Source organism: Aureimonas psammosilenae, from assembly GCF_009176975.1.
Classification (GTDB): Bacteria; Pseudomonadota; Alphaproteobacteria; order Rhizobiales; family Rhizobiaceae; genus Plantimonas; species Plantimonas psammosilenae.
This window is the reverse complement of sequence record NZ_WEZG01000003.1, coordinates 286,774-343,171: the sequence shown is the minus strand read 5'-3', so window position 1 is coordinate 343,171 and position 56,398 is coordinate 286,774. Positions and strand designations below refer to the sequence as shown.

General features: G+C 65.1%; 49 protein-coding genes (1 of these 49 cut by a window edge). 23 read left to right on the top strand and 26 right to left on the bottom strand.

What is annotated here, in order from left to right; genetic code table 11:
* Window position 1: 1 nt before the first annotated feature.
* The 6 genes from F9929_RS08300 to F9929_RS08275 all read left to right on the top strand — a co-directional run bounded on the left by F9929_RS08300 (window position 2) and on the right by F9929_RS08275 (window position 6,539).
* A complete protein-coding gene (locus F9929_RS08300) occupies window positions 2–1,132 on the top strand; it encodes an Mrp/NBP35 family ATP-binding protein (RefSeq protein ID WP_152046086.1) in 1,131 nt (376 codons plus the stop codon).
* Between the two features lie 95 nt (window positions 1,133–1,227).
* The gene (locus tag F9929_RS08295) at window positions 1,228–2,823 is read left to right on the top strand and encodes an ABC transporter substrate-binding protein (protein ID WP_152046085.1); all 1,596 of its coding nucleotides are present in this window, start codon (window positions 1,228–1,230) and stop codon (window positions 2,821–2,823) included.
* A gap of 90 nt (window positions 2,824–2,913) precedes the next feature.
* The gene (locus F9929_RS08290) at window positions 2,914–3,921 is read left to right on the top strand and encodes an ABC transporter permease subunit (RefSeq protein WP_152046084.1); all 1,008 of its coding nucleotides are present in this window, start codon (window positions 2,914–2,916) and stop codon (window positions 3,919–3,921) included.
* On the top strand, window positions 3,918–4,859 hold the full coding sequence (locus F9929_RS08285) for an ABC transporter permease subunit (protein ID WP_152046083.1): 942 nt from the start codon (window positions 3,918–3,920) through the stop codon (window positions 4,857–4,859). The genes F9929_RS08290 and F9929_RS08285 overlap by 4 nt, the downstream gene beginning before the upstream one ends.
* A 4-nt stretch (window positions 4,860–4,863) precedes the next feature.
* Complete coding sequence (locus F9929_RS08280) at window positions 4,864–5,715, top strand: ABC transporter ATP-binding protein (RefSeq protein ID WP_152046082.1); 852 nt, start codon at window positions 4,864–4,866, stop codon at window positions 5,713–5,715.
* A complete protein-coding gene (locus F9929_RS08275) occupies window positions 5,712–6,539 on the top strand; it encodes a dipeptide ABC transporter ATP-binding protein (RefSeq protein ID WP_152046081.1) in 828 nt (275 codons plus the stop codon). The genes F9929_RS08280 and F9929_RS08275 overlap by 4 nt, the downstream gene beginning before the upstream one ends.
* Here the strand turns inward: F9929_RS08275 and choV are convergent.
* The 3 genes from choV to F9929_RS08260 all read right to left on the bottom strand — a co-directional run bounded on the left by choV (window position 6,536) and on the right by F9929_RS08260 (window position 9,507).
* Window positions 6,536–7,618, bottom strand: a complete 1,083-nt coding sequence (choV, locus tag F9929_RS08270; protein ID WP_152046080.1) for a choline ABC transporter ATP-binding protein — start codon at window positions 7,616–7,618, stop codon at window positions 6,536–6,538. The genes F9929_RS08275 and choV overlap by 4 nt on opposite strands.
* A complete protein-coding gene (gene choW, locus F9929_RS08265) occupies window positions 7,615–8,457 on the bottom strand; it encodes a choline ABC transporter permease subunit (protein WP_152046079.1) in 843 nt (280 codons plus the stop codon). Before choW ends, choV begins: the two co-directional genes overlap by 4 nt.
* Window positions 8,458–8,556: 99 nt before the next feature.
* Window positions 8,557–9,507 (bottom strand): choline ABC transporter substrate-binding protein, encoded by a 951-nt coding sequence (locus F9929_RS08260; RefSeq protein WP_152046078.1) that lies wholly within the window; start codon window positions 9,505–9,507, stop codon window positions 8,557–8,559.
* A gap of 515 nt (window positions 9,508–10,022) precedes the next feature.
* On the opposite strand from F9929_RS08260, the gene F9929_RS08255 reads away from it, so the two are divergent.
* Entirely contained in the window at window positions 10,023–11,702 is a 1,680-nt protein-coding gene (locus tag F9929_RS08255) for a formate--tetrahydrofolate ligase (RefSeq protein ID WP_152046077.1), read from the top strand.
* Window positions 11,703–11,705: 3 nt separating this feature from the next.
* Here the strand turns inward: F9929_RS08255 and F9929_RS08250 are convergent, their stop codons facing one another.
* Complete coding sequence (locus F9929_RS08250; protein WP_152046076.1) at window positions 11,706–13,610, bottom strand: methyl-accepting chemotaxis protein; 1,905 nt, start codon at window positions 13,608–13,610, stop codon at window positions 11,706–11,708.
* Window positions 13,611–13,953: 343 nt separating this feature from the next.
* On the opposite strand from F9929_RS08250, the gene F9929_RS08245 reads away from it, so the two are divergent.
* From F9929_RS08245 to F9929_RS08230, 4 genes are all read left to right on the top strand, one after another.
* Window positions 13,954–16,143 carry an anthranilate synthase gene (locus F9929_RS08245; protein WP_152046075.1) on the top strand — a complete coding sequence of 730 codons (2,190 nt, stop codon included), beginning with the start codon at window positions 13,954–13,956 and terminating at the stop codon, window positions 16,141–16,143.
* Window positions 16,144–16,242: 99 nt separating this feature from the next.
* Window positions 16,243–17,145, top strand: a complete 903-nt coding sequence (locus F9929_RS08240; protein WP_152046074.1) for a cation diffusion facilitator family transporter — start codon at window positions 16,243–16,245, stop codon at window positions 17,143–17,145.
* A 345-nt stretch (window positions 17,146–17,490) separates the two neighbouring features.
* Window positions 17,491–19,215: a 2-isopropylmalate synthase gene (gene leuA / locus F9929_RS08235; protein WP_193227658.1), complete on the top strand. Its 1,725-nt coding sequence runs from the start codon at window positions 17,491–17,493 to the stop codon at window positions 19,213–19,215.
* A 134-nt stretch (window positions 19,216–19,349) separates the two neighbouring features.
* A complete protein-coding gene (locus F9929_RS08230; protein WP_152046073.1) occupies window positions 19,350–19,955 on the top strand; it encodes a hypothetical protein in 606 nt (201 codons plus the stop codon).
* Here the strand turns inward: F9929_RS08230 and F9929_RS08225 are convergent.
* Both F9929_RS08225 and F9929_RS08220 read right to left on the bottom strand, forming a co-directional pair.
* A complete protein-coding gene (locus F9929_RS08225; RefSeq protein ID WP_152046072.1) occupies window positions 19,952–21,181 on the bottom strand; it encodes a benzoate/H(+) symporter BenE family transporter in 1,230 nt (409 codons plus the stop codon). The two genes, F9929_RS08230 and F9929_RS08225, sit on opposite strands and share 4 nt — an antisense overlap.
* Before the next feature lie 47 nt (window positions 21,182–21,228).
* On the bottom strand, window positions 21,229–22,179 hold the full coding sequence (locus tag F9929_RS08220) for a metallophosphoesterase family protein (RefSeq protein ID WP_152046071.1): 951 nt from the start codon (window positions 22,177–22,179) through the stop codon (window positions 21,229–21,231).
* Here F9929_RS08220 and F9929_RS08215 point away from each other — a divergent pair.
* Window positions 22,147–22,695, top strand: coding sequence for an NUDIX domain-containing protein (locus F9929_RS08215; RefSeq protein ID WP_152046070.1), 549 nt, complete (start codon window positions 22,147–22,149; stop codon window positions 22,693–22,695). The genes F9929_RS08220 and F9929_RS08215 overlap by 33 nt on opposite strands.
* Window positions 22,696–22,698: 3 nt before the next feature.
* Here F9929_RS08215 and F9929_RS08210 read toward each other — a convergent pair whose 3' ends face one another.
* Complete coding sequence (locus F9929_RS08210) at window positions 22,699–23,682, bottom strand: glutathione S-transferase family protein (RefSeq protein ID WP_152046069.1); 984 nt, start codon at window positions 23,680–23,682, stop codon at window positions 22,699–22,701.
* A gap of 254 nt (window positions 23,683–23,936) precedes the next feature.
* On the opposite strand from F9929_RS08210, the gene F9929_RS08205 reads away from it, so the two are divergent.
* Window positions 23,937–24,437, top strand: a complete 501-nt coding sequence (locus tag F9929_RS08205; protein WP_152046068.1) for a GNAT family N-acetyltransferase — start codon at window positions 23,937–23,939, stop codon at window positions 24,435–24,437.
* Here the strand turns inward: F9929_RS08205 and F9929_RS08200 are convergent.
* Genes F9929_RS08200 through F9929_RS08185 form a run of 4 tightly spaced genes read right to left on the bottom strand, consistent with a single transcriptional unit; the run spans window position 24,434 to window position 31,328 of the window.
* On the bottom strand, window positions 24,434–26,512 hold the full coding sequence (locus F9929_RS08200; protein WP_152046067.1) for a hypothetical protein: 2,079 nt from the start codon (window positions 26,510–26,512) through the stop codon (window positions 24,434–24,436). The two genes, F9929_RS08205 and F9929_RS08200, sit on opposite strands and share 4 nt — an antisense overlap.
* Before the next feature lie 37 nt (window positions 26,513–26,549).
* The gene (locus F9929_RS08195) at window positions 26,550–29,390 is read right to left on the bottom strand and encodes a DUF4159 domain-containing protein (RefSeq protein WP_152046066.1); all 2,841 of its coding nucleotides are present in this window, start codon (window positions 29,388–29,390) and stop codon (window positions 26,550–26,552) included.
* The gene (locus tag F9929_RS08190; protein WP_152046065.1) at window positions 29,387–30,304 is read right to left on the bottom strand and encodes a DUF58 domain-containing protein; all 918 of its coding nucleotides are present in this window, start codon (window positions 30,302–30,304) and stop codon (window positions 29,387–29,389) included. Before F9929_RS08190 ends, F9929_RS08195 begins: the two co-directional genes overlap by 4 nt.
* 10 nt (window positions 30,305–30,314) lie before the next feature.
* The gene (locus F9929_RS08185) at window positions 30,315–31,328 is read right to left on the bottom strand and encodes an AAA family ATPase (protein ID WP_152046064.1); all 1,014 of its coding nucleotides are present in this window, start codon (window positions 31,326–31,328) and stop codon (window positions 30,315–30,317) included.
* Between the two features lie 202 nt (window positions 31,329–31,530).
* Here F9929_RS08185 and F9929_RS08180 point away from each other — a divergent pair, with 202 nt between their 5' ends.
* Genes F9929_RS08180 through F9929_RS08170 form a run of 3 tightly spaced genes read left to right on the top strand, consistent with a single transcriptional unit; the run spans window position 31,531 to window position 33,961 of the window.
* The gene (locus tag F9929_RS08180) at window positions 31,531–32,112 is read left to right on the top strand and encodes a DUF1285 domain-containing protein (protein WP_152046063.1); all 582 of its coding nucleotides are present in this window, start codon (window positions 31,531–31,533) and stop codon (window positions 32,110–32,112) included.
* Window positions 32,109–32,729, top strand: coding sequence for a CoA pyrophosphatase (locus F9929_RS08175; RefSeq protein WP_152046062.1), 621 nt, complete (start codon window positions 32,109–32,111; stop codon window positions 32,727–32,729). The genes F9929_RS08180 and F9929_RS08175 overlap by 4 nt, the downstream gene beginning before the upstream one ends.
* Window positions 32,726–33,961: a CCA tRNA nucleotidyltransferase gene (locus F9929_RS08170; protein ID WP_152046061.1), complete on the top strand. Its 1,236-nt coding sequence runs from the start codon at window positions 32,726–32,728 to the stop codon at window positions 33,959–33,961. The genes F9929_RS08175 and F9929_RS08170 overlap by 4 nt, the downstream gene beginning before the upstream one ends.
* Before the next feature lies 1 nt (window position 33,962).
* On the opposite strand, the gene F9929_RS08165 is transcribed toward F9929_RS08170, so the two are convergent.
* From F9929_RS08165 to hemF, 3 genes are all read right to left on the bottom strand, one after another.
* On the bottom strand, window positions 33,963–36,260 hold the full coding sequence (locus tag F9929_RS08165; protein ID WP_152046060.1) for a mechanosensitive ion channel domain-containing protein: 2,298 nt from the start codon (window positions 36,258–36,260) through the stop codon (window positions 33,963–33,965).
* A 360-nt stretch (window positions 36,261–36,620) separates the two neighbouring features.
* Window positions 36,621–36,797 (bottom strand): DUF1059 domain-containing protein, encoded by a 177-nt coding sequence (locus tag F9929_RS08160; protein WP_152046059.1) that lies wholly within the window; start codon window positions 36,795–36,797, stop codon window positions 36,621–36,623.
* A gap of 149 nt (window positions 36,798–36,946) precedes the next feature.
* The gene (gene hemF, locus F9929_RS08155; protein ID WP_152046058.1) at window positions 36,947–37,849 is read right to left on the bottom strand and encodes an oxygen-dependent coproporphyrinogen oxidase; all 903 of its coding nucleotides are present in this window, start codon (window positions 37,847–37,849) and stop codon (window positions 36,947–36,949) included.
* 208 nt (window positions 37,850–38,057) lie between these two features.
* Between hemF and F9929_RS08150 the strand changes: the two genes are divergently transcribed.
* Window positions 38,058–38,315, top strand: coding sequence for a hypothetical protein (locus F9929_RS08150; protein WP_152046194.1), 258 nt, complete (start codon window positions 38,058–38,060; stop codon window positions 38,313–38,315).
* Here the strand turns inward: F9929_RS08150 and F9929_RS08145 are convergent.
* A complete protein-coding gene (locus F9929_RS08145; RefSeq protein WP_152046193.1) occupies window positions 38,312–38,800 on the bottom strand; it encodes a tRNA (cytidine(34)-2'-O)-methyltransferase in 489 nt (162 codons plus the stop codon). The two genes, F9929_RS08150 and F9929_RS08145, sit on opposite strands and share 4 nt — an antisense overlap.
* 92 nt (window positions 38,801–38,892) lie before the next feature.
* On the opposite strand from F9929_RS08145, the gene F9929_RS08140 reads away from it, so the two are divergent.
* The 5 genes from F9929_RS08140 (at window position 38,893) to F9929_RS08120 (ending at window position 45,772) form a co-directional block, all read left to right on the top strand.
* Window positions 38,893–40,779, top strand: coding sequence for an ABC transporter ATP-binding protein (locus F9929_RS08140; RefSeq protein WP_152046057.1), 1,887 nt, complete (start codon window positions 38,893–38,895; stop codon window positions 40,777–40,779).
* A complete protein-coding gene (locus F9929_RS08135; RefSeq protein ID WP_152046056.1) occupies window positions 40,776–42,662 on the top strand; it encodes an ABC transporter ATP-binding protein in 1,887 nt (628 codons plus the stop codon). Before F9929_RS08140 ends, F9929_RS08135 begins: the two co-directional genes overlap by 4 nt.
* Before the next feature lie 219 nt (window positions 42,663–42,881).
* Window positions 42,882–43,442 carry a ubiquinol-cytochrome c reductase iron-sulfur subunit gene (petA, locus tag F9929_RS08130; RefSeq protein WP_152046055.1) on the top strand — a complete coding sequence of 187 codons (561 nt, stop codon included), beginning with the start codon at window positions 42,882–42,884 and terminating at the stop codon, window positions 43,440–43,442.
* A gap of 25 nt (window positions 43,443–43,467) precedes the next feature.
* Window positions 43,468–44,763 carry a cytochrome b gene (locus F9929_RS08125; RefSeq protein WP_152046054.1) on the top strand — a complete coding sequence of 432 codons (1,296 nt, stop codon included), beginning with the start codon at window positions 43,468–43,470 and terminating at the stop codon, window positions 44,761–44,763.
* A gap of 22 nt (window positions 44,764–44,785) precedes the next feature.
* Window positions 44,786–45,772 carry a cytochrome c1 gene (locus F9929_RS08120; RefSeq protein ID WP_152046053.1) on the top strand — a complete coding sequence of 329 codons (987 nt, stop codon included), beginning with the start codon at window positions 44,786–44,788 and terminating at the stop codon, window positions 45,770–45,772.
* Window positions 45,773–45,849: 77 nt separating this feature from the next.
* On the opposite strand, the gene ychF is transcribed toward F9929_RS08120, so the two are convergent.
* From ychF to lgt, 11 genes are all read right to left on the bottom strand, one after another.
* A complete protein-coding gene (gene ychF, locus F9929_RS08115; protein WP_152046052.1) occupies window positions 45,850–46,953 on the bottom strand; it encodes a redox-regulated ATPase YchF in 1,104 nt (367 codons plus the stop codon).
* Window positions 46,954–47,054: 101 nt separating this feature from the next.
* Window positions 47,055–47,777 carry an aminoacyl-tRNA hydrolase gene (gene pth, locus F9929_RS08110; protein WP_152046051.1) on the bottom strand — a complete coding sequence of 241 codons (723 nt, stop codon included), beginning with the start codon at window positions 47,775–47,777 and terminating at the stop codon, window positions 47,055–47,057.
* Between the two features lie 21 nt (window positions 47,778–47,798).
* Window positions 47,799–48,443 (bottom strand): 50S ribosomal protein L25/general stress protein Ctc, encoded by a 645-nt coding sequence (locus F9929_RS08105; protein WP_152046050.1) that lies wholly within the window; start codon window positions 48,441–48,443, stop codon window positions 47,799–47,801.
* 178 nt (window positions 48,444–48,621) lie between these two features.
* Complete coding sequence (locus tag F9929_RS08100; RefSeq protein ID WP_152046049.1) at window positions 48,622–49,542, bottom strand: EamA family transporter; 921 nt, start codon at window positions 49,540–49,542, stop codon at window positions 48,622–48,624.
* Window positions 49,543–49,594: 52 nt separating this feature from the next.
* Window positions 49,595–50,563 carry a magnesium/cobalt transporter CorA gene (corA, locus tag F9929_RS08095; RefSeq protein WP_152046048.1) on the bottom strand — a complete coding sequence of 323 codons (969 nt, stop codon included), beginning with the start codon at window positions 50,561–50,563 and terminating at the stop codon, window positions 49,595–49,597.
* A 13-nt stretch (window positions 50,564–50,576) separates the two neighbouring features.
* On the bottom strand, window positions 50,577–51,509 hold the full coding sequence (locus F9929_RS08090; protein WP_152046047.1) for a ribose-phosphate pyrophosphokinase: 933 nt from the start codon (window positions 51,507–51,509) through the stop codon (window positions 50,577–50,579).
* A gap of 158 nt (window positions 51,510–51,667) precedes the next feature.
* The gene (locus F9929_RS08085; protein ID WP_152046046.1) at window positions 51,668–52,174 is read right to left on the bottom strand and encodes a hypothetical protein; all 507 of its coding nucleotides are present in this window, start codon (window positions 52,172–52,174) and stop codon (window positions 51,668–51,670) included.
* Window positions 52,174–53,325, bottom strand: coding sequence for a M24 family metallopeptidase (locus F9929_RS08080; protein WP_152046045.1), 1,152 nt, complete (start codon window positions 53,323–53,325; stop codon window positions 52,174–52,176). Before F9929_RS08080 ends, F9929_RS08085 begins: the two co-directional genes overlap by 1 nt.
* Window positions 53,326–53,334: 9 nt before the next feature.
* The gene (pgeF, locus tag F9929_RS08075) at window positions 53,335–54,126 is read right to left on the bottom strand and encodes a peptidoglycan editing factor PgeF (protein ID WP_152046044.1); all 792 of its coding nucleotides are present in this window, start codon (window positions 54,124–54,126) and stop codon (window positions 53,335–53,337) included.
* Between the two features lie 48 nt (window positions 54,127–54,174).
* The gene (locus F9929_RS08070; protein ID WP_152046043.1) at window positions 54,175–55,269 is read right to left on the bottom strand and encodes a class I SAM-dependent methyltransferase; all 1,095 of its coding nucleotides are present in this window, start codon (window positions 55,267–55,269) and stop codon (window positions 54,175–54,177) included.
* Entirely contained in the window at window positions 55,266–56,147 is an 882-nt protein-coding gene (gene lgt, locus F9929_RS08065; RefSeq protein ID WP_152046042.1) for a prolipoprotein diacylglyceryl transferase, read from the bottom strand. Before lgt ends, F9929_RS08070 begins: the two co-directional genes overlap by 4 nt.
* A gap of 83 nt (window positions 56,148–56,230) precedes the next feature.
* On the opposite strand from lgt, the gene F9929_RS08060 reads away from it, so the two are divergent.
* On the top strand, window positions 56,231–56,398 hold the 5' portion of the coding sequence (locus F9929_RS08060; RefSeq protein WP_152046041.1) for an accessory factor UbiK family protein. It continues 159 nt past the right edge of the window; 168 of the gene's 327 nt are visible here — the first part of the coding sequence; its start codon is at window positions 56,231–56,233; the stop codon falls past the right edge of the window.

Genomic DNA, 56,398 nt, shown 5'->3' with positions numbered 1-56,398 from the left:
CATGAATACGCAAATCCGCGATCGTATCGAGGCCGCTTTGCGCGGCGTCGAGACTCCCGGCGGAAAAGGGGATGTCGTTTCCCGCCGGATGGTGTCCCAGATCATCGTCGCCGATGGAAAGGCGTTCTTTTCGCTGACGGTGCCGGCCGAAGAGGCGAACGCCTTCGAGGCGGTGCGGCGCCGCGCGGAAGAGGTTGCTGCGGCCGTGGAAGGCGTGTCCGGCGCGACCGTGGTGCTGACGGCCGAACGTCAGGCGGGAAGCGCGCCCGCCGCGCCCGCCGCCCGGCCGGCCCCACCTGCGCCCCGGCCGTCGAGTTCGGGCAAACCAGGCATTCCCGGTATCGACCGCATCATTGCGGTGGCGAGCGGGAAGGGCGGTGTCGGCAAGTCCACGACGGCGGTCAACCTCGCGCTCGGCCTCCAAACGCTGGGCCTGTCCGTCGGCCTTCTCGACGCCGACATCTACGGCCCCTCGGTGCCGCGCCTTCTGGCGATCCGGGAAAAGCCGCAAAGCGCCGGCGGGCGCACGATCATGCCGATCGAGGCCTATGGTCTGAAAGCGATGTCCATGGGCCTTCTGGTGGAGGAAGAAACGCCGATGATCTGGCGCGGGCCGATGGTGATGTCGGCGCTGACGCAGATGCTGCGCGAGGTGGAATGGGGCAAGCTCGACATCCTCGTCGTGGACATGCCGCCGGGCACGGGTGATGCGCAACTCACCATGGCGCAGCAGGTGCCGCTCGCCGGCGCGGTGATCGTGTCGACGCCGCAGGACCTCTCGCTGATCGACGCCCGGCGCGGCCTCGCGATGTTTCGGAAGGTGGACGTTCCCGTGCTCGGCATCGTGGAGAACATGAGCTACTTCGTGGCCCCCGATACCGGCAAGCGCTACGATATCTTCGGGCATGGCGGGGCGAAGGCGGAAGCCGAAAGGCTGGGCGTTCCCTTTCTCGGCGAGGTGCCGCTCGAGATGACGATTCGCGAAACGTCGGATGCCGGTCGGCCGGTCGTGGCGACCGATCCGGATGGGCCGCACGCGAAAGTCTACCGTGCCATCGCGGAAGAGGTTTCCCGCCAACTCGAGCGGGTGTCTCACGCTAACATCAAGGCACCAAAGATCGTTTTCGAGTGAATGCCGGAAAAATAAGCTTGCGCGAAGCTTGCTAAAAGGATGGGATGCCGCCGCGCGGGCAAGAGTCGCCTGCTCATGCTTTTGGAGAGTTCAGCATGAAAAGAATGTCGGTGCTGTTTGCGGCTTCCGCGCTGGCCTTGACCCTCGGCTCGGCGGCTTCCGCCAAGACCTTCGTCTACTGCTCGGAAGGTTCGCCGGAAGGTTTCGATCCCGGCCTCTACACCGCCGGCACCACGTTCGACGCTTCCTCCAAGACGGTCTACAACCGCCTCGTGGAGTTCAAGAAGGGCTCCACGGAAGTGGTTCCCGGCCTTGCTGAGAAGTGGGAGATTTCCGAGGACGGCCTGACCTACACCTTCCATCTGCGCAAGGGTGCCAAGTTCCAGACCACCGAATTCTTCACGCCCACCCGCGACCTGACCGCCGACGACGTCATCTTCACCTTCGATCGCCAGTTCAACAAGTCGAACCCGTTCGCCGCCTATGCCGGCGACGCGACCTATGGCTACTACAGCGACATGGCCCTGCCGACGCTGGTAAAGGCCTGGGAGAAGGTGGACGACTCCACGGTCAAGCTGACGCTGAACGAGCCGAACGCGCCCATGCTCGCGACGCTCGCGATGGACTTCGCGTCGGTCATGTCGAAGGAATATGCCGACAAGCTGATCGCCGACGGCACGCCCGAGAAGCTGAACCAGCAGCCGCTCGGCACCGGTCCCTTCGCCTTCGTCGCCTACCAGCAGGATGCGGTGATCCGCTACAAGTCCAACCCGGACTACTGGGGCGGCAAGCAGGCCATCGACGATCTGATCTTCGCCATCACGCCGGATGCCTCCGTGCGTATCCAGCGTTTGAAGGCGGGTGAATGCCATATGGCCGCCTACCCGAACCCGGCCGACATTCCGGGCCTGAAGGGCGACGCCTCGCTGAACGTAATGGAGCAGTCCGGCCTGAATGTCGGCTATCTGGCCTACAACACGACGCAGCCGCCCTTCGACAAGCCGGAAGTGCGCCGCGCCATGAATATGGCGATCAACAAGGACGCCATTCTGGAAGCCGTTTATCCCGGCATCGGCCAGATCGCCAAGAACCCGATCCCGCCGACGCTCTGGGGCTACAACAACGCCGTCGAGGACGACAAGTACGACCCCGAGGCCGCGAAGGCCGCTCTGGAGAAGGCCGGCGTCGCCAACGCTTCGGTGAAGCTCTGGGCCATGCCCGTCGCGCGTCCCTATAATCCGAACGGCCGCCGCATGGCCGAACTCGTGCAGGCGGACTTCGCCAAGGTCGGCATCAATGCCGAAATCATCTCCTACGACTGGACGCAGTACCTCAAGCTCGCGGGCGATCCCAAGCACGAGGGCATCGTGATGGCTGGCTGGACCGGCGACAACGGCGATCCGGACAACTTCTTCACCCCGCTTCTCGGCTGCAACGGCGTCGGCTCCGGCAACAAGGCCGTGTGGTGCAACAAGGATTTCGACGCGCTGATCCAGAAGGCGTCGCGGACCCCGGACCAGGCCGAGCGCGCCAAGATCTACGAGGAAGCTCAGGTGATCTTCAAGAAGGAAGCCCCCTGGGCGACGATCGCCCATTCCACCGTGGTTCTGCCGGTTTCCAAGAAGGTGACGGGCTACGCGATGGACCCGCTCGGTTCGCACCGCTTCGACGGCGTCGACATCTCCGAGTAAGTTCACGACCATTCGCGGGCGCCGCCGGACTCCATCGTCCTGCGGCGCCCGCGTCGTTTTTGACAGTTCGGCGCCAAGGCCTGAAAATCCATGCTCTCGTTCGTTCTTAAACGGATCGGGCTTCTGATACCGACTTTCCTCGGCGTCACGCTCGTCTCGTTCTTCTTCATCCGGATGCTGCCCGGAGATCCGATCATCGCCATTGCGGGCGAGCGCGGCCTGACGCCCGAGCGCTACGAGGCCCTGCGCGTTTCGCTGGGCTTCGACCGGCCGCTCTACGAGCAGTACCTCTCCTATCTTTGGAACGTCCTGCACGGCGATCTCGGCCAGTCCATCGTCACCAAGCAGCCGGTGATCCGCGAATTCGGCAACCTCTTTCCTGCGACGCTCGAACTGGCGCTGGTCGCGATCATCTTCGCCATCGTCATCGGCATTCCGGCCGGCGTTCTGGCGGCCATGAAGCGCGGCTCCTGGCTCGACCAGACGATCATGGGCACGGCGCTCGTCGGCTATTCCATGCCGATCTTCTGGTGGGGCCTTCTCCTCATCATCTTCTTCTCCGGCATCCTGCAATGGACGCCGGTTTCCGGACGGATTTCGCTCTTCTACTTCTTCACGCCCGTCACCGGCTTCATGCTGATCGACAGCCTGATATCCGGGCAGGCCGGCGCCTTCTCCTCCGCTTTCAGCCACCTGATCCTGCCCGCCATCGTTCTCGGCACGATCCCGCTTGCCGTGATCGCCCGTCAAACGCGTTCGGCCATGCTGGAAGTGCTCGGCGAGGATTACGTGCGCACAGCCCGCGCCAAGGGCCTGTCGCGTTTTCGCATCGTCGCGATCCACGCGCTTCGTAACGCGCTGATCCCCGTCATCACCACGATCGGTCTCCAGATCGGCGTCCTGATGGCCGGCGCGATCCTCACAGAGACGATCTTCTCCTGGCCCGGCATCGGCAAGTGGCTGGTGGATTCGGTGTTCAAGCGCGACTACCCGGTTGTGCAAGGCGCCCTTTTGATGATCGCCGTCATCGTGATGGCGGTGAACCTCGCCGTCGACCTTCTCTACGGCACGATCAATCCGCGAGTGCGTACACGATGAGCCAGATCGACGCCGGCAAGGCAGCCGAAGGGGTGGGGACCGATATCCCGACCCGGCAGGCTCCCCGAAACATCCGCCGCCAGCAGCTTCGCGAGTTCTGGTACTATTTCTCCGTCAACAAGGGCGCGGTGATCGGCCTCGTCGTGTTCGGGCTGATCGTTCTCGTCGCGCTGCTCGCGCCCGTGATCGCGCCGCACGATCCGGCCGTGCAGGACCGTTCGGCTCTTCTTCTGCCGCCGGTCTGGGATGCGGGCGGGCGCGCCGCCTATCTTCTCGGCACCGATGCCGTCGGCCGCGATCTCCTGTCGCGCCTCATCTATGGCTCGCGCTATTCGCTCTTCGTCGGCGTGATCGTGGTATCGCTCGCCGTGTCCACCGGCATCGTGCTCGGCCTCCTCGCCGGCTATGTGGGCGGCTGGGTAGATACGATGATCATGCGCATCATGGACGTGATCCTGGCCTTTCCGTCGCTGCTGCTCGCGCTGGTTCTCGTGGCGATCCTCGGGCCGGGTCTCGGCAACGCGATGATCGCGATCGCGCTCGTCCTGCAGCCGCACTTCGTGCGCCTGACGCGCGCTTCCGTCCTGGCCGAGAAACAGCGGGAATATGTGACCGCCGCGCGGGTGGTCGGGGCAGGGCCTTTGCGGCTGATGGTGATGACCATCCTGCCGAACTGCCTCGGGCCGCTGATCGTGCAAGGGACGTTGTCCTTCTCGAACGCCATCCTCGAAGCCGCCGCGCTCGGCTTCCTCGGCATGGGCGCGCAGCCGCCGACGGCCGAATGGGGCACGATGCTGGCCGAAGCGCGTGAATTCGTGCTTCGCGCCTGGTGGGTCGTCACCTTTCCGGGCCTCGCGATCCTGATCACCGTGCTCGCCATCAATCTCGTCGGCGACGGCTTGCGCGATGCGCTCGATCCGAAGCTGAAGCGGAGCTGAGCCGATGCCTCTTCTGTCCGTTCGCAACCTCACCGTGACTTTCGCCACCTCCACCGGCCCTTTCAAGGCGGTGGACAGCGTCGATCTTTCCGTGAACTCGCGCGAGGTTCTGGCCATCGTCGGCGAGTCCGGCTCCGGCAAGTCGGTCGGCATGCTCGCCGTGATGGGGCTTCTGGCCGCGAACGCCACGGTCACGGCCGACGAGATGTCCTTCGACGGTAAGGATCTCATGTCGCTGAGCGCGGGCGAACGCCGCGCCATCATCGGGCGCGACATCTCGATGATCTTTCAGGAACCGACCGCCAGCCTCAATCCGTGCTTCACGGTGGGCTACCAGCTCGAAGAAGTGCTGCGCGAGCACACGGACCTTCGCGGCCGGCAGCGTCGCCAACGCGTCGTGGAACTCATGACGGCGGTCGGCATTCCCGACCCGGCCGAGCGTCTCGGCAGCTATCCGCATCAGATGTCGGGCGGCCAGTGCCAGCGCGTGATGATCGCCATGGCCATCGCCTGCCGGCCGAAGCTGCTGATCGCCGACGAGCCGACCACCGCGCTCGACGTCACCATCCAGAAGCAGATCCTCGATCTTCTGATGAAGCTCCAGGCCGATCACGGCATGGGGCTGATCATGATCACTCACGACATGGGCGTCGTCGCCGAAACAGCCGACCGCGTCGTGGTGCAGTACAAGGGCCGCAAGGTGGAGGAGGCGGATGTGCTGACGCTCTTCACCGCGCCTGCCAAGCCTTATACCCGCGCGCTGCTCGCCGCCTTGCCGGAAAACGCGAAGGGCGACCGCCTGCCGACCGTTTCCGAACTCGTGTCAGTCGAGGAACTTGGAGGAGCGGCCCGATGAGCCAGCCCGTGATCGAGGCGCGCGACATCCGTCGCGACTACCATGTGAAGCGTGGGTTCTTCGCCAAGACCCGCACCGTTCACGCCGTGAAGGGCGTCAACTTCTCCGTGGAGAAGGGCAAGACGCTCGCCATCGTCGGCGAGTCCGGCTGCGGGAAGTCGACGCTGGCCCGCATTCTCACCCTGATCGATCCGCAGACTTCCGGCGAGCTTCTGATCGAGGGCAAGCCGGTGGATATCGCGACGGCCAAGCCCTCGCGCGAGTTGCGCCGCAAGGTGCAGATCGTGTTTCAGAACCCCTATGGCTCGCTCAACCCGCGCCAGAAGATCGGCAGCGTTCTCACCGAGCCGCTGCTTCTCAACACCGACAAGCCCGCCTCCGAGCGGCGCGATCTGGCTATGGAAATGCTGGTGAAGGTCGGGCTCCAGCCGGAGCACTACAACCGCTATCCGCATATGTTCTCAGGCGGACAGCGCCAGCGCATCGCCATCGCCCGCGCGCTGATGGTGGGCCCGAGCCTTCTGGTTCTCGACGAGCCCGTCTCGGCGCTCGATCTGTCGGTGCAAGCGCAGATCCTGAATCTCCTCGCCGATCTTCAGGACGAACTTGGCCTCACCTATGTCTTCATCAGCCACGACCTGTCGGTGGTGCGCTTCATCGCGGACGACGTGATGGTGATGTATTACGGAGAGGCGGTCGAGCAGCGCTCGAAGGAAGCGATCTTCGCCGATCCGCAGCACGACTATACGCGCACGCTGTTTTCGGCGACGCCCCGCGCGGATGTCGAAAGCATTCGCAAAAGGATGGAGGCCAAGGCCGCCTAACGAGCGAGGGGCAGCTCAGCTTTCCGTTGCTGTCGGCTGAGGGCCTCCACGATCTCCTGCGCGCCGATGCGCCCCAGAATGCGCCCTTGCTCGGACACCATGACCTCGCCCTCGTTGCCTGCCAGAGCCGGCAGGATGCGGCGCAGCGGCGTGTCCGAACTCGCGCTGCCGGCGATGCGAGTCGGCGGCGTGTCGCCCGACCGGTCGAGCGGCGTCATCACGTCGCCGGCCGTCAGGACGCTCAAGGGGTTCATATGGGCCACGAACTCCGCGACATAGTCGTTGGCAGGACGCAGTACGATGTCCTGAGCAGTCCCCGTTTGCACGATGTGCCCGCCTTCCATGATGGCGATGCGGTTGCCGAGCTTGAAAGCCTCGTCGAGGTCGTGGCTGACGAAGACGATAGTCTTGCGTAAGCGCGCCTGGAGCTGAAGCAGCTCGTCCTGAAGCCGGGTGCGGATCAGCGGATCGAGCGCCGAGAAGGGTTCGTCCATCAGAAGGATCGGCGCATCCGTCGCGAAGGCACGCGCCAGCCCGACGCGCTGCTGCATCCCGCCCGACAGTTCGCCGACGCGGGCATTGGCCCAATCCGCGAGACCCACGAGTTCGAGCTGCCGCATCACCGCTTCGCCGCGTCGCTTCGGTTCAACGCCGGAAAGCTCCAGGCCGAAGCCGACATTCTCCGAAACGGTTCGCCAGGGCAGAAGCGCGAATTGCTGGAACACCATCGCCACTTCGTGGCGGCGAAGCTCTCTCAACCGTGAGGCGCTGCAGGCGCGCGGGTCCACGGTGCCGCGTCCCGTATCCACCAGGACACGCCCGCGCGTGACCGGTGCGAGACCGTTGATGGCGCGGATCAGGGTCGACTTGCCGGAGCCGGACAGGCCCATCAGCACGGCGATTTCGCCTTGGTGGATCGCGAGATCAGCGTTGGCGACGCCCAGCATCACGCCGGTTTGCTCGCGGATCTCGGCTCGCGTCGCGCCTTTGTCGATAAGGGGCAGGGCGTTCGCGGCCTTGCGCCCGAACAGGATCGAGACGTTCTCAAAGCAAACGACGCTTGGGCCTGCCACGCTCATCGTCTCCTACCCTCGGCGACCGGGAACAGCCTGTCCAGAACGATGGCGAGGATGACGATCGCCAAGCCCGCTTCAAAGCCTTTCGCGACGTTCACCGAATTCAAGGCCCGCAGAACCGGCACGCCGAGACCCGGGGCACCGACGAGAGCTGCGATCACCACCATGGATAGCGACAGCATGATGGTCTGCGTCAGGCCGGCCATGATCTGCGGCAGGGCATAGGGAAGCTCGACCTTGAACAAGCGCTGCATGGATGTCGCGCCGAAGGCCTCCCCAGCTTCCACGAGCTGTGCGGGCGTCGAGACGATGCCGAGACGCGTCAGCCGGATGGGCGCGGGCACCGCGAAGATCACTGTCGCCACCAGCCCCGGCACCACGCCGAGGCCGAAAAGGATGAGCGCCGGAATGAGATACACGAAGGTTGGGATGGTCTGCATGAGGTCGAGAACGGGCCGCAGAACGGCGTGGAACCACTCCCGGCGCGCCGCCGCGACGCCGATCGGAATGCCGATCGCCATGGAAACGGCGGTGGCGGACAGAACCAGCGCCAGCGTTTGCGTGGTTTCCCTCCAGAAGCCGAGATTGATGATGAGGAGAAGACCGGCCAGGGTGAACAGCACCAGCGGCACCGAGCGCCGGCTGATCCAGGACACGGCGCAGAAGAACGCCACCACCGCCAGCGGGTGCGGACGCTCCAGCGCGAAGAGAACGGCTCCGATGAAGAGATCGAGCCCGGTTGTGATGGCGTCGAAGACGGCGGTGAGATTGGCCGTCAGCCAGTCGACCACGTCTTCGGCATAGGCGCCGACCGGCAGCTTGTGTTCCAGAAGCCAATTCACGATGCCGGCCAGTCTCCGCTCTTGTTGAAGAAAGAGGCGGCGGGGAAGGAGCGTTGGTGGAGCACCCCTTCGACGCAGCCAGACCGATGCGGAAAGTCCTTAAGACAAGCCGAGGGCCGTCTTCACCGCCGCCAGGCCATCGCCGCCGTCCTTCGTCTTCACGCCCTTCAACCAGGCGTCGAGTCGTTCGGGATGCGCCTTCAGCCATTCGGCCGCGGCAACCGGCGCGTCCTTTCCGTCGTCCAAAATCGAACCCATGATCGTGTTCTCTGCGTCGAGATCGAAGACGAGGTTCTTCAAAAAGCCGCCGACATTCGGGCATTCCGCCGAGTAGCCCTTGCGCGTCACGGTATAAACGGTCGCGCCGCCGAAATTCGCGCCGAAATATTTGTCGCCGCCGGAAAGGTAGGCGAGCTGGAAATTCTTGTTCATCGGGTGAGGCGCCCAGCCGAGAAAGACGATCGGCTTCTTGGATTTCGTGGCGCGAGACACCTGGCTCAGCATCCCCTGCTCGGAGGATTCGACCACCTCGAAGCCCTTGGTGCCGAAATCGTTGGCCTCGATCATCTCGATGAGGTGGCCGTTGCCCTCGTTGCCCGGCTCGATGCCGTAGATCCGGCCTTCGAGCTGATCGCGGAACTTCGGCAGGTCGGCATAGTCCTTCAGGCCGGCATCGAAGAGATATTGCGGAACGGCCAGCGTATATTTCGCGCCTTCGAGATTGGCGCCGATCTGTTCGATCGAGCCGTCGTTCAGATATTTGGTGACCTCGTTGGTCTGGGAGGGCATCCAGTTGCCGAGAAAGGCGTCGAGATCGTTGCTTTTGAGCGCCGAGAAGGTGACGGGCACGGACAGAACCTTCACGTCCGGCTCGTAGCCGAGACCCTTCAGAAGCGTGCTGGCGACGGCGGTGGTGGCGGTGATGTCCGTCCAGCCGACATCGGACAAGCGGACAGTGGCGCAACTGGCGGCTTCCTGCGCCGAAGCGGAGGTCGATGCGAGAAGTCCCGCGGCGAGCACGGCGCCGGAAAGCTTCGCGATGAGGCTCATGGACGTCTTCCTTTCACGGGATGCGGTCGGGCCGGTCTTTCGGGGAATGCCTGTCGATGCAGACTATGCGCAGCCGCAAATCGCAGCGCAAGAGATCATCAGAACGGTTCCAAGATCAAATCGCAGGCATGATAAGCGCATCGGGGGACGATCGGAGGGCTACGAAACCCCGGCGACCCTTCCCGGAAGCCAGCGGATGAAATGGCGCAAGCTTCGGAAAAGATGAAAGAATTATCCTTTGAAAGTCAGGTCGCCGAGACCGTGGCCCTGGAGTTTCCTCCCAGCTCCGGAACGAAATCGGTTGGAGCGACTTGTTCGACCGCAACCAGGGACGCAGGCGTTTCCTCCCAACGCAACGTACCGCTGGCCGAGACTGCCCGAATGACGGAAGCCCGGAGTCCTCCCCTCCGGGCTTTTGTCGTTTATCCATCCCCCGTTGACGTCGGCGATGCGCGCCCTTCCTTGGCGTTTGCGGCACGGTCTCCGAAGCGTCGTCGCCTGTGGAAAGGGATCGAATGGCGCTGCCGAAATCCGATATCGAGATCGCTCGGGCCGCTTCCAAGCTTCCCATCGGGGAGGTCGCGACGCGGCTCGGCGTCCCGGCCGAGAGCCTCATTCCCTACGGACGCGACAAGGCCAAGATCCAAGCCGACTTCCTTGCCGGCTTGAAGGGAAAGCCCGACGGCAAGCTCATTCTGGTGACGGCGGTGAACCCGACGCCTGCCGGCGAAGGCAAGTCCACGACGACGGTCGGGCTCGGCGATGCGCTGGCGCGAATCGGACGGCGAACCGCGATCTGCCTGCGCGAACCCTCGCTCGGTCCTTGCTTCGGCCAGAAGGGCGGCGCGACGGGCGGCGGCATGGCGCAGGTCGTGCCGATGGAAGACATCAACCTCCACTTCACCGGAGATTTCCACGCGATCACGGCGGCCCACAACCTGCTGGCCGCGATGATCGACAACCATGTCTACTGGGGAAACGCCGAACGGATCGACACGCGCCGCATCGTCTGGCGGCGCGTTCTCGACATGAACGACCGGGCCCTGCGCGATATCGTGACCGCGCTCGGCGGGCCGGCGAACGGTTATCCACGCGAAGCGGGTTTCGACATTACGGTCGCCTCTGAAGTGATGGCGATCCTGTGCCTTGCGGAGGATCTGGCAGACCTCGAACGCCGGCTCGGCGAGATCGTCGTGGCCTTCCGCACCGACCGCACACCGGTCTTCGCGCGCGACATCGGCGCGACGGGGGCGATGGCAACGCTTCTGAAGGATGCCATGCTGCCGAATCTCGTGCAGACGATCGAGAACAATCCGGCGCTGGTCCATGGCGGTCCCTTCGCCAACATCGCGCATGGCTGCAACTCGGTGGTGGCGACCAAGGCGGCGTTGAAACTCGCCGACTACGTCGTGACGGAGGCCGGATTCGGGGCCGATCTCGGCGCGGAAAAGTTCTTCGACATCAAGTGCCGGCAGGCAGGCCTGTCGCCCGCTGCCTGCGTGATCGTCGCCACCGTCCGCTCCGCCAAGATGAACGGCGGCGTATCGAAGGAGGATCTGGCGGCGGAAGACGTCGCGGCCGTCAAGCGCGGCGCGGTCAATCTCGGCCGGCATATCGAGAACGTGCGCGCCTTCGGCGTGCCGGTGGTGGTGGCGATCAACCACTTCGCGACCGACACTCAAGCCGAGATCGATGCTTTGAAAGATTATGCGGCGATCCAGGGCGCCGAAGCGATCCTTTGCCGGCATTGGGCGGAAGGCTCGGCGGGCGCGGTGGAACTGGCGGAAAAGGTCGCGGCGCTCGCGGACGGCGGCACGGCGCGCTTCCAGCCGATCTATGCCGACGGACTGCCCTTGATCGAGAAGATCGAAACGGTGGTGAAGCGCATCTATCGCGGCGCGGCCGTCACGGTCGAGCGTGGCGTTCTCGGGCAACTTGCGGATTTCGAGGCGCGGGGCTACGGGCACCTGCCGGTCTGCATGGCCAAGACGCCTTACTCGTTCTCGGCCGATCCGGCGCTTCTCGGCGCGCCGGAAAACTTCGGCGTTCATGTTCGCGAAGTGCGGCTGTCGGCCGGCGCGGGCTTCGTCGTGGCTTTGTGCGGCGAGGTGCTGACCATGCCGGGTCTGCCGCGCCGTCCAGCCGCCGAGCGCATCAGGATCGACGAGGCCGGCGAGATTCAGGGGCTCTTCTAGCGCTCAGAACTCCTGCCAGTCGCGCGACGCGGAGGCGGCCGGCTTTGGCGCGGCGGCGCCGCGGCCGACGGTTCGCATCTGCCGCACGGGCGCCGGCTGTCTCACAGTCACCGGCACGACATGGGCCGTTTGCGGCGCTCCGCCGATGCGGAAGCGCTGGATGATCTCGGCCAGATGCCGGGTTTCGTCGGTGACCTTCCCGGCGGCGGCCGTGGTCTGCTCCACCATGGCCGCATTCTGCTGCGTGACCTTGTCCATCTGGTCGGCGGCGGTGGAGACTTCCTTCAAGGAAACCGCCTGCTGCTTGGCGCTTGCCGCGATGCGGGCGACGAGGTCGCCGGTTTCGCCGAAGCGGGAGACGATCTCCTTCAGCGAATTGCCGGACGCCGTGACGAGTTCGACGCCGCGTCCGACCTGTTCCACGGAAGCCGCGATCAGCTCCTTGATTTCGTTGGCCGCGTTGGCCGAGCGCTGGGCAAGGCCGCGCACTTCCAGCGCCACCACCGCGAAGCCCCGACCGGACTCGCCGGCTCTGGCCGCCTCGACACCGGCGTTCAACGCCAGGAGATTGGTCTGAAAGGCGATCTCGTCGATCAGTCCGATGATCTTGCCGATTTTGCCGGAGGAGGCCTCGATCTCGGCCATGGCCGCCGCCGCGCGCGCCGCGATCTGTCCGCTGCGGTTGGCGCTCTTTTGCGTTTCCTCCACCACCGTGCGGGCGTGACCGGCATTGTCGGCGGTGTCGTTCACGGCCGCCGCGACTTCCTTCAACGCTGCGACGGTTTCCTCCAGCGTTGCCGCCTGTTGTTCGGTTCGTTGCGAAAGCTCGTTCGTCGCGCCGGAAATTTCGCCGAGATCCTCGCCGATCGACGTGACGGTGCGAACGAGGGTCGCCATCACCGTTTCGAGCTTCATGACGCTGTCGTTGAAGAGCGTGCGCACCTCGTCGAACTCGGCGCCGATGGACTGGTCGAGCCGGACCTGGAGATCGCCGCCGGCCAAGCGCTGGAAGGCCGGCTGAAGGCGGGCGATCAGGACGTTGCGAACATCCACCGAGGCCTGTTCGGCGGCGCGGGTCGTTTCCACCTTGGACTGGCGTTCGGCTGCGATGGCGCTCTGCTGCAGGCCACGCCGATCCGCTTCGGCGGACTTGAACACTTCGAGCGCTTCGGCCAGTTCGCCGATCTCGTCATGGCGGTCGAGGCTCGGGACGGCGATGTCGAGATCGCCCTTGGAGATGCGGCGCATGGCTTCAGTCATGTCCGAAAGGGGACGCACGATGCGCCGGAGCCCGAGGGCAAGGCCCGCACCCAGAACCAGAAAGACCGAAAGGGCGGTGCCCATCTGGATCAGGATGCGGGAGAACTCGGCGGATTTCGCTTCCGCTTCCGTCTGGTGGCTGAGAGCCGCGCCCGTTTCCACGATCCTGTCCACGACTGCGCGGTGCGCGGCATAGGCCGCGCTCGCTGCCTCGTAGCCGCGCGTCGCCCCTGACGCGTCCCCTTTGGCGAGCGAGGGCAGGAAATCGTTCTCCACCGCCGCCCAGAAGCGTTGCGCTTCTCCGAAGGACTGCACGGTGACAAGATCCTTCAGATCTGCAGGCAGATCGGAAACGAGCCAGTGCGATTGGCGCTGATCGAACTGTTTGCGAAGCTCGGCGAGCTTGGCGCGCGCCGTGTCGACCTTCATCGTTCCGTTCTGGGCGAGGGTGACGTCCAGATAGGATTCCACGAGATAAAGCGGCGGCGGCAGAACGTCGGCCACCACATCCTCGCCTTGGATGATCCGGTCGTAGAGCGGTCCGCCGATGCGGATCGCGTCGAACGTGTAGAGCGTCGTCCCGAAGGCGACCGTGACCGCGACCCCGATCACGGCTGTGAAGGCGCAGAAGCTCGTTCGGATACGCATGGATCGGGAATCGCTGAAAAAGAGCGGTAATGGCGCCGAAGCGGGCCGTTCGAATCTGCGTCGTTAAGGTTAAATCCGCATGAAGCGCTGTGGTCACTGGACCGAATGATCGCTGCCGGCCCGCTTTTCGATGGCCGGGGCCTCCGAGGGCAATTGCTCTTGAGGTTCGTTTGCGTTAGCAGTTCATGCATGACGAACGCTCCGATCTCGAACCGTTGGTGGTGGGCCCGCTGAAGGCGGCCCGGGATCGTTCGCGCGTTGACGAAACGACAAGGTCGCCCTGGACTCGTCCGGCGGCCTTTTTTGTTGGCGCCGGCTCCGGGATTGCTTGAGGAGAGGACTGATGGCTATCGAGACCCTGGCCGACGGTGCGGAGCGCTATGTGACGGAAGGCGGCGTCAGCGTCACCCGCCGGCGCGAATACGTGGATTACGCAGGCGCCATCGAGCCTTACGCGCAGAAGCTCGACACCCGGCGCGGCGCGGTCTTTTCGTCGAACTACGAATATCCCGGGCGCTATACCCGCTGGGACACGGCCATCGTCGATCCGCCGCTGATGGTGACGTCCGCTGGCCGCGACCTGTGGATCGAAGCGCTGAACCCGCGCGGGGAGGTGCTTCTCGCCTTCGTCGCCGAGGTTCTCGACGGTGATCCCGACATCGCCGAGCAGTCCGCGTCCGACCGGCGGATCGACCTGCGCATCGCCGAACCCTCGCGCGCCTTCACGGAAGAAGAGCGCTCGCGCATGCCGACCGTATTTTCGGTTCTGCGCCGCATTGTGTCGCTGTTCCGCTCTGGTGACGATTCCGATCTCGGCCTCTACGGCGCCTTCGGTTACGATCTCGCCTTTCAGTTCGACCCGGTGAAGGAAAGCCTCGCCCGGCCCGCTGACCGGCGCGATATCGTTCTTTATCTGCCCGACGAAATCCTGATGGTGGATCATCATTCGGTGCGCGCTTATGTCGAGCGCTACAGCTTCGAGAAGGGCGGCCGCACGACGGAAGGTCTTGAAGGCGGCGGCCCGGACGCGCCTTTCGCCTCGTCGGAGCGCATCCCCTCGCGCGGCGACCACAAGCCCGGCGAATATGCCGAACTCGTGAAGCGCGCGAAGGAGAAGTTCATGCGCGGCGACCTGTTCGAGGTCGTCCCCGGCCAAACCTTCTTCGAGCGCTGCGAAACCGAGCCTTCGGCCGTGTCGCGCAAGCTGAAGAGCATCAACCCGTCGCCCTATTCCTTCTTCATCAATCTGGGGCAGAACGAGTTCCTGATCGGCGCGAGCCCCGAAATGTTCGTGCGCGTCACCGGGCGCCGAGTCGAGACTTGTCCGATCTCGGGCACCATCAAGCGCGGCAGCGACGCGATCTCGGATTCCGAGCAGATCATCAAGCTTTTGAACTCCAAGAAGGACGAGTCCGAGCTGACCATGTGCTCGGATGTCGACCGCAACGACAAGAGCCGCGTCTGTGAGCCGGGTTCGGTGCGGGTGATCGGTCGCCGCCAGATCGAGATGTATTCGCGCCTCATCCATACCGTGGATCACATCGAGGGGCGCTTGCGCGAAGGCATGGATGCCTTCGACGCCTTCCTGTCCCATGCCTGGGCGGTGACGGTGACGGGCGCGCCCAAGCTCTGGGCCATGCGCTTCATCGAGCAGAACGAGAGAAGCCCGCGCGCCTGGTATGGTGGCGCGATCGGCATGATCCACTTCAACGGCGACATGAATACCGGCCTGACGCTGCGCACGATCCGCTTGAAGGACGGCGTGGCCGAGGTGAGGGCGGGCGCGACGCTTCTCTACGATTCCAACCCGGAAGAGGAAGAGGCGGAAACCGAGTTGAAGGCTTCCGCCATGCTGTCCGCGATCCGGGAAGCGGGGACTTCCAACGCCGTCGGCCCGGAGCGCGAGCCGGCCAAGGTCGGCGCGGGCTTGAAGGTGCTTCTCGTGGATCACGAGGACTCTTTCGTTCACACCCTCGCCAACTACTTCCGACAGACCGGCGCGGAGGTCACCACCGTCCGCACCCCCGTTCCGGAGGAAATCTTCGACCGGGTGTCGCCCGACCTCGTGGTTCTTTCCCCGGGCCCTGGCAACCCGGCGGATTTCGACTGCAAGAACACCATCCAGGCGGCGCGCCAGCGCGGCTTCCCGATCTTCGGCGTGTGCCTCGGTCTCCAGGCCTTGGCGGAAGCCTATGGCGGCACCTTGCGTACGCTGCACATGCCGGTTCACGGCAAGCCGTCGCGGATCAGGGTGGCCAAGCCCGGCATCATCTTCTCCGGTCTGCCGCAGGAGGTGACGGTCGGGCGCTACCACTCGATCTTCGCCGATCCGGTGCGTCTGCCGCGTGAATTCGAGGTCACGGCGGAAACCGAGGATGGGGTGGTGATGGCCTTCGAGCATCGCTCGGAGCCGGTCGCGGCGGTGCAGTTCCATCCCGAAAGCATCATGAGCCTCGGCGGGCAGGCCGGGATGCGCATGATCGAGAACATCGTCGCCCATCTGCCGCGCCGCGCAGCCGTCAAGGCGGCCTGACGCGATCAGAGGTTGCGCCTCGGCGCCAGATCATTACGCAGACGAGCGGGCGGCGCATGGGGATGCGCCGCCCGAAGAGTTTCAAGGGGCTCATAGCCGATGAACAGCGAAAACCTGAAGGCGACGAGGCGTGTCGCATCGATTTCGATCGCGATCGCCATCGTCGTTCTCGGCGTGAAATACGCCGCCTATGCCATGACCGGCTCGGCGGCGCTTTATTCCGATGCGCTGGAATCGGTCGTCAACGTCGTGGCGGCGGCAGTCGCCTTCTGGGCGCTGGAAGTCAGCCATCGCCCGGCCGACAAGGACCACCCCTTCGGCCACCACAAGGCGGAATATTTCTCTGCGGTGGTGGAGGGCGTGCTGATCGTCGTCGCCGCGCTCCTCATCCTGCGCGAAGCGTGGCACGCCTTCCAAACGCCGCGCGACCTCAACGCACCGATGATCGGCATCGCGATCAACGCCTTCGCCACGGCGATCAACCTCGTTTGGGCCGTCCGGCTGATCCGGCTCGGGCGCGAAAAGCGCTCCCCCGCCTTTTCCGCCGATGGTCGGCACCTGATGGCCGATGTCGTCACCTCGGTCGGCGTCGTCGCGGGCTTGGCGCTGGCGACCGTGACGGGTTGGCTTTGGCTCGATCCGCTTTTGGCGGCCCTCGTGGCGGTGAACATCCTTTTCGAAGGATGGAAGGTCGTGACGTCCTCACTGAGCGGCCTTCTCGATCAGGCGATGGAGCCGACGGACGAGGAGCGGGCGCGAACCATCATCTCGGCCAATGCGCAGGGTGCGCTCGAAGTGCACGACCTCCGGACCCGACTCGCCGGCCGGGCAACCTTCATCGAGTTCCACATGGTGGTTCCCGAAGCCATGACGGTCGGCGACGCACACGATATCTGCGACCGCATCGAAGCGGCGCTGGAAGCCGAGTTCGAGGCGGCCACGGTCCAGATCCACGTGGAGCCGGAGCAGGAGATCAAGCAGACCGGCGTTCCGGTAGTTTAGGCTTCTAAGGCCCTTGCCTGGGGCGGCAAATGCGGTAACTTGTGATTCATGTTTACGACAGCCGCCCTTCTCGCCGCCTTGAGTCTGGTTCTCGCGACCGGTCTTGCGCAGGTGCGTGCGGCGCGTCCGCGCCCGATCCTTCTTCGCGTGCTTAGCCGCGGCCGTCGGACCCGTTGATCGAAGGGGCGTCCGGCGGTCGAACCGGCGCCCCGCGGCTTTGCCTTCAAGCGCTACCTGCTCCTTCGGCTTCACAATTTCCGATGATTTCCGGATGACCGGGCTTGGCCGCGCTGATATGGCGCGTGCAGCCGGCATTCGGTCGAAGAGCTGAAGGTGCGAACCATCATGTCCGCCGTATCCACGCGCGCAAACCACGCGTCCGCCCGTACCATGCCGTCCGCGGCGCAGAAGTACCGGCCCTATCCGACCCTCGATCTTTCCGATCGCACATGGCCCGCGAAGGCGATCGAGACGCCGCCGATCTGGTGTTCCGTCGATCTGCGCGACGGCAACCAGGCGCTTGTCGACCCGATGGGCCAGGACAAGAAGGAGCGCTTCTTCCGGCTCCTGAAGGCGATGAACTTCAAGGAGATCGAAATCGGCTTTCCTTCGGCCTCGCAGACCGATTTCGACTTCGCCCGCTGGTGCGTCGAGAAGGGCGAGGTGGCCGAGGACGTTTCGTTGCAGGTGCTGGTGCAGTGCCGGCCCGAACTGATCCGCCGCACCTTCGAGAGCCTGGAGGGCGCGCACCGTCCGATCGTCCATTTCTACAACTCGACCTCCGAGTTGCAGCGGCGGGTCGTCTTCGCCAAGGATCGCGCCGGCATTCGCGACATCGCGACGGACGCCGCCAAGATGATCACCGACATGGCCGCCAAGGCCGGGGGCGGATACCGCTTCCAGTATTCCCCGGAAAGCTTCACCGGCACCGAACTGGATTACGCGGCCGAGATCTGCAACGCAGTGATCGAGATCGTCCGGCCGACACCCGATAACAAGCTCATCATCAACTTGCCGGCGACGGTGGAGATGTCGACGCCGAACGTCCATGCCGACCAGATCGAATGGATGTGCCGCAATCTCGACAACCGTGAGAACCTGATCATCTCGCTGCATCCGCACAACGATCGCGGCACGGCGATCGCGGCGACCGAACTGGGGCTCCTGGCCGGCGCGGATCGCGTGGAAGGCACGCTCTTCGGCAATGGCGAGCGCACCGGCAACGTCGATCTCGTGACCCTCGCGCTGAATCTCTTCACGCAAGGCGTCGATCCCGGTCTCGACATCTCGGACATCAACGAGATCCGCGAAGTCTATGAATATTGCAACAAACTCGCCATTCCCGAGCGCCATCCCTATGTCGGCGAACTCGTCTACACGGCCTTTTCCGGCTCCCACCAGGACGCCATCAACAAGGGCATGAAGGCGCGCGCCACGGCCAATTCGCCGCTCTGGGAAGTGCCCTACCTGCCGATCGATCCGAAGGATGTCGGGCGCTCCTACGAGGCGATCATCCGCATCAACTCGCAGTCCGGCAAGGGCGGCATCGCCTATGTGCTCCAGGCCGATTACGGGCTGAACCTGCCACGCAATCTGCAGATCGAGTTCCGCGAGGCGATCCAGAAGATCACCGACGATGAAGGCGTCGAGATGCCGGCGAGCCGCATCCACGACCGCTTCATGGCCGAATATGTCGACCAGCCGGATGCGCGCGTTTCCTATGTCGAGCACATCACCAAGGCCGGTCCCGAGAAGGGCTCGCGCGTCGTGGAAGCGACGATCCGCGACAGCGGGCGCGAGATCGTGGTCGAGGGCAAAGGCACCGGCGCCATCGACGGCTTCATCGACGCCTTATCGCGGCATTTGGGCGTCGAGCTTTCGGTCGCCGACTATTCGGAACACTCGCTCCAGCGCGGCTCCAACGCCAAGGCCATCGCCTATATGGAGGTCGAGCATGCCGGCGGGCGGGCCTTCGGCGCCGGCATCGACCAGAACGCCACCACCGCGTCGCTCCGGGCGATCGTGGCGGCGGCGAACCGCATACTCTCGTCCAACCCGTCCGTTTCCTGAGGCGGTTGACGATCTTACGCGATTTCCACGGTCATGCCTGTTGCATGACCGTTCTCTCCCCTTGCGGCCTGTTGCGGCGACGGGGAAGATAGGAAAGAACGGCGGAACGGGTTTGCGAGGGATCAACGGTCGAGATGGGTGACGGCAAGGACAATGTTTCGCCGCTGACGGGGACGAGACGGCTGGCGGACGCGGTCCGTGCGGCCAAGATCGCCGCCGCCCATCGCAGCGACATCGTCGTCGACATCCGCGAAGCGGATCGCGCGCGGCTGGAGATCCTCGCGGAGGCGATGCAAAGCGTCGTGGACGACATTCCCGCCAGCGACGACTTCTTCGACTTCTCGATCTCCGGCGGCCCGCAGCCGCGCTACTGGATCGACGGCACCGCCCATGTGACCATGGCGCGGGATCGCCGCACCTACCGCTTCGTGCGCGAAACGCGGATCGGCCGGATCACGCTGGCCGAGTCGAGCGACCTCCATGTCGTCGCGGATCGCGTGACGAGCTACATCGCCGAGCGCATCGTGGAACGCGAAAAGGCCTTCGCCGAGGTGGATCGTCTCAGTGGAGTGTCGCGCCCACTGCCCATGGCGTCCATGGCGGACGAACCGATCCGTGAACGGGCTTCGGCGCGCAATGCCGGCCTTCCGTTCGCCTTGTCATGGCTTTTGATCGGCATCGTGATCGGCGCCGGTGTCCTCTTCGCCATCGCCACGCTGCGCGGTTTCGCGATCCGCTAGATCGAACCCGGCACCGGCTGGGGCTCGGTTTTCAGCACTGGCTCCACTGACTTCGGCGCGGCGACGGCCGGCATCCGGCGGAACCGTTCAAGAAGCAGCATCGCCGTCCCGGCGGCCAAGCCCCAGAACGGCGCGCTGATGCCGAGGAATGCGATGCCGGACGCCGTTGTCAGAAAGGTGAGGGCTGCCGCGTTGCGCTCTTCCGCGACGCTTGTCGCCGCGTGGAGGGAAGCCGACAAAGCGCCCACAAGCGCCAATCCGGCCGCCGCCTGAATCAAAAGCGGCGACAAGCTGGCGAAGGCGGTGACGATGCCGGCCAGAAGCCCGAACACCACATAGGCGAAGCCCGAAACGACGCCGGCCCACCAGCGCTCCGCGCGGTCGGGTCCCGCTTCCTCGCCCGCACAGATCGCCGCCGTGATCGCCGCGAGATTGACGGCATGGCCGCCGAACGGCACGGCGAGGGCGGAGAACAGGCCGGTCGTCATGAAGGCGAGGCCGGCCGGGGGCTGGAACCCGTTGATCTTCAGGATCGCAAGACCCGGGATGTTCTGCGAAGCCATGGTCACGAGAAAGAGCGGCAGCGCGATGCCGATCGTCGCCTGCCAGTCGAAACTCGGCATAACGAAAACCGGATGCGGAAGGAGCGCGGCCGAGGCCATCGGCGCACCCTTCGTCAGAAGAATGGCGGCGATCGCCACCAGGGCCGCGGCCGGTACGGCGAGAAGGCGGCGGATGCGCCCGACGACCATCCAGGCGAGGAGGATCGCGAGCCCCGCTATAGGCTCCGCCGCGATGGCTCTCACCGGCGCGAGGCATAGTGCGAAGATGATGCCGGCGAGCATGGCATTGGCGATCGAGGCCGGAATAGCCGCGATCAACCGCCCGAGCGGGCGAACCGCCCCGGCGAGCACGACCAGAAGCGCGGCCACGAGAAACGCGCCGACGGCCGTGGAAAAACCGCCCTGCGGCAGCCCGGCTCCCGCCAGAAGCGCCGCGCCCGGGGTCGACCAGGCGACCGAGATCGGCATCCGGGTGCGGACGCTGAGATAAACGCCGCACAGTCCCATGGCGACGGAAAGGGCCATCAGCCCGGACGCCGCCTCGGCCTGACTCGCTCCAACGCCGACCAAACCCTGGAGCACGACGGAAAAGGAACTGGTGAAGCCGATGAAGGCCGCCAGCAAACCGGCGCTGACGGCGGGCAGGGGTGGTGAAGCGCGCATCTTTCCGCATTAAACGGCGGCGGGCTTGCGGCAAACCGGAATCGGGGTCAGGCGGCCGGCTTGGCGTCCACGCGGTCGCGCGTATCGACGGCCTCGCCGTTGGAAAAGAGCTGGCGTTCGCGAATCCAGTCGATGCCGCTGCCATCGGCTTTCAGTCCGCGCTCGCGGTGCGTCAGGCTCCACGCGCCGGGTTCGCCGTCGATCTCGAAGAGATTGTACCGAGCCGCCGGCTTTTCGCTGCCGGCGTTCTGGCTGGCCGAAGGCACGCCCACCACCGGCACGAGCCCGTTCTGTCCCGCGATCCAGTAGAGCGTATCGAGATGGGTATGGCCGTGGAGAACGAGGTCGGCGCCCGCGTCGCGGATGACCTTCCAGAAATACTGCTTGCCGATCAATCGCTTATGCCAGGATGTCGAGTTGGCGACCGGCGGATGGTGGATCATGACGACGCAGAAATGCCCCGTCGCGCGGCAGGCGGTCAGCATCCGGGCGAGCGCCAAGGCCTGTCCGCGTTTGAAGGTGCCGGTCGCGAAGAAGGGCGCGGTGGCTTCGGCCGAGGACACGCCGAAGATGGCCACGGGGCCGCGCAGGCGGACATAGGGGAACATCTGGCCGATCGCCGCCGACGGATTGTCGCCCACCATGTAGTCGTGCCATTCGGAGCAGACCTTCTTGAGGGCACCCGGCACATAGGCGTCGTGATTGCCGGGAACGACCGACACGTCTTTGGCGGCCCCCAGTTCCTTCAGCCAGACCCCGGCCGCCACGATTTCCTGGCTGGTGGCGAGGTTGACGAGGTCGCCCGTGACGCAGACGTGGTCGGGCTTATGGGCCCGCATGTCGGATGTCAGCGAAAGCAGGGTTTCGCCGAACATCATCTTTTTTCGGTTTCGCTGCCAGTTATAGTAGCCCATCGCCCGTTTCGAGACGAGCTGCCGAAGCGACAGCGCCGGGAGGGGGCCAAGATGGATGTCGGAGATATGGGCAAGCCGGAACATATCCCGACATCTAGCCGATCAGGGGTGAAGGAAAAGAGCCTTCTGCTTCGCCTTCTCGACGGTTCGCAGGCGATGCGAAACTTGCGCCACGCCGCGATCCTCGCGACGCGGCCCATGACGCTCGGCGTGCGCGTCGCCGCTTTCGACCAAGCGGGCCGGCTCTTTCTTGTGCGTCACACCTATATGAGCGGCTGGTATCTGCCGGGCGGCGGCGTCGATCCGGGCGAAACGGTCGCCGAAGGAGGGCAGCGCGAATTGCGCGGAGAGGGCAATCTCGACGCGCTCGAGCCGCTGCGCCTCGTCAGCGTCCACTTCAACCGCCGCGCGCTTTCACGCGATCACGTTCTCTTCATGCACTGCCCGCTCGTGCGGCAGATGACGCCCAAGGTGCCGGATCGTGAGATCGCGGAAAGCGGTTTCTTCGCGCCGGACGCTCTGCCGGCCGACATGACGCAAGGGACGCGGCGGCGTATCGAGGAACTGCTGAACGGCGCCGAGCCCCATCCCGACTGGTAGCGATCAGCCGAAAAGCGCTTCGCGTCCGTGCGGACGTGTCAGGTCCTGATCGGGGCCGAGCGGGACGATGCCGGTCGGGTTTATCGTCCGGTGGCTCTCGTAGTAATGGCCCTTGATGTGCCGAAAGTTCACCGTCTCGGCCACGCCCGGCGTCTGGTACAGGTCGAGCATGTAGCCGTAGAGGTTCGGGTAATCCGTGATCCGGCGCAGGTTGCATTTGAAATGGCCGTGATAAACGGCGTCGAAGCGGATCAACGTGGTGAAAAGACGCCAGTCCGCTTCCGTCATCCGCGCGCCGAAAAGGTAGCGCCCGCGCGCTAGTCGCTCTTCCAGAAAATCCAGCGTCTCGAAAAGCGCGTGAAACGGCTTCTCGTAGGCGTCCTGGGTGGTGGCGAAGCCGCAGCGATAAACGCCGTTGTTCACCGTGTCGTAGATGCGCGCGTTGAGGGCGTCGATCTCGGGCAGAAGGTCGTCCGGCGCGAGATCCAGCGAGGCATCGCCGAAAGCGTCGAACGCTCGGTTCAACATGCGGATGATGTCCGCCGACTCGTTGTTGACGATCGTGCCGGTTTCCTTGTCCCACAGAACCGGCACGGTCACGCGGCCGGTATAATGCGGGTCGGCCTTCCGGTAGACGTCGAAAAGATGTTCCGCGCCGTTCACCTCGTCCGGCACCGTGCCTTCGCGGTCGGAGAAGACCCAGCCTTTGTCCAGCATCAGCCAGTCCACGACCGAAACCGAGATCGCGTCTTCCAGTTTCTTCAATGTGCGGAAGATCAGCGTTCGATGCGCCCAGGGGCAGGCGAGGGAAACGTAGAGATGGTAGCGCCCGCGCGCCGCCGGAAATGTCGGCCGCCCTTCTTCGTCCGGCCGGCCATCCGCCGTCACGACGGAGCGAAAGCTCGAAGCCTTGCGCTCGAAGCTGCCGCCGGTGGATTTCGTATCGTACCATTGATCGTGCCAGACGCCGTCGATCAGAAGTCCCATCGTCGTCCACCCTCGTTCGATCGTCCGCGACTTGAGGAGCGTCTTGTTGCCTCGATCGCTTGCCGCATGGAAGAAAACTGTATAGGGGCCGATGCCCAAGCGGGCCATGGCGTTTTCACGCGAAAGAAGAGGAGGGAGGCGATGCTGCGACGACGATCCGGGCTTCGATCCGCCACCTTCCTTCGGCCGACCGCTTCCTGAGCCAGATCGACATCTGCCCGGCGGCCGGCAAACTCGATCCGGACCCGCCTTCGATGTTGCAACTCACCCATGCCCGGTATCTGCCGGAAGCTCCCGAACATGCCGCCGCTGTGATCGCGCTGGCCGACGAGGCCTTCGGCCCCGGCCGCTTCGTGCGCGCGGCCGAGCGGGTGCGCGAAATGGTGCCGCACGATCCCCGCCTGTCCTTCACCGCACTTGTCGACGGTTCCGTCGCCGGTTCCGTGCGGCAAACGCCGATCCGTATCGGCGATCGGCACGCCCTGATGCTCGGCCCGCTGGTCGTGAAGCCGGCGCATAAGGGGCTCGGGCTCGGCCGCACGCTGATGCGCCTGGCCGCCGATGCGGCGCGAAACGCGGGCGAAACGGCGATCGTGCTTGTGGGCGACCGCGCTTATTACATGCCGCTCGGCTACGAGCCGATGCCGCAGGGCTCGGTCGAATTTCCAGGGCCTGTCGACTGGCGTCGCATCCTCGCGCTCCCCTTGGTCGCGGGGAGCCTGGAGGGCCTTTCGGGACGGATCACCGACCGCTAACGGCCCTCGCGATACCAGGTCGACGACAAGGCGAGCAGGAGAATGGCGAGGCCGAGGAAACCGGCAAAGAGCGGCGTGCGCGTCACGCCCTTCAGAACGGTTTCCTCCGTGGTCTTGAGGCCGATCCAGTCGCGTCCGTCGGCATCGGCATGTCCACGCACCGGCACGATGCGCGGAACTTCCACCGCTCCTTCTTCCGCGATCCGCCGGACGCTGCCTCGGGTGGCATCGGCGATCGGGCGAAGTTTTTCCGTGGTGGAAACGGCTTCCTGGAACTCGCGCGGATTCACCGGCCCGACATTGGCGAGCGCTCGCAACTCGCCGTTCGCGGCTTGGTAGAGACCGAGTTCCTCGGTCTTCAACGTGCCTTCCCAGCGGCCGGCCTCCGTTTCGCGCATCTCGACCTGCTTGGCCGTGCCCGACGGGGTCACCACGGTGGCGGGGCCGGGATTGTCGCCGATGGTCTGGCGGGTGATCACGAGATCCATGCCCCGCGCTTCGGCGTCCAATGCTTCCTCCTCCAGTTCCGGCTCCTTCATCAGCCAATGCGCGAGGCGGCGGAACAAGGCGACGTGCGGGCCGCCGCCCTCGAAGCCGCGCGACCACAGCCAGCCGTGATCGGACAGGAGAAGCGCGACGCGGCCCTCGCCGGCGCGGTCGAGAACGAGCAGGGGCTTGTCGCTCGGGCCGGTCATCACCGTTTCGCCGCGCGGATTGTCGACATCCACCGAGCGGAACCATTCGCTCCAGTCGGGGGGACTGGCCTGCGAACCCGGCAGGTCTCGCGTTACGGGATGCTTCTTGCCAAGATCGGACAAGCGGGGGCGGAAGGCCTCCTGGTCGATATTGCCGTTCGGCAGCGCCGGGAGGATGGAGGACAGCGAGGTTTCCGCCACCGAATCGTTGCCGGCATATTCCGGCCCGGACGCGATCAGTAGTGCGCCGCCTTTTTCGACATATTGGGCGATGTAGTCGAAATAAAGCGCCGGCAGAACGCCGCGCCGCTGGTAGCGGTCGAAGATGATGAGATCGAAATCGTCGATCTTCTCCACGAAGAGTTCGCGCGTCGGGAAGGCGATCAGCGACAGTTCGTCGATCGGCGTGCCGTCCTGTTTTTCCGGCGGCCGCAGGATGGTGAAATGCACGAGATCGACGGAGGCATCGGATTTCAGAAGGTTGCGCCATGTGCGCTCGCCGGCATGGGGCTCGCCGGACACGAGCAGCACGCGCAGGTTCTGGCGGATGCCGTCCACCACCGCGATGGCGCGGTTGTTGACGGCGGTGATCTCCGTTTCGTCATGCGCCACGGACAGTTCGATGATGTTCTTTCCCGCGCGCGGCAGGCGGAAGGTCCAGCGGGCGGCGTCCCCCGGCACGGCCTGTTCGCGCGCCACGAGATCGCCGTTCATCGAGATCCGCACCTCGACCCGATTGCGCGACGCGCGCGGGCCGTCCTCGCGCACGCGGTATTCAAGAACCTGATCCTCGTCGACGAGCCCGAAGCGGGGGCTGGTGACGATTTCGATCCGCCGGTCGAACTCGTCGGCGCGGCCCGTGACGAGGGCGTGGACGGGCGCATCGAAGCCGAGCGCGGATGCCGCGGCCGGAATGTCGTGAACCTGTCCGTCGGTCACCATGATCGCCCCGCCGACGCGCGCCGGGGGCACGTCGCGCAGACCCTGGCCGAGCGCCGAGAAAAGGGCGGTCGTCGCGTCGGAGCTCGGATCGGCACCGGCCTTGGCGTCGATCGTGCGCAACTCGAACTCGGGATGGCGTTCGAAGGAGCGCTTCAGCGCCGCCACCGTCGCGTTTGTTTCCGCACCGCGCGCGCCGATCGTCTGGCTCTGCGATTGGTCCACGACGAGCGCCACGACGCTCTTCAACGGATCGCGCTCTTCCTGAAGGACGACGGGGTTCAGAAGCGCGAGCAGCATCGCGGCGATCGCGCAGATGCGCACCACCGCCCCGCGAAGCCCGGTAAAGGCGAGCGCCAAGGCGAGAGCGAGGGCCGGGACGCAGAGAAGCGCGATCACCGTCCAGGAAAAGAAGGGCGAGAAGTCGATCGACCAGGTCATCGGGCGCTCGATCCGTTGGCCAGGGGCGGAGCCGTTCTCATTGTCCGAGCCGTTCCAGAAGGGCAGGAACGTGGACCTGATCGGCTTTGTAGTTGCCGGTCAGCACGTACATCACGATGTTGACCCCGGCGCGGTAGGCGTATTCGCGCTGTTCGGGGTCGCTGTCGTCCGTCGGGAACATGAACATTCCCCCGTCGTCCACCGCCCAGGCGCTCGCCAGATCGTTGGACGTGATCATGATGGACGACACGCCGTCGCCCGCATTGGCGGGTCGTGCTTGCGCATTCGGATCGCGATTGCCGGATTCCACCCAAAGCGGCGAACCGCGATGGCGGCCGGGAAAGTCCGCCATGATGTAGAAGCTCTTGGTCAGAACGTGATCGCTCGGCACCGGCTCCAGCGGCGGAATATCGAGATCGGCGAGGATATCGCGCAAACGCCGTTGGCCGGGCGTCACGGCATTGCCGTTCAGCGACGAAAGTTCGTCGTCGCGCACGTCGAAGAGAACGGTGCCGCCCTGCTTCATGTAGGCGTCGACGCGGCTGACGGCGGCGGCATCCGGCATCCGGTCGCCGGCATCGATCGGCCAGTAGAGAATCGGAAAGAAGGCGAGTTCGTCCTTCGCGATGTCCACTCCCATCGGGTCGCCCGGTTCGAGCGCCGTTTTCGTGGCGATGAACTGCGACAGGCCGGCGAGGCCCCGCCGTGAAACGTCGTCGGTATCGTCGTTGCCGGTCACGACATAAGCCAGATGCGTTTTTTCCGTCGCCTCGATGGCGGCCTGCGCGTCGCGCGGAGCGGGCTCTTGTGCCTCGGCGCGCGGAACCGGATGGAAGGCGATCGCGGCAAGCGCCAGCATGGCCGCAGCCGCGCTTCGGCGGCCGGGACGCAAGCGGCGGAACACCCCGTTCAGCCAAAGAAGCGCTAAGGCGTCGAGCGCGAAAAGGGCGAGGGCGGCAGCGAAGAGCCAGGGCGTCAAATCGGTCTGGTCCTCCGTGCCGTAGGATCGTGGCGAGATCGGCAGTCCGATATCCTCGTCGCGAAGCGGCTCCAGGGAAGCGTCGGGTGAAAGGAGGTTCAGGGCGTTGTATCCCTCGGCTGTTCCATAGAGGCCGGGCGGGTGTTCCCGCCCAACGATGGGGCTTTCCCCGGCGGTGAAGGCGAGTGGCTGCGCTTCGGCATCGGGCGAAACGAGGCGACCGGCCGCATCGAGAACGCGGTAGGGCGGCAGGCTGGCGCTCGCCGCCACGGCACCGGCGGAGGTTCCGGTCGCCGCGCCCGTCGCCGGGCCGCTCGCCTGCGATAGCGTTACGATGCGGCGCAGCATGTCCACGAAGGAGCCGGAGATCGGCAGGTTGGACCAGGTGGCTTCGGCCGTGACGTGGAACAGGACGACCGTGCCCGCCCCGAGCTTCGAAGCGGTGATGAGGGGCGTTCCGTCCTGAAGGCTCGCCCAGGTGCGCTCGTTCAGATCGACGGCGGGCTCGGCCAGGATCTGCCGCGTGACCGTCACGTCCTGAGGGATGGCGATGCCGGCGAGTGGGCTCGTGTCGGTGATGGGCGCGATGCGTTGCGGCTCGCTCCAGGTCAGGGCACCGCCGAGCTGGCGCTCCCCTGCGCGAAGCCGCACCGGCACGAGTGGGTCTTCGCCGGTGCTGGCCGCCAAACGCGGGCCGGCGAAGCGCACGAGATAGCCGCCCTTCTCCACGAAGCCTCGCAGCGCGTCTTCAGCCGGTTTCGGCAGAACGCCGATATCGGCGAGGACGATCACGGAAGGCTGGCGTTGAACGAGGGCGGGGATCGCCGTCGAAAGATCGCTGCTTTCGGTGCGGGCAAGATCGGCAAAGGGCTCCAGCGCGCGGCTGATATAGTAGAGCGGCGACAGGAGCGGCTGCGCGGCGTCGGCCGTTTCGCCAGACACGAGCCCGACGCGACGGCGGCGGAAGCTGTCGTCGAGGAGATGTACGGCGGCAGCGCTCGCCGCGCCATCGACCTCCAATCGCGCGACATCGTTCCGAAGCTCGACGGGGATGGCGAAATTCGCCGAGCCGCGCGTCTCGTTCGCGGCGAACCCCAGTTCCGCCGTGCCGATCTCGCGGTCCTGCGAATCCACGGCCCTGACGCGATAGGTCGCGGCCGGCACGGTGCCGTCCGGGCGCACCGCGCTGACCGTCAAGGCGTCGGTCGCGTTGCTGGCCCCGGTGAGGCCGACGACATCGCCGATGCTCGGGCGGAAAACCAGCGTCTCGGCGGGCGCCAGTTCCGCGAGTCCGGCCAGCGCTTCGCGCGTGCCGGGCCCGCCAAGGCCGTCGGTGACGAGCGCAAGCGTGCCGGGCGGCGTGTTCTGAAGCCCGGTACGCAAGCGCGACACGGCTGCGGCACGGTCGGTCGGGATGGGGCGTGCGTCGGCGGCGGCAAGGCGCTGGAGCGCGGTCGCGGCTTCTCCCGGCGTTCCGCCGTCTCCCGGCCCCTCGGCGGTGAAGGCGAGGGAAACGGGCCGGTTCGCTTCGCCGGCTTCCCGGATCAGCGCTTCGGCGGCGTCGCGTCGCGCGTCCCAGTCCGCGCCGTTGGCCCAACCATTGTCGATCAAAAGCGCGACCGGGCCGCTGCCAGCAATCGAACTGGCGCGCGGATTGAGAACAGGAGCGGCCAGCGCCAGGATCACGAGACCCGCCAGGAGAAGGCGCAGAAGTGTCAACCACCACGGGCTTTTCGAGGGCGTTTCCTCGTTCTTTCGCACACGGGCGAGGATGGCGAGCGGCGGGAAGGTTTCGGCCTGCGGACGCGGCGGTGTCAAGCGCAGGAGCCACCAGATCGCCGGAAGGGCGAGGAGCCCGAACAGAACGAGCGGAGCGCCGAAGGACAGGCCGCCGATCATGCGCTGCGTCTCGTATTGCCGGGCTGCGGAATGCCGGACAAGCGGCCGTGGACGGCCACCAATGCTTCCGATGCGAGGCGGTCGGTGCGGTGCGGAATGAAGCTCCAGCCGAGATGCCGGCAATGTTCGGCGATCGTCTCGCGCGTCGCGACATAAAGCCGGCGATAGTCCTCGCGCAGCGTTTCGGCGCGCCCGGCCGTCAGCTTCTCACCCGTTTCAGGATCGCGAAACTCGGTGCGGCCGCTATAGGGAAAGGTCTCCTCGGCTGGATCGGCGACCGCGATCACATGGCCGCGGATACCGCGTCGCCCGATCCGGTCGATACGCTCGATGGTTTTCTCCACGGGATCGAGAAAGTCGCTGACGAGCACGACCTCGCTGAAACGGCGCATCCTGTCGTCCGGTGGAAAGCCATCCGGGCGGTGCGTCGACAGCGACGCCGCGATGCGCTCGGCGGCGTTGCGCGCCGAGATCGGATCGAGGACGCCAGGATAGCCGATACGCTCGCCCGAGCGGGACAAAAGCTCGGCGAGCGCCAGCACCAGAACGAGCGCGCGCGATTCCTTCGAGATGTCGGTCGCGGCGGAATGAAAAAGCATGGAGGGCGAGGGGTCGGCCCAAAGCCAGACGGTCTGCGCCGCTTCCCATTCGCGGTCGCGGATGTAAAGGCTGTCGTCTCGGGCCGAGCGCCGCCAGTCGATGCGCGACACCTGTTCGCCCTCGACAAAAGGCCGGAATTGCCAGAAGTTCTCGCCGGTGCCGCGACGGCGCCGCCCGTGCCAGCCGGCGATCACGGTGGAAACGACGCGCCGCGCTTCCACCAGAAGGTCCGGCATCAGAGCGGCCCGCCGACGCGCGCGTTCCAGGGCATTGGTGCCGGGGGTGAGTTCGACCGTCCGGCCGATCGTCGCCATCAAACCGCCTTTACCGCGCCGCGTCGCGCTTCAGCGCGGCGATCACGTCGCGCACGCTCATGCCTTCCGCGCGGGCCGAGAAGTTCAAGGCCATGCGGTGCTGGAGAGTCGGCTCGGCGAGCGCCATCACGTCGTCCACGGAAGGCGCGAAGCGACCTTCGTAGAGGGCGCGGGCGCGGACGCAGGTCATCAGCGCCTGGCTCGCGCGGGGGCCCGGCCCCCAGGCGATATGGGCATCGGCCTCCTTCGAGCCGTGCCCCGGACGCGCCGAGCGCACCAGCGCCAGGATCGATTCCACCACGCTTTCCGGCACCGGCATCCGGCGCACCAGCGCCTGGATCTCGCGCAGCCGCTCACCCGTCAGCACGGCCTCCGCCTTGGCCTCATTCGCGCCGGTGGTTTCGAGAAGGATGCGACGCTCGGCGTCGAGATCGGGATAAAGCACGTCGACCTGCATGAGAAAGCGGTCGAGCTGCGCTTCCGGCAGGGGATAGGTGCCTTCCTGTTCCAGCGGGTTCTGCGTCGCCAGAACATGGAAAGGCGCAGGCAGATCGTGGCGCGCGCCGGCCACCGTCACATGATATTCCTGCATGGACTGGAGAAGGGCGGACTGGGTGCGCGGGCTCGCGCGGTTGATCTCGTCCGCCATCAGAAGCTGCGCGAAGACCGGCCCCTGGATGAAGCGGAAGGAGCGCCGGCCCGTTTCGTCCTGCTCCATCACCTCCGAGCCGACGATGTCGGAGGGCATCAGATCCGGCGTGAACTGGATGCGGCGCGCTTCGAGGCCGAGCGTCGTGCCCAGCGTTTCCACGAGCTTGGTCTTGGCAAGGCCCGGCACGCCGACGAGAAGCGCATGGCCGCCCGCCAGGATCGCGATCACGGTCTGCGCGACGACGCTTTCCTGGCCGAAGATGACTCGGCCGACCGAGCTGCGCACCTTCGCCAGATCCGCCAGCGCCGCCTCGGCCTTCGCGACGGCATCTTCGCCGGAAACGGTCGGCTCGTGCGGGGCGAGCATCGTCATCGAGGCATCTCCGTTCGAAGATTCGTGGGTTCGGGCAGGATGGAGAGCCGCGAATCCCTGTTCCACCTATGAAATCGCCCCGACTGGGTGGTGGCAAGCGGTGGCGGCGAACTATTTCGTGACCGCCAAGGCAGGCCAAAATAAGACTCCGTCGAAACCCGGACACAGTCCTTTCCTCAGCCGAGCGCCTATCTTCCCCGTCATGACCGCCGAGCGCCCCTCCATCTCCGGCCCGTCCTTTCCCTCGCTGGAGGCCCTGATCGCCCGCGCCGAGCGCGCCGGATCGGGCACCCCGCCCGTGGAAAAGTGGAACCCGCCCTTCTGCGGCACTATCGACATGACCATCCGGGCGGACGGAACGTGGACCTATCTCGGCTCGCCCATCACCCGCGAAGCCCTGGTGCGTCTCTTCGCCTCGGTGTTGCGCAAGGACGAGGACGGCCGGACCTATCTTGTGACGCCCGTCGAGAAACTCGGGGTTCAGGTCGAGGACGCGCATTTCCTGGCCGTCGAGATGAGCCGCGACGAGGACCCTTCCGGCCCCGTTCTGACGTTCCGCACCAATGTCGGCGACGTGGTGACGGCGGGGCCGAACCATCCGTTGCGCTTCGTTTCGCGCGGCGAGGGGGGCAGCTTCGAGCCCTATCTTTCCGTGCGCGGCCGATTGGAAGCCAAGCTCACGCGGGCGCTTGCCTTCGACCTCGCCGGGCTTCTGGGGGATGACGAGGACGGGCCGTTTCTGCGCTCGAACGGCGCGCGCTTCGCCGTCGGTGGCGCAGCGTGACGCCGTCCTTTTCCGCCGACGACCTGCGCCGGCGTTTTTCCCGTGTCGTTCCGACGGGCGAACTGCCCGATATCGGCGATCATGTCCTGAACCCCGAACTCGGCGTTCTCCTCGACGGCGCCGACGTGCGCGAAGCGGCCGTTCTGGTGCCGGTGGTCGACCGAGGCGAGGGAGCCAGCGTAATCCTCACGACCCGCTCCGCCCATCTTCGCAAGCATTCCGGGCAGATCGCCTTTCCCGGCGGCTCCGTGGACCCGACCGACGCCTCGCCCGAGGCGGCCGCGGTGCGCGAAAGCTTCGAGGAGATCGGCCTCGAGCCGCGCTTCATCGAAACGCTCGGTACCCTGCCGCGTTATTCGACGCGCACCGGCTTCCGCATCACGCCGGTGGTGGCCATCGTTCAGTCGGGTTTCGTTATCGTTCCCAATCCCGGCGAGGTCGCCGACGTCTTCGAGGTGCCGCTTTCCTTTCTGATGAACCCGGCGAACCACCAGAAGGAAAGCCGCTTCTGGCAGGGGCGCGAACGCTTCTTCTACGTGATGCCTTTCGGCGAGCGGTATATCTGGGGCATCACCGCCGGCATCATCCGGGCGCTATACGAAAGGTTCTACGCATGACGATGGCCCGCATCGAAGCCGAATGGCTGCGAGACGAGGTGCTCCAGAAGCTGTTGGCGGCGCTCGGCGCCGAGGGCGAAGAGGCGCGGATCGTCGGCGGGGCGGTGCGCAACACGCTGCTTGGCCTTCCCGTCACCGATATCGACATCGCCACCACGACGCTTCCCAATGAGACCACCCGCCGCGCCGAGAGTGCCGGCTTCAAGGCCATCCCGACCGGGGCCGTGCATGGCACGATCACCGTGGTTGCCAGTGGAAGACCTTTCGAGGTGACGACGCTTCGACGCGACATCGCGACCGATGGGCGTCATGCGGTCGTGTCCTTCGGCCGCGACTGGCGCGAGGACGCCGCGCGCCGCGACTTCACGATCAACGCGCTCTACTGCGACGCGGACGGCACCGTTCTCGATCTCGTCGGCGGCCTGCCCGACATCGAAAGCCGCACGCTGCGGTTCATCGGCGACGCGAGCCAGAGGATCGAAGAGGATTACCTCCGCATTCTGCGCTTCTTCCGCTTCTTCGCATGGTACGGCCACGGAAGACCCGATGCGGACGGCCTCAGGGCGTCGGCGCGGCTGAAGAGCGGTCTCGCGAAGCTGTCAGTGGAACGGGTCTGGGCGGAGTTGCGCAAGCTTCTTGGCGCGGAGGACCCGTCCCGCGCCCTTCTTTGGGCGCGTCAGGCCGGCGTCCTGTCGCTGGTTCTGCCGGAAAGCGAGCGCTGGGGCATCGATGCGATCCACGGGCTCGTCGGAACCGAGCGCCTCCATAGCTGGAAGCCCGACGCGATTCTGCGGCTGCAAGCCATAGTGCCGCCCGATGTCGAGCGGCTCACCGAGCTCGCCAAGCGCTTGAAGATTTCCAATGCGGAGCGCGACCGGCTTCTTGCCTTCGCGATGGCCGAGCCCGCCCGGCCGGATGAAACGGACGACGCCTTGCGCGCCCGGCTTTATTTCGGCGACCGGATCGCGGTGCAGGACCGTCTGCGACTCGCCATCGGCACCCGGCACGGCAAAAGCGAGTCGGCGTCGATCGGCGAAACCGCGCGGTTGAACGAGCAGCTCCGCATCGCGGAGCGCTTCGACCCGCCGGCCTTCCCGCTTTCCGGCGAGGACATCAAGGCGGTGGGCGTCGCGCCGGGGCCGGAACTCGGCGCGACGCTCGACCGGCTGAAGCGGGCCTGGGTCGCGAGCGGTTTCGTTTTGTCCCGCGAAACCCTGCTCGCCCGGCTCTAGCTCAGACCCGAGCCGGCAGCGCGGCACCGTTCGAAACCGGCAACGGGTGATCCTCATGCGCGTTGCGCGGATCGCCGGCGATCTGGATCACCTGCTTGGCGCGGTTGAAGTGGATGTTCTCCGCGTCGAAGCGCTGCTTCAAACGGCGGTTGAACTCCCGGCCGACGCCCCATTGCTGGAGGGGCCGGCAGCGGATCGCGCCCTTGATCACGACGCCGTCCGCCGAGAAGGCGTCGACGCCCCAGATATCGACCGGCAGCAGCATGTCGTACTTGTATTTCGGGTCTTCGCGAAGCTGGTCGCCGATCTCGCGCATGACCTTCATGGCGTGGTCGACATCCGCCTCGTAATCCACCGTCACCACCAACTGATAGATACCGTAGTCGCGCGAATCGTTCTGCAACGCCTTCACCTGCCCGAAGGGAACGGAATAAAGCGCGCCGTTGCCGGCCCTGATCTTCACCGTTCGAATGCTGATGCCCTCGACGACGCCGGAATAGGTGCCGGTCGTGATCACGTCGCCAATGGCCAGCGCATCCTCGAACAGGAAGAAGAAGCCGGTGATGACGTCCTGAACGAGCTGCTGCGAGCCGAACGAGATCGCGATACCGATGATACCGGCACCGGCGAGCAGCGGCGCGACATTCACGCCGACATTGGCCAGAAGCGCGATGACGGTGATGACGGAAAGCGCCGCGAAGACGAAGTTGCGCAGGAGCGGCAGCAGCGTCTTGATGCGCGCCGACTGCTTGCGCTGCCGGCCGAAATTGTCGACGGGCGCCAGCGCATGCTCGATCAGGGTATCGACCGTGATCCATATGATCCACACCACGAGCGGCACGACCAAGATCGAGATGATCGGGCGCAGCACCTGACTGCCGGAAGCCGTCCCCAGCCATTCACCGATGCCGAAGCCCCATAGATCGATGCAGGCGATGGCCACCACCGTGGTGGTGGTGATCTGAAGAAAGACGTGGAGAACGCCGATATAACGGCGCATCAAGGCCCGCCGCGCGGTGGAGCGCCCACGATCGAGCGACTCGCGCCATTTGGCGAAATATTCGCTGGTCGCGGCCAGGAAGGCGAGACCGGCCAGGATATAGACGACGGCGAAAAGGGCGTCCTCGAAGAAGTTGTCGCCGCCGATGCCGAAGAGGCGCGCACCGAGATTGGCCGCGACGAAAAGAAGGGCGAAGACGTGCCAGAAATCCGCGAAGACCGTGACCACCGTCGTCAGGATGCCGGTGCCGTGGTCGCCTTTGCGGCGGCGGCCCTTCACGATGAGGCTGCGCACGGTGCGCCGGTTGTAGAGGGTGAAGGCGACGGCCAGACCGCCGACCACGAAGTCCATCGCCAGCGCCCCGAGATCGGCGACGTTGCGCCCGATGGTCAGCCGAACGGCGAATTCGCGCATCAGCCCGGTGACGACGCCGGCTGCGGTCAGAACGGTGATCCAGGGCAGAAGCTTCAGCATCGCATAATCGATGAGCCGCCAGCCGCGCGTGCGGGCGAGCAGCGTCAGCGCGAAGGCGAAGAGCTGTCGCACCAAGGCCGGCACCACGAAGGGCGTGGTGAAGGCGAGGAAGAGCTGCGTTTCGCGCCAGCTCGGCGAGAACACGCTGGTCCAGATGGCGATCACCACGGCCGCGCCGAACCAGGGAACGAGATCGAACAGCAGCTTGATCGAAACCCGCCGCAGCAACTGTATGCGGGTCTGGGCGCTGCGTTTCAGATGGCGCCGGCGCTTCAGCCACGGATTGCGGAACAGGAACACCATTATGCCGGCCACCGCCGCAACGCCGGGCAGGGCCCAGGACAGGAATTCCAGCGTCTTCGCGCCGCCGAAATTCGTGGACGCGCGTTCGCTGAGTTCCGTCTGGGCGTTCGCGAGTTTCTCGCTCGGGTTTTCACCGAGCGCCATTTCTGGAAAGTCGCCGACCGCCTTGCTGACATTGTCGGCCAAGGCGCCGATGAGCCCATCGGCCGGTATGGCTGGGTTCTGAGTGGGCGCGGGCGGACCCTGCGTCACCAACCCGGCCCGCACCTGTTCAAGCGATTGAACGAAAGCGGCGCGCTGAGTGTCGTCCTTCAGAAGACCGAGAACGCGATCCACCGCATCGAGATCGGATTTCGGATCGCGCGGAGCGGGTTCGGTCGCCGGCTTTTCCTCGGTCGGGGTGGGCGCGGCGGACGATCCGCCAAAGCTCGGCAGACCCGGCACCTGCGCCATGCCGGGAAACGAGGCGAAGAGGGCAAGACAGAAAAGAATGATCGCCCCGATCGACGCGCGTTTGGTCATGCCTGCTCCTTCGCCCGAATGGCCCGGTCTCCTTTCGCATGTGCGAGATGCGAAGGAGAATGGCCGATAAGGGCGTGGACCGGCAATTTCGTGACGACCGCGCACGAAGTTTAAGAACCGGGGACAGAACCTGGCGGAGGAGGACTTAGGAGGATTTTTCGTTTCATGCGAGGCGCCGAGCGCAATCCATGCAGCGGATGGGCGAGCATCGGCAACGGTCCGAAGGACGGGGGCGGAAAGGCCCCTCAGACCGACCCGTTGGGTTCTGTCCCCGGTTCTAAACGAACGCGCCAACGAAAAACGGGCTGCAAGGCCCGTCTGGAAGATTCTGGAAGGGCTTTCGACCTTTCGGTCGCCCTGTCAGTTCGGAAGTTCCGTCGTCCTGTCGCGGAAATCCTCGAACATCTTGGATGGCAGCCTGTCGATCCCGGACTGGTGAGCTTGCTGGATCGCCCGGCGGACGACCTCGGCCTGGCTTTCGGCACGGATCACTCGATCACAACCGGGAATGACGCCGTGGCAGTTCAATTCGAACATAGTGCTCCTCCCATGTTTCCCGATCCGTTTATCGACCTCCATCGAGCTACGGATCGTTAATATTTATAGCTCGTTCGATGGCCTATCTTCGATGATATGTTCCCAGCTAAATAAAGATAAAATTCTCACCGGATGTAATTCGTGAGGCCCTACGGCCAACGAACGAGGGGAGGAAGCGACGACAGGATCGAGTCCACGTTGCCGCCGGTTTTCAGGCCGAACAGCGTGCCCCTGTCGTAAAGGAGATTGTATTCGACATAGCGCCCGCGCCGGACGAGCTGTTCGTCCCGGTCGGCTTCCGTGAACGGCAGCCGCGCGTTCTGGCGCACGATATGCGGATAGACCACGAGGAACGCCTTGCCGATGTCGCGCGTGAAGGCGAAGTCGGCCTCCCAACCGCCGTTCTCTTCGGAGGAATGCAGCCAGTCGTAGAAGACGCCGCCGACGCCGCGCGCTTCGTTTCGGTGCGGCAGGAAGAAATACTCGTCGCACCATTGCTTGAAGCGACCGTAATCCGCGACAGCCCCATGACGCTCGCACACGAAGCGCATCGCCTTATGGAAGGCTTTGGTGTCGGGATCGTCCTGCGAGCGGCGACGGTCGAGCACGGGGGTGAGGTCTGCGCCGCCGCCGAACCATTGGCGGCTGGTGACCACCATGCGCGTGTTCATATGAACGGCCGGCACGTTCGGGTTGCGCATATGTGCGATCAGCGAAATTCCGGACGCCCAGAAGCGTGGGTCTTCCGCCGCACCCGGGATCTGGTTGCGGAAGTCCTGCGAGAACTCGCCGTAGACGGTGGAGGCGTGCACCCCGACCTTCTCGAAGACGCGGCCGTGCATCATCGACATCACGCCGCCGCCGCCGCTTTCGCCGCGCGACCACTCGCTGCGCTGGAAGCGCCCGGCCGGCATATCCGACTCGATCTCGTCCTCGATCGCCTCGAAGGCTTCGCAGAGCTTGTCGCGCAGCGCTTCGAACCAGACCCGAGCCGTTTCCTTCTTGGTCTCGATATCGGCGGGCAGACCTTCGGGAATCGGAGGGAGTTCCATCTGACGCGGCCCTGTCACCAAGTGGCGGAACGGAACTCCGCCTTCCACGCGGCAAAGGTGCCGCACGACTCGCCCTTCAGGTAACAGGAAGGTGAGGGCGCGGAAAGATGCGGGCAGCAACGATCGCGGCCAAACAACGGAATCGATTCGCAAATCCGCCGTTGAAGCGCTATCTTACACAGAGTCATCCACAGTTGTTTTCGAGTCCGTGGCCCGTTCCTTCGTTCAACCCCCGCTCGACGGTTTGGCCCGCCAGCTCCGAAGCCGGCGGGATCGCGCGTCCGATGCGGTTGATAGCTTCGTGCGGGAAACCTTCACCCTGCCGCGCGATGCTGCGCGCGTGAAAGCGCGCGAATGGTTCGAGCGTTACCCCAAGGCCGCCTACTGGACCTCGGTGGAAAGCTGGCGGCTGCTGCCGGGCGACGAGGTTGAATTTACCATGCGCCGCCTTCCGACCGCCGATTAGCCGTCTCGACGCACCTGCCGCAACGCCTCGCCGGCCGCCATGCCGACCGCGACCGCAAGGTTCAAAGATCGTGCTTCTTCCCGCATCGGAATGGTCACGCGAAGATCGGCCGCTTCGTGGACATGCTCCGGTACCCCGGCGCTTTCCCGTCCGAACAACAGCACGTCTCCCTCGCTGAAACGGGCGCTCGTGTAAGGCGTCGCCGCGTGCGTGGTGAAAAGGACGAGACGGCGTCCGGCGAGGTGTCGCCACGCATCGAAGGCCGCCCATCCGTCATGTCGCGTGAGCGTCGCCATTTCCAGATAGTCCATGCCCGCGCGCCGCAAGGCGCGGTCGGAGGCATCGAAGCCGGCCGGCTGAATCAGCTCGACGCCGAGACCGAGACAAGCGGCCGTCCGCAGGATCGTGCCCGTATTGCCCGCGATGTCGGGCTGGTAGAGCGCGATCGCCAGATGCGGCGAAAGGGCGTCGCCGGATGGGGTCATGGCTGACATTCGCGTCTCGATGCTTATATCCGGCGCAATGTCGCGTCGGCTCGCCGTCCGGCCGAAAAAGTGAAACGACGACGGGTTAGTGCATGTTCGCCATTTTCGAAAGGCTCGTCGACCCGTTTCCCAAAGGCCGAAGCGAGAGCCCGCCGGCGGGCTTATGGCCCTTCGTCTGGTTCTACGCCCGCCCCATCTGGCCGTATCTGGCATGGCTGGCCTTCCTTTCGGCGGCCATCGCCATCGTTGAAGTCTCCTTGTTCGGCTTTCTCGGTTCGGTGGTCGACTGGCTGACCGGGCTCGACCGCGCGACCTTCATCCAGAACCAGGGCTGGTGGCTGGCCGGCATGGCCTTCGTCGTCCTGATCCTCTTGCCGGCGCTTCATCTCGCCAACGCGCTCGTTCTGTTCCAGGGCATCTTCGGCAACTTCCCGATGCGCTTCCGCTGGAGCGTCCATAACTGGCTGCTCGACCAGTCGCTGGCTTTCTTTCAAGACGAGTTCGCCGGCCGCGTCGCCACGAAAATGATGCAGACCTCCCTCGCGTTGCGCGAGACGATCACCAAGACGATCGACGTTCTGCTTTATGTGGCCGTATATTTCGGCGGCATCCTCTTCCTCGTCGCCGCGTCCGATTGGCAGATGGTTCTGCCCTTCGTCGGCTGGCTGGTGCTCTACACGCTTCTCCTGCGCTACTACGTTCCGCGCTTGATGAAGGTTGCGGAAGCCCAGGCCGACGCCCGTGCCTTGATGACCGGGCGGGTCGTGGACGCTTATTCCAACATCGGCACGGTGAAGCTCTTCGCCCATACGCGGCGGGAAGCGGACTATGCGCGCGACGCCATGGGCGCGTTTCTTCAGCCGGTCTACGGGCAGGCACGGCTCGTGACCGGCTTCCAGGTCTTCCTGATCTCCCTCAACTCCCTTCTGCTCTTTTCCGTCGGAGCGCTCGGCATCGGGCTCTGGCTGAACGAGCTGGTGACGGTCGGCGCCATCGCCGTCGCCGTCGGTCTTGTCCTGCGGATCGGCGGCATGTCGCAATGGGTGATGTGGGAGATCTCGGCGCTCTTCGAGAATATCGGCACGATCCGCGACGGATCGGCGACCTTCAGCCAGCCCGTTTCGTTGAGCGACAAGCTGGCCGCGGAGGAGCTGAGCGTCGAGCGTGGCGAAGTCCGCTTCGAAAGCATCGGTTTCGGTTATCACGGCGCCAAGCCGCATCGGGGCGCGGGGCCGGTGGTGGACGGCTTTTCGCTGACCGTCCGGCCGGGCGAGAAGGTGGGCCTCGTCGGGCGTTCAGGGGCCGGCAAAACGACGCTTCTGAACCTTCTCCTTCGCTTCTACGATCTTCAAGAAGGGCGCATCCTGATCGACGGGCAGAACATCGCCGACGTCACGCAAGCCTCCTTGCGCTCGAAGATCGGCATGGTGACGCAGGACACCTCGCTCCTGCATCGCTCCATCCGGGACAACATCCTCTACGGCCGACCGGAAGCCGACGAGGCGGCTTTGATGAAGGCCGTCGAACGCGCCGAAGCGCACGGTTTCGTCGGGCAACTCGTGGATCACGAAGGTCGGCCGGGGCTGGATGCCGAGGTCGGCGAGCGCGGCGTGAAACTTTCCGGCGGCCAACGCCAGCGCATCGCCATCGCCCGCATCATGTTGAAGGACGCCCCGATCCTTCTTCTGGACGAAGCGACCTCCGCGCTCGATTCTGAGGTCGAGGCGGCGATCCAAGAGAACCTCTACCAATTGATGGAGGGCAAGACGGTGATCGCCATCGCCCACCGGCTTTCCACCATCGCCAATCTCGATCGCCTCGTCGTGATGGACAAGGGGCGGATCGTCGAGGAAGGACCGCACGAGGCTCTTCTCGCCAATGGCGGGCTTTACGCGCAGCTCTGGCATCGACAGGTCGGGGGCTTTATCGCCGCCGGCAACGACGATGCAGCGGAAGAGGAAGTGAAGGCGGCGGAATGATCGACCGCCTGCTTCGACGCTTCGAGAATGTCATCGACCCGTTCGGCGACGGTGATGCGGCGTCGAACACCAGGGCGAGGCGGATCGGCGCTCTGGAATCCCTGCCGGGCACGGCGAACCGCTTCATTCTCTACTTCGCGGCCCAGGCGAAATGGCCGCTGTTCGGCCTTCTCGCCACCGGCGGACTGACGGGGCTTGTCGAGGCGCTGTTGTATTCGGGCGTCGGCTGGGTCGTGGACGCCCTCGAATCCTCGACGCCCCAAACGCTGCTATCGGATCATTTCTGGCTTCTCGCCGGGCTCCTCGCGCTCACCCTCGTTCTGCGCTCGCTCGTGCTTCTGTCGGGCGCGCTGATCGAGGAGCAGGTGATCGTTCCAAGCTTCTATAACCGCATCCGCTGGCAGGCTTATCGCCGACTGATGGAGCAGCCCTACACCTTCTTCCAGAACGATTTCGCCGGTCGCATCGCGCAGAAGGTGATGCAGGTCGGCGAAGCCGTCGGCGACTTCATCGTGACCCTGCTCCAAACCTTCTGGAGTTTCGTCACCTTCGTTATTCTCAGCGTCACCATTCTCGGCGCCATCGATCCGTGGATGGCTCTCGTGCTCGGTGTCTGGGCTCTCGGCTATGCCTGGATCGTCTGGCGTCTTCTGCCGCAGATCCGGCGATGGGGCAGGGCGGCGGCCGATGCCCGCTCGGTGGTTTCGGGGCGTGTGGTGGACTCCTTCACCAACATCCTTTCGGTCAAGCTCTTCGATGCGTCCCGCCACGAAGACGAGTATGTGCGGGCCGGCTTCCGCGAGAATGTCGATGTGGTGCGTCGGCTGACGCGCGCGTTGACCGGCGTCAGAACCGCTGTCAACGTCCTCAACGGGCTGATGATTTCGGTGGTCGGCGCTTTGGCCGTCCATTCCTGGGCGAATGGCTCGATCTCATCGGGCGCGGTCGCGACGGCGCTCGGCCTCGTACTCCGCCTCAACCAGATGTCGGGCTGGATGATGTTCAACATCAACGGCCTCGTGCGCAATTTCGGCACGGTTCAGGACGCGGTGGCGACGGTGACCGTGGCGCCGACCCTTCTCGACCGCCCCGATGCGCGCGATCTCGCCGTGTCGCGCGGTGAGATCAGGTTCGAGAAGGTCGTCTTCCACTACGGGAAGGAGTCGGGCGTCATCGATGATCTATCCATCACGGTTCGACCGGGCGAGAAGATCGGCCTCGTCGGACGCTCGGGCGCCGGCAAGACGACCCTCGTCAATCTTCTCCTGCGTTTGTACGATGTCGAAGGCGGCCGCATCCTGATCGACGGACAGGACATCGCGGCGGTGACGCAGGCGTCGCTGCGCGCCACCATCGGCGTGGTGACACAGGACACCTCGCTCCTCCACCGCTCCATTCGCGACAACATCGCCTATGGTCGGCCGGATGCCGAGGACGATGAGGTGCTGGCCGCCGCACGGCGGGCCAATGCCGAAGATTTCATCGAATCCTTGCGCGATCCGCGGGGGCGCGAAGGCTTCGAGGCCCATGTGGGCGAGCGCGGCATCAAGCTGTCGGGCGGGCAGCGCCAGCGCATCGCCATCGCGCGCGTTCTGTTGAAGGATGCGCCGATCCTCATCCTCGACGAGGCGACCTCGGCGCTCGATTCGGAGGTCGAGGCGGCGATTCAGGAGAACCTCGCCGCCATGATGGCCGGCAAGACCGTGATCGCCATCGCACATCGTTTGTCCACCATCGCGAGCCTCGACCGACTGATCGTTCTCGACGCGGGGCGGATCGTGGAGGAAGGGACCCATGCCCAACTCGTTGCGCGCGGCGGTCTTTATGCCGATCTCTGGGCGCGCCAGTCGGGTGGCTTCCTTCACGAAGAGGCGGCGCAATAGCGCTTTTCCCGCAACGGGACTTGCCCGAAGCTTCCACCAAACGCGGCAGTCTGTCGTTCAGGCTCATCCTGCGCTGGACAATAAAATTTCTGCCTTCTAGAACCCATCCAATGTGCGAGTGCTCTGCCGACCGGGAATCGGCTTGGCCGATTCGCAGCCGGTCTTCGGTTCCGATCGAAGAGGCGGCATTTGGGGCCGTTTGGAGAGGAGCGCCCGGACGTGAGCGTTCATGACACTGCCGAGCCAAGCCGGCGTGATTTTCTGTATATCGCCACCGGCGCGGCTGGCGCGGTCGGCGCGGCTGCGGCCGTTTGGCCGTTCATCGACCAGATGAATCCTGATGCCGGCACGCTGGCCCTTGCCGCGATCGAGGTGAACGTTTCCTCCGTGGCGCCGGGCCAGTCGATCACCGCCAAATGGCGCGGCAAGCCGGTTTTCATTCGCCAGCGAACGCCCGAAGAGATCGAACAGGCGAAGTCCGTGCCGCTTGCCGACCTCAAGGACCCGGTGGCGCGCAATCAGAATCTGCCCGCCGATGCCCAGGCGACGGATGCCAACCGCTCCGCGCCCGGCAAGGAGCAGTGGCTGGTGATGGTCGGCGTTTGCACCCATCTCGGTTGCATTCCTCTCGGCCAGCAGGGCCCGTATAACGGCTGGTTCTGCCCGTGCCACGGTTCGTCCTACGATACGGCCGGTCGCATCCGGCAGGGACCGGCGCCGGAAAACATGGCGGTTCCGCCGTTCGAATTCATATCCGATACGACCGTCAGGGTCGGTTGAAGATCCTGGGGAGGATACCGCAGAAATGAGTGGCCATTCTTCCTATGTGCCCGAGAACGGGGTGATGCGCTGGCTGGACGCCAGGCTGCCGCTCCCGCGTCTCGTGTACGATTCGTTTGTCGCCTATCCGGTGCCGCGAAATCTGAACTACGCCTATACGTTCGGCGGCATCCTGGCGCTGTTCCTGGTGATCCAGATCCTCACCGGTGTTGTTCTGGCGATGCACTACGCCTCGTCCTCGGCGCTCGCCTTCCATTCGGTCGAGAAGATCGTTCGGGACGTGAACTGGGGCTGGATGCTGCGCTATCTCCACGCCAACGGCGCGTCCTTCTTCTTCATCGCCGTCTACATCCATATCTTCCGTGGCCTTTATTACGGCTCCTACAAGCAGCCGCGCGAAGTGCTCTGGATTCTGGGCGTCGTGATCTTCCTTCTGATGATGGCGACGGCCTTCATGGGCTACGTCCTGCCTTGGGGTCAGATGTCCTTCTGGGGCGCGACCGTGATCACCGGGTTCTTCACCGCCTTTCCGCTGATCGGCGACCCGATCCAGCAGCTTCTGCTCGGCGGCTTCGCTGTCGACAACGCCACCTTGAACCGGTTCTTCGCCCTTCATTACCTCTTGCCCTTCATGATCGCGGGCGTCGTGATCCTCCATGTCTGGGCGCTGCATGTCGTCGGCCAGACGAACCCGACCGGCGTGGAAGTGAAGGCCTCCAGGGATACGGTGCCCTTCACCCCGCATGCGACGGTGAAGGACGGCTTCGCGATGGTCGTGTTCCTTCTCCTGTTCGCTTATTTCGTCTTCTACATTCCGAACTATCTCGGCCATCCAGATAACTACATCGCGGCGAACTCCCTGAAGACGCCGGCGCATATCGTGCCCGAATGGTACTTCCTGCCGTTCTACGCGATGCTGCGCGCCATCACCTTCAACATCGGCCCGATCGACTCCAAGCTCGGTGGCGTCCTGGTGATGTTCGGCTCGATCATCGTCCTGTTCTTCGTGCCCTGGCTCGACACGAGCCGCGTGCGATCGACCTCCTATCGCCCGCTCTACAAGATCTTCTTCTGGGTCCTGGCGGTGGACGCGGTGATCCTCGGCTGGCTCGGCTCCCGACCCGCTGAAGGCATCTATCCGGTTCTCGCGCTGATCGGGACGATCTACTACTTCGCCCACTTCCTGATCGTCCTGCCGGTGCTCGGCCTCATCGAAACGCCGCGAAAACTGCCGGCCTCGATCTCCGAAGCCGTGCTGAGCCGGCATTCAGGCAGCGCAATGCCGGTCGCGGCCGCCGCTTCGCCCGAAACCAAGGGCTGAGGGAGCGCGAAAGATGCGAGTCATGAAGTTCCTTCTTTCCGCTTCCGTCGCGGCGACCATTTTCGCGTCCGCGCCAGCCTTCTCGCAGGAAGCGCAACCGGCCGCGCCGACCTCGGAAAAAACCCTTCCCACGCAGCGGACCGGCGCGGAGCCGGCCCACTCGCCGGGCGCGGCAACCTCCGGGGAGACCGGCTCGGCGCCGGGCGCCGGACATTCGGAAGGCGGCGAGCACGGAACGCCCCATTATCCGCTGAAGCATCCCGCGACGCTCTCCTGGAGCTTCGCCGGACCGCTTGGCCATTGGGATGTCGGGCAGCTCCAGCGCGGCCTGAAGGTCTACAAGGAAGTCTGCTCGGCCTGCCATTCCCTGGAACTGGTGTCCTTCCGAAACCTGCGTGCTCTCGGCTACGACGAAAATCAGGTCAAGGCTTTCGCCGCCGAGTATCAGCTTCAGGACCCGAATCCGAGCGCGACCGGCGAGATGGTGGAACGCGCGGGCATCCCGTCCGACTACTTCCCGTCGCCTTATCCGAATGCCGAAACGGCGGCCGCTTCCAACAACGGCGCGGCCCCGCCGGACCTGTCCTTGATGGCGAAGGCGAGGGCGGTGGAGCGCGGTTTCCCCCGCTTCGTGTTCGATATCTTCCCGTGGTCGCAATATCAGGAAGGCGGTCCCGACTATATCCATGCCCTTCTGACAGGCTATGGCCAGGAGCCGCCGGCGGGCACCGTGGTCCAGCCCGGCACCCACTACAATCCGTACTTCATCGCCGGACCGGCGCTCGCCATGCCCCAGCCGATCTCGGACGGGCAGGTGACCTATGACGACGGCGCACCGCAGACCGTCGAGCAATATTCACGCGACGTATCGGCCTTCCTGATGTGGACGGCCGAGCCGCACCTTGCCGAGCGCAAGGCGACCGGCTTCGTCGTGATGATCTTCCTGATCGCTTTCTCCGTGATGCTTTGGCTGGTGAAGCGCCGGGTTTGGGCAAACACGCCGCACTAAGACGGTTCGTTCGATCCGACACAAAAAAGGGGCCGCAAGGCCCCTTTCTCATATCCGACGGACAGTTGGCGCGATGTTCAGTTGTTGAACTTGAACATCATCACGTCGCCATCGGCGACCACATATTCCTTGCCTTCGTCGCGCGCCTTGCCGGCTTCCTTCGCCGCGACTTCCCCGCCGAGACCCACGAAATCGCCATAGGCGATGGTCTGGGCGCGGATGAAGCCCTTCTCGAAGTCGGTATGGATCACGCCCGCCGCCTGCGGGGCCTTGGAGCCTTTGCGCACCGTCCAGGCACGCGTTTCCTTCGGGCCGACGGTGAAATAGGTGATGAGGCCGAGAAGGCCGTAACCGGCGCTGATCAGGCGGTCGAGGCCGGGTTCGGTCAATCCGAGCGCCGAAAGGTACTCGGGCACTTCCTCTTCGGGCAGTTGGGCGATTTCCGCCTCGATCGCCGCCGAGATCACGACACTCGCCGCTCCCTGCTTTTCGGCCATCGCTTCGACGGCCTGCGAATAGCGGTTGCCGTTCGCGGCATCCGCTTCCGCGACGTTGCAGACGTAAAGGACGGGCTTCGACGTCAGGAGGTTCAACCCCTTGAGGATGAGAATGTCCTCAGGGGAAAGGTTCTTCAGGAGGACCCGCGCCGGCTCGCCGTTCTGAAGCCGCTGGAGAACGGCTTCCATGACGGGAAGCAGCGTCAGGGCTTCCTTGTCCTTCCCCTGTGCGCGCTTGCGGATCTGTACGATGCGCCGCTCGATCGATTCGAGATCCGACAGCATGAGCTCGGTTTCGACGGTTTCGGCGTCCGACACCGGATCGATGCGGCCTTCGACATGGGTGATGTCGTCGTCCTCGAAGCAGCGCAGCACATGGGCCACTGCATCGACCTCGCGGATATTGGCAAGGAACTGGTTGCCGAGGCCTTCACCCTTGGAAGCGCCGCGCACGAGGCCGGCGATGTCGACGAAGGTGATGCGCGTCGGGATGATCTGCGCCGATTTGGCAATGCCGGCGAGGGCCGGAAGGCGGGCATCCGGCACCGCGACATCGCCGGTATTAGGCTCGATCGTGCAGAACGGATAGTTCGCAGCCTGCGCGGCGGCCGTCTTGGTGAGCGCGTTGAAGAGGGTCGACTTGCCGACATTGGGCAGGCCGACGATGCCGCATCTGAAACCCATCGGGCGTCGTCCTTCGAAAGTGAGAAAAGCGCCGTGAAAGGCGTTGCTTGGCTCTTTGGAATGCCGCGCGCGTCCGGTCAACGCCGCGATGGGCTCGCACGTCAGTCCTTGCGCCCGAACATCCGCTTCAGCATATCGGCCATCGGGCCGCTGGTCGGCAAGGCCGGCTTGGCGCCCGGCGTCCTGGCTTGGCGGATATGGCTCTGGCCCTTGGCCTTGGCGGGTGCGACCGAGCCCTTGGCCGAAACCGGTTCGTCGCCGGCCGTCGCCATGTGCAGCCGGTTCATGAATTGCGCGTCCTCTCCCTTCACGAGCATCTCCACGTGCCGTCCGAACGCTTCGATCAGCGGATCGAGCCAAACACGGTCCGACTTGTGGAAATCCGACAGGACATGGCCGTTGACGCGCTCCTTCGAGCCCGGATGGCCGATGCCGAGGCGCACGCGCCGGTACTCTTTGCCGAGATGCGCGTCGATGGATTTGAGGCCGTTATGGCCGCCATTGCCGCCGCCGACCTTCACCCGCACCTTGCCGGGCGTCAGATCCAGCTCGTCGTGGATCACGACGATCTGCGCGGGCTCGATCTTGTAGAAGCGCGCCGCTTCGCCGACGGATTCGCCGGACACGTTCATGAAGGTCAGCGGTTTCAGGAGAAGCACCTTCTCGCCGCCGATCACCCCTTCCGAAATCTCGCCCTTGAACTTCCTCGACCACGGCGAGAAACCGGGATGGCGCTGGATCTCGTCCAGCGCCATGAAGCCGATATTGTGGCGGTGCCCGGCATATTGAGGGCCTGGATTGCCCAGTCCGACGATGAGGAGCATACCGGACCCCGCCCGTATCGCTTACTTATCGCTGTCGTCCGAGGCCTGCTCGGTGACTTCGGTTTCCGGCGTCTCGGCGTCGAGCTCGTCGACTTCCTCGGCCATCGGCGGAACCACCGTGGCGATCACCGTATCGGCGGTGTCGACCAGCTTGACGTTGTTCGGCAGCTTCAGGTCTCCGGCGTGAATGGCCGCGCCGATGGCGAGACCCGTCAGGTCGAAGTGGAAGGCATCCGGGATCGCGTTGGCCGGGCTTTCGACCTGGACCGTGTGATGCGCGATGTTCAGCGTGCCGCCATCGGCCTTGAGGCCGGGCGCCGCGTCTTCGTTCTCGAAATGCACCGGGACCGAAACCGTGACGACGGTACGCTCGGAAACGCGTAGGAAATCGACATGGATCAGGAAGTCGCGGACCGGATCGAGCTGGTAGTCCTTCGGCAGGACCTTGATCGACTGGCCGCCCACTTCGACCGTCGCGATGGTGGTCTTGAAGCCGCCGGCATGGAGCTTCAGGAACGTTTCCTTGTAGGGAATCGCGATCGGCAGGGGTTCTTGCTTGTCGCCGTAGATCACGGCGGGAATCATTCCGTTGCGGCGAAGATGTCTGGCGGCCCCCTTGCCGACCTTCTCGCGCGCTTCGGCCTTGACCGTATAGGTCTCGCTCATGGCTGAAGTCCTTGTAGCATGTGTTCGGAGTTGCCGTTCGCGCCCCGGCTTGGAACCGGACCGAAACGACGAAAAGCGGCCGTGGCGGCCGCTTCACGCCCACGCTGCCTCCAAGGGTGTCCGCGCGGGCAGGCGGGCTATAGCTCGAAGTGCCCCTTCGCGCAAGAAAGCGGAAGGGTCAGGCGGCGGAGCCGGAACCCGGCGGCGTTTGGGGAACGCTCCTTCGTCCCTGCCAGCGGGCAGCCAGCATGCCGAGCGCCAGGCCGGCCAGAACGAGCGCCGCGGCGCCGAGCTTCCAGGCCGGGAGCGGCTCGCCGAGCCAGAAGGCCGAAGCGCCCATGCCGAAGACCGGAACGAGAAGTGCCATCGGCGTGACCGAAGCCGCGGGATAGCGCGACAGGAGAAAGCCCCAGGCTGCATAGCCGAAAAGCGTGTTGCCGACCGTCTGCCATAGAACGGCGCCCCAGGTCGCCAGATCCGCCTGAATGAGACCGGCGCGGATCGCCGGCCAGCCTTCGAGAAGAAACGACAGGATCAGGAGAGGCGGCGCGGAAAAAAGGCTCGCCCAGATCACGAACGGCAGCATGGCGCTGACACCGCTCTGCTTGGCGACGATGTTGCCGCAGGACCAGCAGAACGCCGCCGTCAAAGCGAGGACCAGACCGAAGGGCGTCGTCGTCCCGTCCGTATGGGCGGCGATCATCGCGATGCCGGACACCGCCAGAAGAAGCGCCAGGAGCTGATAGGCGCGGACCCGTTCCTTCGAGATCACCAGCGCGAGGCCGATGGTGAAGAAGACCTGCGTTTGGAGAACCAGCGAGGCAAGACCCGGCGAGATGTCCGAGCCCATCGCATAATAAAGAAGGGCGAACTGCCCGGAACCGATCAGGAGGCCGTAGGCCGCCAGGCTCCGCCAGCGCACGTTCGGCTTTGGGACGAGGAAGACACCCGGCAGGCAGGCGAGCGTGAAGCGCAGCGCACCGAAGAGAAACGGCGGCAGATGGTCGAGCGCCGTGCGGATCACGACGAAGTTCGTTCCCCAGACCGCGACCACGGCGAGACCGAGCAGGAAATGACGAAACGAGAGAGTGCCGCTCATAAGGGTCTTGTTTCAGGCGGCGCAAGGCTTGGAAAGCGGAGATTTGTCCCCGTCACAACCAGCCGCTGCGGCGGAAGCGCCAGAAAAGAAAGCCGGCGACGCCGAGGATGAGAGCGAGCGCACCGAAATAGCCGTAATGCCATTTGAGTTCGGGCATGAACTCGAAATTCATGCCGTAGACGCCCGCGATCGCGGTGGGAACCGCGAGGATCGCGGCCCAGGCCGCGAGCTGGCGGGTGATCGTGTTCTGGCGCTGTTGTTCGAGCAGGCTGGAGGCTTCCAGAACCGATGAGATCACTTCCCGCACGCCGTCGACGCGCGAGGCCGCGCGCTGCACCTGATCGTGGACGTCGCGATAATAGGGGCGGGCTTCCGCATCGAGATAGCCGACATCGAGATGGCCGAGCTTGCTCGTCATGTCCTCCATCGGCCCCATGATGCGGCGGAACCGGATCAGTTCGCGGCGGATGGTGAAGATGCGGGCGACCTCGGTGCGCGACAGGAATTCGTCCAGCGCGCGGCGCTCGATCTCCAGAAGCTCCTCCTCGATCGTTTCCACGATCGGCAGGTAGCAATCCACCACGAAGTCGAGAACGCCCCAGAGAACGTAGTCGACGCCGTATTTCAGGAGCTTCGGCGAGGCTTCGAGCTGCGCGCGCAGCTTGGTGTGATCGCGCATCGAACCTGTGCGGATCGTGACGATATAGCCCGGCCCGATGAAGATCGCGGTCTTGCCGTAGTGGACCGTGCCGCCTTCCAGATGCGCGGTGCGCGCGATGATGAAGATGTCGTTGCCGTAGATGTCGAGCTTGGGGCGCTGATGGTCCTGCGCCGCGTCTTCGAGGGCCAGCGGATGCAGGCCGAAGCAGGCTTTGAGTTGGGCGAGTTCCTCGATCGTCGGGTCGACGATGCCGATCCAGACGAACTCGCCGTGACCGACCGCGACGCTTTGCGGCTGCGCGATGGAAACCTCGCGGCTGCGCTTGCCGTCCAAATAGGCGTAGGCCGCGATTACCGCCATCGGCGCCGCCCGCTCAGTCGAAGAGGCTGGAAACGGAGCGCTCGGCCGTGGTGCGGGCGATGGCTTCGCCGAGAAGATTGGCCGTGGTGACCACGCGGATGTTCGGCGCGTTCAAAATGGCGGCCGTCGGCTGGATGGAATCGGAGATCACGAGTTCGGTGAGCTTCGACGCCGCGATGCGCGCCACCGCGCCGCCCGAAAGAACACCGTGGGTGATGTAGGCCTTCACGCTTTTCGCGCCGATCGCCAGGAGCGCGTCCGCCGCGTTGCAGAGCGTGCCGCCCGAATCGATGATGTCGTCCACCAGAAGACAATCGCGCCCGGTGACGTCGCCGATGACGTTCATGACTTCCGATTCGCCCGGCCGCTCGCGACGCTTGTCGACGATGGCGAGCGGCGCGTCGATGCGCTTGGCGAGCGCTCTGGCGCGAACCACACCCCCGACATCGGGCGAGACGACCATGGTGTTGATGAGGTTCTGGTGTTCCTTGATGTCGCGCGACATCAGCGGCACGGAGAACAGGTTGTCGGTCGGGATGTCGAAGAAGCCCTGAATCTGGCCGGCATGGAGGTCCAGCGTCATCACGCGGTCGGCGCCGGCCTCGGTGATGAGGTTGGCCACGAGCTTCGCCGAGATGGGCGTGCGCCCGCCGGCCTTACGATCCTGCCGCGCATAACCGAAATAGGGCAGGACGGCGGTGATGCGCTTGGCCGACGACCGGCGCAGCGCGTCGATCATGATCAGAAGCTCCATCAGGTGATCGTTCGCCGGATAGGAGGTCGACTGGATGACGAAGCAATCCTCGCCGCGCACGTTTTCCTGGATCTCGACGAAGATCTCCTGATCGGCAAAGCGCCTGACGGTCGCCAGGCCGAGCGGTCGCTCGACATATTTGGCGATGGCCTCGGCGAGTTGCCGGTTGGAGTTGCCGACGAAAAGTTTCATCGAGAATGTCCGCGCGTCCGTTCAACCGAAACGCTGCCCGCAGGGCTCGCACCGGTCCTGAAGGCGGCTGATTAGCAACATTGACCGAGGAAGAAAATCACGAAGCGCCCGGAGTCGGCTTCCGGACCTTAGAATCTTTCGCGAAATGGCGCATCAAATCAATCTGAGGTGGCAAGGCTTGCGGAGGAAGGGCCGAGGGCTGCGATGGTCCGCGACGCGATTTCTCTCAAGGTCGCCTCACCGACACCGGACCATGACGTGCCGCTGCCGCCGGTCTCGACCTGCCCTTGAATGCGGCTGATGCGCTCTCCGCCGGGGTCGACCACATCCCAGACATAAACGACCACTTCGCCACTCGCCCCATCCACGGTGGACAGGTAGCCCTTCAAACGGCGCGGCGCGATGCCTTCCGCGGCAGGGAGAATCGTGACGTTGGCGGTTCTCGCCGCTTCGCCGAGCGACATCGAAAGAAGTTGCGCCTTGTCCGCCGGGATGCCCACCGCCGGGAGGAACTGGATGGGTTCGGCCGCGGATGGGGCGGTGGAAACCGGTGCCATCGCCTGCGGCGTCGGTTCGCCGGGCGTCAGACCGAGGCCCGGATCAACGCTGCGGCAAGCGGCGAGAAGCCCGAGAAGGAGAAGCGCCGCGCTCCGCCGCCTCGCCATCAAGCCGCCACCCGTAGATCGAGGGACAGGCGCGACAAGGATTCCGGGGCGCCTTCGGTGGTCAGATAGGTCTGGCCGAGGGTCATCGCCGTTCCGGTGTCCGAGTCCATAATGATCATATGCGCGAACAGCGTCATGTTCGGCCGGATCTCGTCGGCATTCCCGGAGAAAAACATCTGCGGGTCCATCCAGGACGGCGCAAAGCGCGCGCCCACCGAATAACCGCATGCCGCGAGCCGGTGCCGCACGAGATCATGCGTTTCCATCACGGAGGCGTGGGCGTCGAACACCTCACCGAACGTGCGTCCGGGGCGCATCGCTTCCTCCACGGCGCTGAGCGCTTCGGTCGCGGCGGCGTGGAGTTCGATATGGCGCGGCGTCGGCGAGCCGATGACGACCGTGCGCATCAGCGGCGCATGGTACTGCGCTTTTACGCCGGCCCATTCCACGGTGAGCTGGTCCTCGGCATCGAGTCGGCGGCGGCCCGATTTATAGCGGCAGAGAAGGGCGTCCGGTCCCGAGCCGAAGATGAAGGAGTTGGCCGGATAATCGCCGCCCGCCTTCAGGATGGAGCCCTGCAGGGCGAAAAGCAGTTCCGCCTCGTCCGCCCCGGCATGGACGAGCGGCAACATGGTCTCGAAAGCCTCGTCGCCGAGCCGGGCGGCTTCCCGCGCGTAACCGATCTCGGCCGGGCTTTTCAGGACGCGGAGCGCGGGCACGAGATCCGATGCCTCCTTCAGCGAGGCAAAGGAGCCGAGACGGGCTTCGATCAGCCGGCCGTTGGCGGCGGTGAGGCCATGGGTGGACCATTCGACGCCGATGCGCGCGCCGAGCAGCCCCATGTCGTCCAGCATGTCGCGCAGATCGATGGTGGGATCGGCCTGCCCACGGTCGCGCCACACGGAAATGTTGTCGATGATCGAGGTGTGCCGGGCCTGTCGCAGATCGGCCGAGCGGGTGAGAAGCCGCATCTCGCCGTCCGCCTTCACGACGAGGCACTGGAAGAAGCAGAAGCCGAACGTATCGTAGCCGGTCAGCCAGAACATGGATTCCTGCGCGAACAGCAGCACGGCATCGAGCTTGCGCTCGACCATCTCCGTCAGGAGCCTGCCCTTGCGGGCGTCGAATTCCTCGCGCGTGAAGTGCAGCATGGTCGGTCCTTAAGCGAGCGCGATGGCCGAGAGCTGGCGTCCGTAATCCGGTTCGCCGCGATGCGTCGTGCGGCGATAGGAGAAGAAGCTGTCCTCCTCGCCATAGGTGCAGCGTCCGACGAACCGAGCCTCGCCGACACCCGCGCGCTCCAGCCGCGACAGGATGAGGCCAGGGAGATCGAACTGGCGCTTCGTGGCGTCGACGCCGGGCGCCAGGAAGTCGGCGGCCTTCGGATCGCCGGCGAGAATGCCGTCCGCCATGTCGGCGCCGATCTCGTAGGCGGCTTGCGTGATCGTCGGCCCGAGAACAGCCACGATGTCTTCCCGGCGCGCGCCGCAGCTTTCCATGGCCGCAATCGTCGCTTCCAGAACGCCGCCGGTGGCGCCCCTCCAGCCGGCATGAGCGGCTCCGACGACGCCCGCGCGAGCATCGGCAAACAACACCGGCCCGCAGTCGGCGGTCACCACCGCGATGGAGAGGCCGCGCGTCGCGGTCACGATGCCGTCGGCCTTCGGGCGGTCGCCGGCGAAGGGGCCGTCCACAACCACGGCGTCGGCGGAATGGACCTGCCAGGGCGTGACGAGATCAGGACCGGGCAGAACCAGAAAGGCCACCATTCTGCGGCGGTTTTCTTCCACCGCAACGGAATCGTCCTTCGAGCCGATTCCGGCATTCAGGCTTTCGTAGATGCCGGTCGAAATACCGCCGCGCCGGGTGAAGAAGGCGTGGACGACCCCGTTCAGGCTGAGGGCCTCATGTTGAACGGCATCGGCGGGGCGGATCGGTTGCGGCTGTGACATGGCATGTTCCGGCATGGTGCGGGACCGTGGTTCAGCTCATTCGCGAAGTCAATCGGCGAGCGGAAAGGGCGGCAAGGGCAAAGGCGAAGACGCCGCGACGAGCACCTTGAAGAGGCGTCCCATCTCGTTCTCGTTCGTCCCCGCGAGCCGGCTTGCGGCTGCTGAAACCTCGGCCTGCCGCTCGGGGTAAGAGCGACCGAGCGCCTGCGCGCGCTCTCGAAGGCCGAGCGCCAGAAGGAACTCGCCTTGCTCGGCGATCGGCGCGACTGATAGTCCGGCGCGCATCATCCGGACGGCGATCGCGGCGAAATCGACATGGCTGGTGATGTCGGCAAGGCCCGGCTCGGCCAGCGGGTCGGTGAAGCCGTGCTCGCGCACCGCCTGCAGGGTGTCGCCGAAACCAGGCCGGGCGTGGCCGTAATCGATCAGAAGCGCCGCGCCGCCGTGGCGGCCGATTCGCTGCGCGACGACGTCCGCGATGGCGATGCGTTGCGGCGAGGCTTCGAAGACCGTCCCGGGTTCGGGCTGTCCGAGGCGTTCGAGAAACGGGAGTGCCGCTGCCTCCGCCTCCGTCTCGACGAAGACAAGGCCGGCATCCGCGCCGAGCCCCACGCGCCGCTCGCGCCAGCCTTCGAGCGTCGCCACGAATTGCCGGATCGCCACGGCGTCCAGAAGCTCGTTGCCGACGAGGATCAGCGGGAGGGAGGCAAGCTCCTCGATGCGCCGCCTGTGCCGGATCGGCAGGTCGAAGGGTGCCAGACGCTCGGCCTGCAACTGCGCCAGACGATCGCTCGTCTCGACCAGTGTCACTTCGGCGGCTTTCAGGAAGTTCGCATCGAGACGACGGACGGTGCGCAGCATATCCGCCATCAACGTGCCGCGACCCGGCCCGACTTCCGCGAAAACGAAGGGGCTCGGGCTGCCGAGCGCACGCCACGCCGCGAGCGCCCAGGCCCCGAGAAGCTCGCCGAACATCTGGCTGATCTCCGGGGCGGTGGTGAAATCGCCGCCGCGCCCGAACGGATCGCGCGTCGTGTAGTAGCCGTTCTCCCGGTCGAAAAGCGCGATGTTCCAGTAGCGCTCGACCGTGATCGGGCCTTCCTGTCGGATCAGGTCGGCGATGCGCTGGCCCAGCGGCGTCATGGCTTGGCTGCGGAGCCGTCGATCTTGTCGCCGGCCGGCGCGGCATAGGCACGCGGCTTGGCGGTCGCGAGGCCCCAGGCGGCGACGAGCAGCATGGGAACCGACAGTTCCATGCCGCGCGTGAACCAGTCGGTTCCATAAAGGTAGCCGAGTTGCGCGTCCGGCATCCGAAAGAACTCCACGAAGATACGCATCGCCCCGTAAAGGCCGATGAACAGGGCTCCGACGAAACGCGGCCGCTTGAACATTTTGAAGTGGTGGGTCGCCACGCGAAGGATGAGCCACAGCACGATGCCTTCCAGAAGCGCCTCGTAAAGCTGGCTTGGATGGCGCGGGATTTCGCCGCCCGTCGGGAAGATCATCGCCCAGGGGACATTGGTCGGCGCCCCCCAGAGTTCGCCGTTCACGAAGTTCGCGACGCGCCCGAAGAAAAGGCCGAACGGCACGGAGGCGGCCACGACGTCGATGAGGCTGAAGAGCGGCACGCGGCTTTTCCAGGCAAAGCCGATCATCGCGACCACGACGCCGACAAGACCCCCGTGGAAAGACATGCCGCCTTCCCAAACCGCGAAGATCGCCAGCGGATTGGCGAGGTAACGGTCGAAATCGTAGAACAGGACCGAGCCGATCCGACCGCCGAGAATGATGCCGAAGGTGATCCAGACGATGAAATCATCGATGTTCTCGGGCGTAATCGGGGAAACGCCGTTCGGCCAGAGACGCTTGTTCGAAACGAGATGCCGGCCGTATAGCCAGCCGCAAAGGATGCCCGCGACATAGGCGAGGCCGTACCAATGCAGCGCGACGGGCCCGATCTGAAGGAAGACCGGGTCGATCTGCGGATAGGTGAGGAGGCCTGCGGCCGGTATGGAGATCATGGCGGGTCCTGCGCGGCGGCATTGCCAGCCGAAGCCCGCATGCCTAAGTCAGGTGCGACATATCACGAACCGGAGCCGCTGCCATGAACGCTCGAAGCCCGAACCGCGTGCTCGACGAGTTCGCCCGCATGATGACGGATGCCGCAGGCGCCGCGCAGGGCGTGCGCCGCGAGATGGAAGGCTTCTTCCGCAGCCAGGGCGAGCGCCTCGTCGGCCAGATGGATCTGGTTCAGCGCGAGGAGTTCGAGGCC

Coding starts and splice junctions, on each gene's coding strand:
- F9929_RS08300 (WP_152046086.1), top strand. CDS start 2: ATGAATACGCAAATCCGCGATCGTATCGAGGCCGCTTTGCGCGGCGTC.
- F9929_RS08295 (WP_152046085.1), top strand. CDS start 1,228: ATGAAAAGAATGTCGGTGCTGTTTGCGGCTTCCGCGCTGGCCTTGACC.
- F9929_RS08290 (WP_152046084.1), top strand. CDS start 2,914: ATGCTCTCGTTCGTTCTTAAACGGATCGGGCTTCTGATACCGACTTTC.
- F9929_RS08285 (WP_152046083.1), top strand. CDS start 3,918: ATGAGCCAGATCGACGCCGGCAAGGCAGCCGAAGGGGTGGGGACCGAT.
- F9929_RS08280 (WP_152046082.1), top strand. CDS start 4,864: ATGCCTCTTCTGTCCGTTCGCAACCTCACCGTGACTTTCGCCACCTCC.
- F9929_RS08275 (WP_152046081.1), top strand. CDS start 5,712: ATGAGCCAGCCCGTGATCGAGGCGCGCGACATCCGTCGCGACTACCAT.
- choV (WP_152046080.1), bottom strand. CDS start 7,618: ATGAGCGTGGCAGGCCCAAGCGTCGTTTGCTTTGAGAACGTCTCGATC.
- F9929_RS08260 (WP_152046078.1), bottom strand. CDS start 9,507: ATGAGCCTCATCGCGAAGCTTTCCGGCGCCGTGCTCGCCGCGGGACTT.
- F9929_RS08255 (WP_152046077.1), top strand. CDS start 10,023: ATGGCGCTGCCGAAATCCGATATCGAGATCGCTCGGGCCGCTTCCAAG.
- F9929_RS08250 (WP_152046076.1), bottom strand. CDS start 13,610: ATGCGTATCCGAACGAGCTTCTGCGCCTTCACAGCCGTGATCGGGGTC.
- F9929_RS08245 (WP_152046075.1), top strand. CDS start 13,954: ATGGCTATCGAGACCCTGGCCGACGGTGCGGAGCGCTATGTGACGGAA.
- F9929_RS08240 (WP_152046074.1), top strand. CDS start 16,243: ATGAACAGCGAAAACCTGAAGGCGACGAGGCGTGTCGCATCGATTTCG.
- leuA (WP_193227658.1), top strand. CDS start 17,491: ATGTCCGCCGTATCCACGCGCGCAAACCACGCGTCCGCCCGTACCATG.
- F9929_RS08230 (WP_152046073.1), top strand. CDS start 19,350: ATGGGTGACGGCAAGGACAATGTTTCGCCGCTGACGGGGACGAGACGG.
- F9929_RS08225 (WP_152046072.1), bottom strand. CDS start 21,181: ATGCGCGCTTCACCACCCCTGCCCGCCGTCAGCGCCGGTTTGCTGGCG.
- F9929_RS08215 (WP_152046070.1), top strand. CDS start 22,147: ATGGATGTCGGAGATATGGGCAAGCCGGAACATATCCCGACATCTAGC.
- F9929_RS08220 (WP_152046071.1), bottom strand. CDS start 22,179: ATGTTCCGGCTTGCCCATATCTCCGACATCCATCTTGGCCCCCTCCCG.
- F9929_RS08210 (WP_152046069.1), bottom strand. CDS start 23,682: ATGGGACTTCTGATCGACGGCGTCTGGCACGATCAATGGTACGATACG.
- F9929_RS08205 (WP_152046068.1), top strand. CDS start 23,937: ATGTTGCAACTCACCCATGCCCGGTATCTGCCGGAAGCTCCCGAACAT.
- F9929_RS08200 (WP_152046067.1), bottom strand. CDS start 26,512: ATGACCTGGTCGATCGACTTCTCGCCCTTCTTTTCCTGGACGGTGATC.
- F9929_RS08195 (WP_152046066.1), bottom strand. CDS start 29,390: ATGATCGGCGGCCTGTCCTTCGGCGCTCCGCTCGTTCTGTTCGGGCTC.
- F9929_RS08190 (WP_152046065.1), bottom strand. CDS start 30,304: ATGGCGACGATCGGCCGGACGGTCGAACTCACCCCCGGCACCAATGCC.
- F9929_RS08185 (WP_152046064.1), bottom strand. CDS start 31,328: ATGACGATGCTCGCCCCGCACGAGCCGACCGTTTCCGGCGAAGATGCC.
- F9929_RS08180 (WP_152046063.1), top strand. CDS start 31,531: ATGACCGCCGAGCGCCCCTCCATCTCCGGCCCGTCCTTTCCCTCGCTG.
- F9929_RS08170 (WP_152046061.1), top strand. CDS start 32,726: ATGACGATGGCCCGCATCGAAGCCGAATGGCTGCGAGACGAGGTGCTC.
- F9929_RS08165 (WP_152046060.1), bottom strand. CDS start 36,260: ATGACCAAACGCGCGTCGATCGGGGCGATCATTCTTTTCTGTCTTGCC.
- F9929_RS08160 (WP_152046059.1), bottom strand. CDS start 36,797: ATGTTCGAATTGAACTGCCACGGCGTCATTCCCGGTTGTGATCGAGTG.
- hemF (WP_152046058.1), bottom strand. CDS start 37,849: ATGGAACTCCCTCCGATTCCCGAAGGTCTGCCCGCCGATATCGAGACC.
- F9929_RS08145 (WP_152046193.1), bottom strand. CDS start 38,800: ATGACCCCATCCGGCGACGCCCTTTCGCCGCATCTGGCGATCGCGCTC.
- F9929_RS08140 (WP_152046057.1), top strand. CDS start 38,893: ATGTTCGCCATTTTCGAAAGGCTCGTCGACCCGTTTCCCAAAGGCCGA.
- F9929_RS08135 (WP_152046056.1), top strand. CDS start 40,776: ATGATCGACCGCCTGCTTCGACGCTTCGAGAATGTCATCGACCCGTTC.
- F9929_RS08125 (WP_152046054.1), top strand. CDS start 43,468: ATGAGTGGCCATTCTTCCTATGTGCCCGAGAACGGGGTGATGCGCTGG.
- F9929_RS08120 (WP_152046053.1), top strand. CDS start 44,786: ATGAAGTTCCTTCTTTCCGCTTCCGTCGCGGCGACCATTTTCGCGTCC.
- ychF (WP_152046052.1), bottom strand. CDS start 46,953: ATGGGTTTCAGATGCGGCATCGTCGGCCTGCCCAATGTCGGCAAGTCG.
- pth (WP_152046051.1), bottom strand. CDS start 47,777: ATGCTCCTCATCGTCGGACTGGGCAATCCAGGCCCTCAATATGCCGGG.
- F9929_RS08105 (WP_152046050.1), bottom strand. CDS start 48,443: ATGAGCGAGACCTATACGGTCAAGGCCGAAGCGCGCGAGAAGGTCGGC.
- F9929_RS08100 (WP_152046049.1), bottom strand. CDS start 49,542: ATGAGCGGCACTCTCTCGTTTCGTCATTTCCTGCTCGGTCTCGCCGTG.
- corA (WP_152046048.1), bottom strand. CDS start 50,563: ATGGCGGTAATCGCGGCCTACGCCTATTTGGACGGCAAGCGCAGCCGC.
- F9929_RS08090 (WP_152046047.1), bottom strand. CDS start 51,509: ATGAAACTTTTCGTCGGCAACTCCAACCGGCAACTCGCCGAGGCCATC.
- F9929_RS08085 (WP_152046046.1), bottom strand. CDS start 52,174: ATGGCGAGGCGGCGGAGCGCGGCGCTTCTCCTTCTCGGGCTTCTCGCC.
- F9929_RS08080 (WP_152046045.1), bottom strand. CDS start 53,325: ATGCTGCACTTCACGCGCGAGGAATTCGACGCCCGCAAGGGCAGGCTC.
- pgeF (WP_152046044.1), bottom strand. CDS start 54,126: ATGTCACAGCCGCAACCGATCCGCCCCGCCGATGCCGTTCAACATGAG.
- F9929_RS08070 (WP_152046043.1), bottom strand. CDS start 55,269: ATGACGCCGCTGGGCCAGCGCATCGCCGACCTGATCCGACAGGAAGGC.
- lgt (WP_152046042.1), bottom strand. CDS start 56,147: ATGATCTCCATACCGGCCGCAGGCCTCCTCACCTATCCGCAGATCGAC.